The sequence below is a fragment of the Flavobacterium pectinovorum genome, assembly GCF_006438875.1.
Lineage (GTDB): Bacteria > Bacteroidota > Bacteroidia > Flavobacteriales > Flavobacteriaceae > Flavobacterium > Flavobacterium pectinovorum_A.
Window position 1 is genome coordinate 346,028 of sequence record NZ_RCZH01000001.1, and the last position, 57,671, is coordinate 403,698.

A 57,671-nucleotide genomic window follows, 5' to 3' on the forward strand; every position below is an offset into this window, starting at 1 on the left:
TTCTTCTTCGGTTTCTTCTTCAGTTTTGAAAACAGCGTTTATTTCAGCCTCTTTTTTCGGGCTTAAAGCCAAAGATTTATCGGTTTTTGAAATATCTGATTCTGATGATTTATTCTGATGATTATTATTGTTCTGAATTATTTCCGAAGCTTTTTGTTCGAGAATAGTGTGTATAATCAAAACTTCATTTGCAAGATTACTTAGAATATCTAAAGCCGATTTATTTGTTATCTGAATATTGATGTATTCTAAAGCAAACGTTGGATTGTATTTTCTAATAATGTCAAAAGAAGCAATCAGATACGATAATTTATCTTTTATAATGCTGTCGTTGTGTTTTAATAATTGCGAAAGGATTATATCCCAAACTAAATTTCTTTGATGTAATTCTTGTCTAGATTCCGAAAGAAGAGCTTTTAAAGTGTCTTTAATTAAAGTAATACTTTTTAAAGTAGTTTCTTCAGAAGGGAGTTCTAAAAGAAATGTATTTTTCAGAATAAAATAAATCTGATCGTCTGATAATTGTTTTATAAATCGGGTTCTGGTTTGGCGATTTTCTAAGGTGTGAATTAGTTTTAAACCAAAAGCTTTGTCGCTAATCATTTTCTCAAATGGATTATCAGTATTGTTATCCAAGACATCTTTTGAAATTGCCCACCAGGGATTTGTTCCCGTTTCTAAAAAGCTGAAGAACTCATTCAGGCTTTTTTCTCTGTTATTAACGAAAGTGTATTGTTTTGTATCGGTAAAACCACTTTCGATTTGTTTCTCGATTTGGTTTTGAAATTGGTTCATGATTTCCAATTTCAGATTACTAAAATCAATATCATCCGATACAGAAAGATCCATGTTTAGTTTTTCGATCTGAATACTGTGCGATGGCATTTTTTTATCAAGCGTATCAAAATACGTTTCTAAAAGCGGAAATAATTCCACTTTTAGAAACGTGTCCAGATTATCTTTTAAGTCGTACGCGTTTTTTTTAGAAGCCGTATTAACCTCAAAGAATAATTTATTGATAATATGTCTGTTTGCAGTCTGCATTTATCCTAAATTGTTTAAATGTGATTGAATTGCATCCAGAATAAATTGAAGATCTTTAAACGAAGCTGTCACACCTGACAAGAATTTTTTGAATGTTCCGTTAGGATCGGTGTTGTATTTGATTTTTATAAAACCTTGAAACAAGTTGTCAAAACGAGTTGTAATGGTTACAATTTGTTTTTCGAATTCTTTAAGACGTTCCGGTTTTTGACATTTTAGGATCGTGTAAAATAATGAGATGTGACTTTCGATAAGGAAACTCAATACTGTTCTCTCTTCATCGAGTTTCGTATTTCTTACCGCCGATAGGAATGAATCGTAAATGCTGTCTCGATACATTTCGCCCAATTGATCATTAGAATCACCATTTATAAAGGTGTCAGTTTTCTCATCGACGGTATTAAATTGTCTTTCAATTTCGTCGATTAGAGAGATCGTTTCTTTACTGTATCTTTCTATTCCGGGTTGTTGTTTTATATCTTCAAAAGCCGGAATTGTTTTTTTGATAAATGCAGTAGCAGTTTTCAAACACGTATTTACAGGAATTCTTTCTCTAAGAATTACATCTTTTGGACCGTCTATAGTTTCACCGCATCTTTTGTTCATTGCAGAAAGCGAGATTACAATTGATGAAGTATTATACAGAGAAAGCGGACGTTTGATAGGATCTTTAGATTCGGTTTCTACTTTTTCATCGGCTATTTTCCAGGTATAAAATTCTGCGTTTGTAGAATTGTTGGTCAATACAAGTTCACTGTTTTCTATCGAATAATTAAAGCGGGCAAATGGCGCATTTTGCATGGTAATTTCAAGATCCGAAGGTTTGCCATTTACTAGAATAACAACTTTGTCTATCTCTTTTGGAACATTGCTGCCAATGAAAACGTATTGTCCGGCATCATTTTGAGAAACCCCATCACCGGAAAGGATTATTTTTCTGGTTTTAGATTCGGTAGTTAAAAGATGAGGATCTACATCATTTCTACAGATTAATCTGTTGTCGATGCTCACTTTTATACCTGTAATTTCAAAAATTACGGAATGTTTTACGGTAAAATTGCAGTTTCCATTATCTCCAACAACGGTTACAGGAAAAGAGAAAGCGTCTTTAACAGGCAATTCATATTTATAAATACGCTGCATTTTGGTTTCGGTCGTACTAACTCTTTCGCTTCCGTCTCCAAAATCCCAAACGTATTTCATTCCTTCCTGATTTTCGCTTGTAATTTCAAAATCAGCCGTGACTTCATTGCTTGTATCTGATTTGGTAATGACTATCGTAAAATCAAATTTGGGTTTTTTGAAAATGGTTATTTCACATTTGGTTTCAAAATTATTGACCGTAAAAGTGATTGGTTTGCCTATTAATTCTTCGCTGACCAATTTTGGATCAAAAACAAATTCGCCAAATTGGTTTGTGGTCACTCCGCCATTTAAATCTTCGTCAAGATCAGCTTTTACAAAACCTCCCGTTGGCGTTACATGAAATGGATAATAAGAAGTTGTGTCATCAAAACAAAGTTTATTTACAGGTAAAGACAACGATATTACATTATCATCACAACATAAATAAGGCAAAGTAAAGTCGGCTATAATAGGGTTTAACACAACAGATTCTCCATTATCGCCTTCTTTTTCAAAATCACCTGCAAGAGAATTTCCGCGTGGAAATTCATACGGATAACCATAGCCATAATAATACGGATATTGGCTGTATTCGCCTTCGATATAAATCATAACAAAGGTTCCGCCCGGAGCTACACCGGCTTTATGTTCGTAGCCATGATTTTTGTTCAAATAGTAAGACGTGAAATTCTCGATCACTTCCTGCGCTTCAAAAGCATTTATACCAAGAACAACGACATTAAATCCTAAACCATTCTGACGTCTTATTTCCTGAATTGTTTTTAGTGCTTCTTTGTAATTCTTGCCGTGATGCCCTTCAATTCTGTAAAAATCAGAATCTGCAATAAATTCCAGCGGACGTTTTGTATTTAGAAAATTGTCGTGATAACTTCTGTTGCTGCGTTGTTTTCCGATGTTGGTTTTTTCGTAATCCCAAAGTTCAATCAGATGATTTCCAACATTATTATAAAACGGAATTGCTTTTTTGGCTAAAGAACCCAATTCAAAACTTGGCGTAATTTTTATAACATTATAATTTACGTTGTAGTTTGCCAATAGTTGCACACAGCGTTTTATAAGGCTGTACAATTTCTGTAAATCTGTATTTTTTCCGTAGCAAATTTTAACTTCTTTGCCTTCCAGATCGATAACAAATTCCGTAACCATTTCTTCTTTGCCAAGTTCAATAAGCGGATCAAACGGCAGACAATCGTTGCAAGTGCTCAGATTTTGTCCTGTAAGCAAAGGCGATTTGTAAAAACTGTGTCGGTATTCGTAACAAGGACCTGTTTTTAATACTTCTCCCAACATTAAATGTTTCGGAAATGATTTGATATCCGGACAACAAAATTCGCCGTCCATATTAGATAATAAGAGTTTTATCTCGTTATAAGTATCAATTAAATCGTTGAGAAGATCATATCTGTATTGAAAATCGGGAGGAATATTATTCTTGTCAAAATTGTATAATTCTGCGAGATTCTTTTTGATGGAAGCCAGCATAAGCGGCATTTGCAAACCGTTTAAAAGTAGATCGAAACCATCACGAAGTTTATTAACGACATTGTTTTTGAAGATTCCGTAGGCGAAATTCTTTTTAACTTCATCATAATTAACGAAGTTTTCCGGCTGTAATACAATGCGGTTCGAAATTACGGTTGGCAATTTATAATACAGATTAGAAAAATTGACTGAGGTAATAAATTTATCGTGACTGTTGATTTGAGTCGCAACAGGTTTACTAACCAATAATGCTTTGTGATTGCCTATAATTTCCAATCCCTGATTGTCGCAGGAAAGACTCACACAGAGATCTGAATCTTTTTCATACGATTCGATATACAATAATATTACGGCATCATTTACGTCAAGTCCGGTATTGTCTTTAAGATATTGTATCGGGAAAGTATTGGCATTATCAAGCGCTTGCTGTTCGTATGTTAAGAGTTCGAAAATTTCAAGCTGATCGCTGCCATTGTAGAAATAAGGTTTGTAGGCTGCTTTTTTATTGTCATATACTTTATAATGCGTGTATTGCTTGCTTTCAAGCTCAATTATTTTGTCACCATTAGGCAAACTATTGTACAAGTGTATAAGATCGCCATCAGTCGTGATTCCGCTGCCTTGCGTTATCGAGATGTTTTTTGCAGATTCGCTATAAGAGACCTGAAAACCACAAATGATGCCCACGCCACTAAGACCAATTCTGGAAATACGGTCCTGATCATCAAAATAATCTACAATCTCGTTGAGATGTCCCTCTGTAAGTACCTGATTTTTTGTAAATTTTCGGTACAAAGTTGTTATGGTTGAAAGTTTTGCTAACATTTTGAATGGTTTTTATAGTGAGCCTAAATTCGTTTTTCCTAATATTATTTTTTCGTATTGATTTTCATTTTCGTCGCTGCAATCAAACAATCTTCCCGTAGGATATAAATTGCTAAGATTAGAAAGCGCGCTAATAAATTCTATAAGTTGAGGTTCCGGCTGTTCCTGATTTAAGACCGTTTTGGCAAACAAATAGGCTTTATAGGAGTTTTCAAACCGCAAAAGTTCGTTTTCTGCCGGATTATCAATTTCATTTTTCCGATGTCCAATCCAGCAAATTTTTGCCAATACATGCGATGGTAATTCTTCCTTGATTACCTTTTCCATATAGTTTCTAAAATCGGTATTGGCGAAACGTAACGTATATCCCGGCAATACAATGCTCACGCGATAGGAGTAAGGGTCTAAAGGTTCGCAGGTTTTGCATTCATCGGTACAAATTGGTAAAAAGGTTTCCGGATTTACCGTAATGAGATTTACATCGGGACGAAGCATCATGTGTTCGACAATAAACATTCCTTCCTCCGTAAAAACTTCTTTCATGAAATAGATCAAATCCAGAATCGATTTTTTTACTTCTGCCAATGTTTCATAGTATGTATATCGTTTTGCAATAATTCGGTCCCGATTGTCTTCGTCTGTGATTAACGGATTTATGATATCATAAGAATACTTGCCGGAATCTGCCTGATGAATCTGAATATTATCGATAACTTCAGGATCAGAAATTCCGTTTTTGAAAGCTTCTTCGACTTTATATTCTCTGGTTTGGATGATTTGCAAAACCGCAAAATATAATTCTCTGTTGGCTCTCGATGTATCATAATATTCCGTGGTTGCAGAAAGTACAATATTATCTTCCGTATCTCTAATTCTCCATCGATACACTAGCTGATTGTCTGAATCTATAAAATGGTACAAATCAACAAACGAATCCGAAAGGTGTCTGCGATTGTAATCTTTGATTCCCAAAAGTCTGGAAATTCTCTTTTTTACGCCCGAAACATTATCGGTATCCCATAAATTGCTGTGCGGCTGTTTGTAATAGTTAAAAGAATTGCCTCGGTTTTTGCTTACGATTTTATAATCTTTCAGAAAGTCTTCTTTCGTTTTAAGAACCACTTCGTCTGTAGCCGTTCCATATATACTTTTGTTGATGAAAACATATTCAGAAAAACGTTCTGCAAAACGCCCTAAAAGATGGTCCAGAATATCGTTTCTTCTTTCGATATTATTGTCCAGTTGTTCAAAGAGAATTTCTGTTAGATATTCATCATTGTTTTCAGGATAATTGGTTACCAAATCACTAAGTCCGTCGATGTCTTTTATGGCTTGGGTAAAAAATGTTTTGGTTAAATTTCCACTTACCGAAAGCATTTCGTTTACCTGACCTAAATGTTTGAAATAACTGCCCAAAATCTGATCAAAAAATAAAAGATAACCTTTAAGCTGTTTTGCCTGAGATTTTCGTTCTGTTGTTGCTCTTGTTGGCAAACCAACTTCGCCAATACCGTACGTATCCGGAAAATCGTTTTGCATCGTGGTGTAACTTTCTATATCGAGATAACTTCCATTTGGTATTTTGAGTTCTTTATTGTGGCTCGAAAAATCCGTAGCAGCATCTTTTACAGCTTCAATTTCTTCCAAATAAAGAGCAACTTGCGTCTTGTTTATATTTAGCGGAAGCAAACCTTTATTGTAATTGAAAACACTTTTAGAGCAAATAATCGGTTTTTGATATTGTTCCAGACAAATTAGCCATTGGTTTAGATCAATATCACCGTCTCCGCAATTTCCCATCGAGATATCTTTGATCGTGATAACTCCTGGAATATTCATGATTAATTTTATAATATCAGATAATCGTACTTCGCTGGTTAGTTCGGCTTCAATTAGTTCTTTGGTGTCTATAAAACCATGTTCCAGAATTGGTCCGTCAAAAATTTCTAAGGAAGTATATCCTTTTTCCATCATTTGCTGAATGGAATAAAAATTGACAGTTGTCGACAAATAACCATCAAGTGCGTGCAATACAAGCGCGTGAACCATTTCTTCATCTGCCTGAGTATCTACCTCAATGCTCGCACAAATTTTTATCGGAAATTCGGCTACTTTTATAATATTGATCAGATCTTCGCAAAGGTTTCTGTTCGCATGATATTTTTCTCTGATTTTGTTTTTGACTTTGTTGATTTCCAAAGGATTTGTACTTTCAAAATCTACATAAAGATCATATAATCCTTTAAGTCCAAATTGCTTTTTGAAACCTCTTGGAACTTCACTAAAATCTTTAGGATTATAGGATAATTTATCTTCTTTACAATTTACATAAACTGTTTTTTGGTGTTTTGCAGGCCAGCAATTTTTAACGCCTTCGATATCGATAAACAGTTTTCTGTAATCAATCGCCGTTACGGGACTTGTAGGCAATACTTCTGAAGCTTTAAAAAACTGAGAAGCAATTCCTTTGCTCTTTTCATTAGAAGCCAGAATGTTTTCGATAGGCAGATTCATTCGCATTCCAAGATCAGTTATGGCGTAACAAAGCATTTCCAGCATTGTGATTCCAGGATCGTGAGAGTTAAAATCAGTCCATAATTTGCCGCCAAGCTGTTCGATATACTGAATGCCTTTTTTTCTTAGAAAATAGAAATCCAAGTCGTCTTCTGTGGCAACTTTTTTAGGAATGGTGCTATGTGGATTTAGTATTGACATTTTTCTGGTGCTTGAATGATTGGTTCTTTACAAGTTTTTATATCTGTAGAAATAATGTGATTTTTTACTGATACGAGAATGCGTTTTGGGTTTGATGGCGATACGATTGGCAGAAATTTCAGCGCAGCATACACAGCATCATTTGGATTTTCAGGTTCTGTAATGTCATCGAGTTTTGCCATTTCCAATTCGGCTAAATAGTCTACGTAATATAATTTTTCGATGTAATCAATGACAGTGCTTCGGTGTAATTCAATTCCAAAAAGAATATCCTGAGAAGTATCAAATGCCCACGGAGATAAGAATTTTGAAATGTCTTCGTTAAGCTGTTTTTTATAGAAATTCTCATCATATTCCGGATAGAATTTTACGCTTGATTTGACAATCACTTTTTCGTATTCCGGATTGATAACCACAGCATCGACGTGCATGCTATTTAAGTTATTGATATAAATCTGAATCTTATTCAGCGTTGCCGTACTAACTCTTGGCTCATAAATATCAAAGACATTTTTGTTGATAATATCAGGAACAACAATAAGAGTCACATCGCCGGGCGAAAGAAACGAATTGGTTTCATTATTCGTATGGTTCAGACATTTTACTCTGAATACTTCCGTAAATTCCTGAAGGATAAGATGCTCATAATCCCAAAGTGTTATCGCTCTGTTTTTATGACGAAGACGCTCGCTTACGCGTTTGTAATACGTATCATCAGATTCCTGAGGTTTTCCGTTAAAGGAATTAAAAGGCTGAGAAACACTTTTAACTTGTGTGATTCTATTGATTAATTTAGAAATTGTTTTAGCTGGCAATCCTTTTTCTAAATGCGATAATTCATTTTCATCGTTATAGAATTCCGCAGCAACGACTTGTGTTTTTATATCGATAACTTTACAAACGGCATCATACGCTTTATGCATTTTGGCTTTGATCCAGATGAGGTTATCGGGAAATAACGTGTTTGTTTTTGTGGCTTGTTTCGGAATCGTAAATTTCAGAATTCCCGATTTTAGAAAATTATCGATGGAATTTGCCAAAAGGTCATTTTCAATATTTTTCCACTGATTATCGCAAAGCACAGACCATTGTACTTTTTGTTTTCCTGTAAAGGAATCCACCAGAGGATTTTCACTTCCTTCTAATATCTGAAACAATAAGGCAACTTGTTGAGCAGTTTCGGCTTCGTCCAGTCCGATATAAAATTCTCCTCCGTTGCAATAATCAGGAAGCAAACGGCTTGTAATTGCAATGTTTGCGTCAAGAATAGCTTTTTGTTGGGCGAGTTTTTTTAGATAAGAATGTTCTTCACTTTGTCCAAAAGGCGCTTCATGAAATAATTTTATACGTTCGGTTTCGTATTCTGCTTCTGTTTGATGCGTAAAATTGGTGGTTTCTTCTGCTGTATAATTTAAACTGATTGCTTCTGCAAATGGTGTATAAGCTTCGTTTGGAATTAATGTTTCGGCCACTTTACTCATTATAGCCAGCGTATAAATTTTTGGATATAAAGAGTGCAAAAAGGATTGATTTAACGTCAACCGAATCGGACCGCTTTTGTCAATATCATACGTACTTCCCGCTACAGAGAATTTTGTTTCATATGCCGTATCATTCTTTTTAAATAATATGGTGCTTGTGTCTTTGTTTTCCCAGTTTTCTTTATTCAATACAGAAACTGTAGCCTTAAAATAATCATCTGAATCTACAATCAGATCTGATACATTATCGTTTAGTTTTAGTATCGTTTTATTCTCCGGAATATTTATAGCAATAGCCTCTTTTAGCTCTTTTGGCTGGGGATCTTCGGGTTGGTTTGCCACTAATACTTTAGCTATTTCTTCGATAAACATTCCCTGATAGAAAATGTTTTTGCTCATTGTATTCAGATACTTGCTTTTGTAAGCATCATAATGAGTTTTGAAAGAGGATGGTGTATTTTTCCAATTGATACTAACGTCAACAGTTTTCCATTTTTTCGAAAATATCTCCGGATAATTGATCAGAAACGAAGAACCTTTTGTAGGTTGTGTCGTAAAAGGGTAGAAGGGTTTGGTTGCATTCAGCAAACCTGTATCGCTTTCTAATAATAGTGATTTAACGTCTTTTACATCAACTTTTACATTAATATCACTGATGGTTTGGGTAACTAAATTTCTAAATAAAGTATGCCCTTTTTTATTTTCGGTATGAATTAAAAATCGAATAATAGGTAAGTCGCTTGAAAAAGCTTCGCCTAATACTTTCTGATTATAATTGACAATTGCCGGCGTATCTTTTGGAATCTGAAAAACAAGTCTTAATTCTTTTCCCGAAATATTGGATTGGGAAGCTGTACCAATCAACTTAAAATCGCCAAGCCATTCTTTTTCGCCGCTGCAAAAAATACTGATGTTATCTGTAAGATCTGTTACCGAAATTGGTCCGGCTTCAAAAGTAAACGGTTCACTAAAAGTGATTGTAATATCAATATTTCGTTCTCCTTCTTGTAACGCCAATAACGGAGAAGCGATTGCAAAGCCAAGTTTAGCCGCTGGAAGTTCTGTATATTTTTCTTCTACAGAAGTATAGCCAAATGGAAACCAGTATTTTGTTTCTTCTTTAAGGCTTTCTCCTTTTCCATCTTGAGAATTCGCTACTTCGCTTGCTTTTATTTGACCTAATTTAATGTCGTTATAGACACTTTTAAGCTGTGTAATCTGGGCTTTATTCGCAATTAATTCTTCGGTGGTTTTATAGATAAGTTTGTTTCCTTCAGCATCTTTTCCGGCATCTAATTCCGTTTGTGGAGCAATTCGTTCTTCGATACTTTTTTTAGCCAATTCAAAAATAATATGAACTTTATCAGCTTTTGCAGGAAGTTTTTCGATTTGCAAAATATCTTTATAAAAGAAATCGAGATGTTTTTTTGTAATTAAATTAAAGCGTGTTTTAGATAATTCCAAGAGTTTTAAGAAACACACAAAAAGCGTCATATGTGGTGTAAGCGTGCCTTCGAACTCAACACCGTCAAGTATTTTTGAAATATCTTGTTTTAAAATAGCATAAGGATTGTCTTTTCTATTTGGAATATCTTTTGGTAAAAGACCAAAATGATCAAAAATCTCCTGCCAGTCACCAGACGGATTTTCACTGTCGTTTGTTTCAAAAAAATTAACTTGTTTAGCGAAGTTATAGGTAAAAAGGAACCAATCTTCGATATCAAAGTCATGTAGCTTCAAATTGTCGGGATCGAGAATAGTATTCAGGCGATCGCCCTGATCGGTGCCATTTCGTTTGAATAATATATCGTTTGTATGGTCGCTGTTGTTACACATAATACTATTAAATATTAACCCCGCCGGGTATAATTATTAGGTTTGTTTGCTTCACTCGGGTCATTAATTATTTTTTCACGCAGATCTAAAAAGATTTAAGCAGATTTTTTTTAATCGTTTTAATTCTTTAATTTGTGTCTAATTTTTCTCTCGCAGATTTTGCAGATCGAGCAGATTTTTTTTTAATCATTTTAATCCTTTAATCTGTGGCTATATATTTTTCACGCAGATTTTGCAGATTTCTTTTTTTTGCCACTCCTGATAGCTATCGGGATAAAAAGATTCACGCAGATTTTTTTAATCCTTTAATCTGTGGCTAATTTTTTCTCTCGCAGATTTTGCAGATCGAGCAGATTTTTCTTTAATCGTTTTAATTCTTTAATCTGTTGCTAATTTTTTCAACACATTAAAAGCCAACTTCGAATTGAATTTTTAATTTTTAATTCCCAATTTTTAATTTAAAGATTAGTTCCTTCTTCTTTATAGAAAGGATAAACCATATTGGTTCTTGAGTTGGTTGCTCTTATTTTATAATCCAGAAATACCAGTACTTCACCATTTAAATCATCTCCCTGGGTGATGTCGATTTTCTCTACGTCAATTCGGGGTTCGTGGTATAGAATGGCAGTTCTTACTAATTCAGATACAAAGGTTTTGAGTGTTCTGTTGAGCGGATTAAAAATAAGTTCGTCCATATTGCAGCCGTATTTTGGCAGCATAATGCGTTCTCCTATTTTGGTCGACAATAGAATTTCAAGACTGCTTTTAATATCTTCTTCATCAGAAATCATTATAACAGATTTTGTTATTCTCTTAAATTCTGGTGGAAAACTCCATCCGGTTCCTAAAAAAGCTTGTTCATTTTCCATAATTAATTCAAGTTTCTGGTCAATTATCGTCTAGTTTGTCATTTCGAGGGACGAGAAATCACATAAAATGAAGACATATAGTACGTCGCTCTCTGGATGTGATTTCTCCTTCGTCGAAATGACAAACAGTGCGTTTAATTATTGCTTAAAGCCTCGCAAAGTTTTTTTCGTTTTTGTGTCACTTCGATTTCTAGAACATTTTTTTTCAGGAGCTAATCCCGCTATCCGTTTCAATCTTTTGTGGCGAACCCCGCCACAAAAGGATTTCCACTTCTATCGGGGCTAGGGGAATCATTTTCATAACAACAGTTTCATCTAGTTTGTCATTTCGAGGGACGAGAAATCACATAAAGTGAAGACATACAGTACGTCGCTCTCTGGATGTGATTTCTCCTTCGTCGAAATGACAAACAGTGCGTTTAATTATTGCTTAAAGTCTCACAAAGTTTTTTCTCATTTTATGTCATTTCGACGAAGGAGAAATCCTCGTGAGTAACTCCGTTTCTAAAATTGCCAATCTTTGTCGAGCTTCTTGCGAGGATTTCGATCCCGAAGCCTCGGGATCGAAATGACAAACAGTGCGTTTAAACTATCCAATTAAAACAGTTGCTAATCCGGCGACTATTGTTCCGCCATGAGCTGTTGAATCTCCCATTCTGGCGGCGGGTTTCCCGCCAATCAAAACCGTCGATGAACCCATTACGATGCTGTCTGGCGGACCAGTACAGGTTGCCATATCGCCAACACATGCTGCAGGAACTCCGCCAATTAAAACCGTTGGAACTCCGGCTGGTAAAATTGGACCGCCCACATGTGGAACGGTTGCTGTTACCATTGGGCAAACATGCATATCTGAAACTCTTGCGGCTGGTGCTCCCATGATTTTAATTTATTTGAACAATACTTCCTTTTAAGACTGCGGCGGCACCAGACGATAATTCTGCGCCAGCGCTGCCTTCGGCTTTGAATTGTGCTGAGGCTTTTATCGAAACATTGGTTCCTTCGATTTTTATATCTCCGGTGGCTTTAAATTCGATGTTTCCGGCACTTTCCAGTTTTATGCCTTTGCTGTCTATGGTGATTACATTCGAATTTTCGTCTTCGATAACAATAACACCTTTATCTTCGTCGAGCGTGATTTTTTTCCCTGCCGGAGTTTCAATTCCGATTGACTTTTTTTCATCGTCAAACAAAACCTTCATCTCGCTTCGGGTTACAATTCCTTTTTGATGATTATCGTCAGAAGCAGTTATTGGAGCAGGTTTTCCGCTGCTGTGAAGCATTCCTAAAACGATCGCATTATTGGGATCTTCATTTATAAATCCGATAATGACTTCATCTTCGATTTCAGGTCTGAAAAAAATACCTCTGTTTTCTCCCGCATCCGGCGTAGCCACACGACACCAAATTCCCTGTTCTTCATTGTTGATGATTGGAATCTTGACTAAAATCCGATCTTCGCCATTTGGATCACTTTCGAGTTGTGTTACAATTCCGGTGTGAAGCCCTTTTATAGCGGCGATAATTCCCGAACCTGTTGGCGTATGAATGTCGTAGGTTTCAGAAAACCATTCGGGATTCAACCCAAATTGTGCGTCGATTGTCCAGTTTCCTTCTGATATTTCATGAAAAACGCCTGTTATATAGGCTTTTCCGTTGAATCGGTCACCAACGCCTTCGAGTGTAATAATAGTGTTCGGTTTTACTGCGGGAATTCCCTGAAATTTGACTCTTCCGCGAATTTTTGATAATTGCTGAAAAAGTAATTTAGCATCTGCCCAATCCTGAAGTTCTACATCAGATATGTTTCCGCCATGACGTAATTCCAGATTTTCTAATTCGATCGTTTCCGCTAAATCTGATGCCGTTAAATTTCCATTTAAAGAAATACTTGGGTCTTTTGCTTCAATTTCGACCAATTCCTGATTGCTGTAATCCCAACTGTACGAAGACACTTTTGCAAATTGATTTCTCGCATCTATTTCAGCATCAAAGTCTAATAAGCTTGAACCAAAAGTTACAGTTTCAACAGATTCTGCCGTTACATTTGGTTTACTGATGGTGATTTTACCATTTTCGACGAAACAAAGTTTACCGCTTGCCTGTGCTCTTGAAACTATAAAATCCCAATCTGAGGTATTGTACTGAACGAGTTCTTTGTGACTGAAATTAGTGGCTTCAACATCTTTTTCTAATCCGTAAGCATCGATAATTTCCTCAAAGGCTTCGCTGTCTTTTACATCATAGAAATATTTGCTTTTTCTGCCAATTGTCAGTTTTACAGCTTCGTCTTTGCATTCGATAATTAATAATGAGGCACCGCTTTTTATTTTGATCGAATGTTTGATGACAATTCCTTTGTAAATCGTTTCTTCGTCGTTGTGATAACCGGCTGTGATTTCAATTTTTTTCCCCGGAATCAGCAAATCTTCATTGCTTAATTTAAAATCTCTTTCAGAAGCTTCTCCGTCTGTCAGAACAATTTGAGCCATAGGAATCCTGTTGACCTCATTTTGTACCACAATACTTTTTACCTGATAGGTTTTAGATAATTCTTCTCCTTCAATTAAAATTTTATGCGTTACTAAATCGGCACTTTGACTGGTTTGTATGACTCCGCTATTGTTCATCAGGATTGTTTTTGTAAGGGTGGAAAAAATAGTTTTTGCCCTGTTTTTAGTTTTCTGAAATTGACAATGTTATTCACTTTTGCAACTTCCAGATAATACTTAGAATCTCCATAGATATTAAAAGACATCAGAGGCAATGTATCGCCATCTGTTACGGTTCTGTAATGCGTTAAATCAGGTGATTTATTGTTTTCCTTTGCCGCTCTTAAATTATCTTCAACAAAACCCTGAAATTTGGCTTTTGCAATGGCTCTTATTGGCGTTCCGTCTGGTTTGAAGAGTTTGAATTCTACCGTCATTTCGGTCATGGCGCCTTTAAAGAGCAATGTTCCCCAGGAAATAATCAGATAATTAGGCTTGTGTTCGTCGCCGTTATAATCCAGAATTACTTTCTTGAATTTCTCGATATCGTCAATAATTCCATCGTCAGAACTTGCGTAGCCGTTAATTACTCCAGATCTGTCAAAGACAAAATCGAGTTCGAGATTTTCAGGTAGTTTTTTATTGAACTTCGGCGAAACCGTACTCGTGCCGGAAGCCTGAGTTTCATCGGTTTCGATTTTATAGTGATACGTGTACTTTTCCGGATTCATTAAAGTAGAAAATTCACCGTCGGCAATTTTGGTATTAAATTCCGGGTCACTATAAGCAACAACTTTTAGTTTTTCTAATTCTCCAGCCATGATTACCGCTCTTTTTTACGTTCAATTACTTTCAATACCTGTTCTACACATTCGGCTACCGGATCTTCCCCTTTGCTTTTTGGAGCTTTGGGATCAGAATTTGGTTTAGAACCTTCATTCACGTTTATCTTGATGTGAAGCTCTTTTATTTCTATCGGCATGACTAGCTTTTAATTAAAGTGAAATAATTGTAAGTAAGTTCAAAGTTTTCGACAACGAGCTTACTTTCTTCAGCATTAAAATCCTCAACTGCCCATTTTACAGGGTAGGCGTGAACGACATTCCAGGAAATCAAGGGCTGATGTTCTTCGTCGAGCAATTTGATTGTCAGGTTGACGGGCTTAAATGCAAAGTTTTCGATCGCATCGCGGCACCAGTCTATAACTGCAGAATCAATCAGCATTCCCCTTTTTAAAGTCAGGTTTGGATATTTTGTCTTTACCGGAAGTTTGTGCTTGAATCTGTTTTCACCACCTTCGGCTATCTCTTCAGTTTCAATATCGACAGATAAACCGGAAACCGATTGAAACTGATGGTCTTTTGCCTGTGAGCCAAGACCTTCAAATTCAACTAAAAAGTGAAAACCGACAGGTGGATAATAGTTAGCCATGATTAATCATTTTGAATCGATAAACCTTCATGAACTAACTCCACTGATTCGATTGCTACTTCGTTTCCGTCGGCTTTTAAATCAGTCGACTGAACTTTGGTTGGCCATGCATTTTTTACTTTCCAGGTAATCACGGGTTCGTGTTCCTCGTTTAGTAATTTGATGGTAATGTCTCTTCTTTCGATAGTATTTAGTTTTACCGAATTCCACCAGGCATAATATTCATTATCGCTTTTAAAAGTGCCTCTTTTCATTGTAATGTTAGAGAACTTCTGCATGCCGGGCATCTTGATCTTGCTGTACTCCGGACTTGCACCCTGACGGTACTCGATAACTTCGGTTTCTACATCTAATCCGGAGACTTCCGTAAAACCTATTTTTGTTCCGCCCCAGTCAACTGAGAAATGAAACTTTGATAATGGATAACTCATGATCTATATTTTTTTAATGTTGATATTAATTAAGATTCCTGCATTTTGTGAGAGAAACGTAGGATGATAAACTCGGCCGGACGAACTACTGCCATTCCGATTTCAATTATCATTCGACCTTCCAGAATATCCAATGCCGACATGGTTTGTCCCAGTCCAATTCTAACATAAAAAGCCTGTTCCGGTTTTGCTCCCGCCAAAGCTCCGTTTCTCCATTGCAGAATTAAGAAATTCTCAATCATCGCTCTTACTCTTATCCAGGTATTGGCATCGTTAGGCTCAAATACAAATTGGTCAGTTGCTTTTTTGATGGATTCTTCTGCCATGTTAAAGAAGCGTCGAACGGGAACATAACGCCATTCGTTGTCATTACCCGCAAGGGTTCTTGATCCCCAAACCAAGGTTCCTTTTCCTGTAAAGCTTCTGATGGCGTTGATGGATTTACCTGCAACAGTATCAACATTTAGATTATCCTGATCGCCATTTGTAATTTTCAGCGATGGTCTTACTACATAATTTATACCCACATTTGCCGGAGCTTTCCAAACACCTCTGTTAGAATCTACACGAGCATAAATTCCGGCTACGGCACTGCTTGGAGGCAATGTAAGAGGTAAGTTTGCAATTTCGATTTTAATGGCATTGTACGATTTGTTGTCCAAACCTTCAATATCACCAAGATAGCGTCCGTTCATTGCACCATTATTAACATCGGTAGTCGTAACATTGTTGATTTCGGTTTTTATTGCGTCAACCAGCGTTACCATACTATCTGTTCCGCTTGAAAGATTGAATACATCAACCGTAATAGCCAAAGTATTGTCCGGCAAATTGATAATTGAATCCGGCGCGCTAAACGTAAGCAGCTTAGCAATCTCCGCAATTACGTTTGTAGTATTGGTTTTTACATTTTGCGCTATTTTCAGGTTGGTGTTGGAAGCTTTTAATTTGGCAGTCAAATCTTCAAGATTATCTCTGACTTTTTCGATTTTGTTATTTCCTTCAAATAAACCAACAAAAACATCTAATGCGGACTGAAGTGCGTCTCCTGCATTGGCAACTTCTTCTACAGAAGCTATCGCAGATTCTGCTGCATTTTGGATTTTATCTTTATCCGAAATCAAACTGTTCAGATCAGCCGTTAATGTTTCCAAAATCGGAATAAAAGCAGTTGTTTTTGCTACAGTAAATGTTTCTGATCCTGGAACTGCATTGTTATATCCTGTTGCGCTGTCAATATATGTAAGCACATCGGCAACACTTCCTGAGATTAAATCGTCTACAGTATCTGCATCATCATCTGTTACTACAACAAGGTTTCCTACCGTTAGCGTTACGGTTGCCAAAGCATCTTCGACTTCGCCAAAAGCAGTTGATATTGCATCAGGAACGTTGGTTACGTGGTTGATCAAAATATCATCTTCGTTGTATCTGTAATCCAGAATTGTATCCAGATAGGGATAATAAGCGGCACCGTATTTCAGGTAATCTTTCTCTAAGGAAATCTTATCTCTTAAGGCTTGCGAATCAACTCCAATATCTGTAGAAGTATAAGTGTCAAGAATCGTAAATCGATCTTGTAAATCGTGACATTGGATTAAAGCATTGGAATATAAAGCATAAAACTCATCTACACTTAGTGCTTTTGCATCCGGAAATAATAATAATGTTGGTTCGTCTTCTGCTTTCAACAAGTTCAATCCGGCATTTAAATCATTAAAAAGAACAGGATTTTCATTGCTGTTTACATCTTCATAATTTTTTACCGAAACGATATAACAAGGTCCGCCGCCATTTGCAAAATAAATTTGAAGTGCATAATACATTAAAAATGGTTTTGGAGTAGCTGGCTGATTCACCACAATGTTTCTTTCGGTTACTACATTATCCGTTACCACATCTGTCACATCTACCGAAATAGTGTCTTCAGGATATGCAAATCCAAAATACGTTTCATAATCCAGTAAAGAAGTAATTCGGGTAGGAACCCTGTCTAAATCGTTCTCGATTTTTTTAACAGCTTTTTCTGTATAGCCAATAAAAGCGGGAATCGCTGTCTCTACCTCGGCAATAGAAGGAGGGAACTTTACGATCTCCTCAATATACACACCGGGTGTTTTGTAAGTTGTTGCCATAATTGATTGTTTTAATTATTAAATAAATATTTCCGAATAATAATCACCATTATTTTTTGTTATTGATTTTACAGATGGATTAGGATATTGACTGTTCGCCGGTTCTGATGGGGAAAAGTCATTAACAGGATCAATTTCTACAAAACCCGAGTAGGTTAGGGGTTTTACTTTATTGGTTTCTATTGTGGTTTCTTCTTTTCTGTTGATGTATTTCCAAAGCGTTTTTCGATTATCAAAGTGAATCTTGAAATTTGGACTTACTATTTTACCCATAGCATCCACAATATTTTTAGGATTGTTATCGCCTTTCATCGTCAGGGATATAATCCCAAAAACGTCTTGTTTTTCTTGTGTATGAAGTTCCGATAAGAAATTGTTTGTTGTTGTTTCTGATATTAAATAATCATCGGAAATCAACAGATTATCATTGATTTTTGGAATGTATTTGAACGTTACAGGTTCTGTTGAAGGTTTTACATTGCTGAATAAAAACATTTGTTTCAGAACAAAATCCAAATTGGTGTAATTCTCAAACTGATAATCGATTATGGAGACAATAAAATCCAGTTTCAAATCAGGCGGAACACTTATATATGGATCGGTTTCATCATTTTCTTTTACTTTTATATATACTCGAAATCCTGTTTTGGTTGGTTTAAACGCCATTTTGTAGTTCTTTAACCGAATGTTGGTTTCTACAGTAGGCGTTATGGTTGAAAAGGAATCGTCGTCGAAGTTTTGCAGCATTTTTTTCTTATCTGCTCCAGACATACCTGCATATGTATCTTCGCCGCTGTTCAGGAAATAATTGTGCAAAAATGTTACTTCAAATAACAATGTATATGTAATATTAAAACTCATGATTGCTCTTTTGTTTTGGTTGTACCTCTGACTTTGCTGATTAGTTGTCCTTCGCCCTGAGCGATATTGCGCTCAATTTGTATCATGCTTACTTTGTATAATGCCGATGGAAATTGTTTGCCGCCCAATGTTCCCCAGATATAGTTTAACTCTTCAAATGTGGGCGTATAAAGCTCAACCGAGAATCTGAAGTTGTCTACATTTTCCATTGCAACATTATTTCGGTTATAAATTGTGTTGGCTTGTGTGAAAAGCTTTTTACCCTGAAAAAACGCGATGATTTTTGAAATATCATTAAGCGAATTGATGTACTTATTTCTATTGGCGCTAAAAAGTAAATAGAGATTTAAATTGATGATGCTGTTTTTATAAATTGTTTTGGTGTTTTCGATAGTATGATTAGGAAAGTTTTTTAAAGTAGCTTCTTCGTCGAGATTGATTAAGGTAAGCGCAACTTTATCTTCTAAATTTCCCGATACGATTTCATTTTGTGATTCCAGTAAAGCAATATTTTCGGCCACAACCGTTTTATCTAAGCCGATTTCGTCGAGATAGTTGTTTACTTGTTCTGTAATTATTTGAATAATTTCAAAAATCATCTTTTGATAAGTTTAAATCGTTATGATATTATTGTATGAAATTTGCTTTGGGGCGCAGATTGAAAAATAGAAGAATAATCCTCAGGTTTCATTTTAAGCTTGTAACAGAAAAAAGAGAGCTTGTAGATTTTTGACCAAATTAGAAAAACAAGAAGGTATTATGAAAGGGGAAAAAACCCCTTTTTTTTACTTTTATTTAAGTTTTAAATATTTGATTATCAGTGTTTTATATTTAAAAAATAAGTTTTATTTTATTTTTTTTGAAAAATTGAGCGTCAGAAATTATAAAACCCAGATAATTTTAATGAATAAAAAATTGTAAATCGTTCAATTTTAGGTTTTTATGAGAATTTAAATTGTAGATTTTACATTTATACATTTAAGATTGCATTCTGTTAAATAAACAGAACCAAACGAATATAGTTTCTCTTTGATTTGTTGTTTTTTTGATGATAACAGTCTGTAAAAGAGAAATATATTAAAGAAAAAAGAGGTGATAAAAGCTGATATTTCCAGTGTTTCAGCGGATATAATATTAAGTTTAGGTGAAATATTTAAATATAAGTCATTCTTTTTCAGTTCAGTAATGTTAAATATCTTACATTTGTCTCCAATAAATAATTATTAAGATGCAAGAAGGTACAGTAAAATTCTTCAATGAAGAAAAAGGTTTTGGTTTTATTACACCAAAAAACGGTGGAAGTGAAATTTTTGTTCACGTTTCAGGTCTAACAGAAAACATTCGTGAAAACGACGAAGTACGTTATGACGTAGCAGAAGGAAAAAAAGGTCCTAACGCAGTAAACGTTGTTGTGGCTTAAAACATAAGTGGCACACAAAAAAAGCCCATTTCGTAAGAAATGGGCTTTTTTTTATAGAATTAATTTGTACTATGTTTTATAAATATAGTTTTCTTCTTTATAAAAATAATTTTCTTGTTGTGCAATCAAATTCATGCTTGACAGAATTCCTATAATAAACTACGAATGTTGATTTTAGTTTCATTTTATACAGTAAAGTCATTTTTTCTTTTGTGGCGTTAAAGCTAACTTTATTAATTCATCAAATTGGATTTTATTTTTAATATCATAATCCTCCTGATTGCCATTAATTATGATCACATCAAACTTTTTCCAATTCTTAATATAAATTTTAATGTTTTTTGAGATTTCTCTCTTGAATTTGAAGTCTGAATATTGATTCGTTTTTCTATTAATTCCCTCCATGTCGTATTTATATTTTCCGTTACTATTTTCTGTGATAAATATCGGAACGTCATTGTCAAAATATATTTGGCATTTTCTACTATATTCTACGAAGTCTGGTTTTTTATCCGTTTCGAAATTTACTTTTTTAATTCCGTGTTTATCTTTTGTTATATAAATTAGAGTATCTATCATGGTAAAATTCCAATTAGGGACTTGTTCTAATGATTTTTCCTGGATACCTTTTTCAATTTTTAAAACTTTTGAATCAATGGATTTTTTCTTTTTTTCACTTAAATCATTTTTATTAGTGCCCTGAGAATAATTATTTATACAAAAGCAGCAAATAAAAATTATGGAGAAGATTTTGTTCATATTTAAAGTTTAATAAATAGAGAGCAATTTATAGAAAAAGGTTGGGAAAAAAGTTTGAATATTCTCGATTAAATTTCATTATATCTATTTTCTTTAAATAAAAATCTCTTTGATAGTTTACTAGAATTCTTTCTATATTAGCACAAATAATGTCTTACCTACAAGCGTAAAGCAACCCAATAATTGAAAGCAATACAAAATTATAATACCATGACATACCAAGATTTCCTAACAAATTGTTTTGAAGAATTAGAAAAATTGCAAGATAACTTAAATAAGGCTTATGATATTAATTCTTATACAAGTTGGGAGTATGATCAACCAAGTGGTATTATAACACTTTCGAAATCTGATTATCAGCTATTTGCTGTAATTTAATTGGTGGTATTGGAGTTTACAGACCTTTTTTTGATCATTTAAAAATTCATCTTGTACTAACCGAATTGATTGATAACGATTTAGCCGAGAGAGAAAGAACTAAATATGTTGATTGCGAAAACCATGACAGGAGAAGAAGAGCGTTTATCTGCCAACATTTAAAAGAAGGAAGCAAAAATGGATTTGAAGAATCTTTTGAAACATTTGAAGACATGGAATTTGAGTACGAAGATGATGATTTTGTAGCTTGGTGTAACGAATGTGAAAAAGTGAGAGTTGAAGAAGGTAGTTTAGATGGAAAATGTTGGGAACAAGGCGAATTTAAAATCGTTTGTGAAAAATGTTACTTCAAAATTAAAGAAAGTAACATCGAAAATTTAATATGAAAAATTACATTCTGATTTTATTAATATTATTTATAACCGTGACGGCTGACGGGCAAAAGAAAATGGAAAATAAATTTATTACTTGGAAGAACTTTGTTGATGGATTTGGTAAGGAAATGGTTTCTGCTGAAGATGTTTTTAAAAATATGGTTAAAAGTGGAGTGAAAGATCATTGCTTAACCAAAATGGATTTCACTTTTATTTCAGATAGTAAAGAAAATCTAATTCGATTAAGTGAGTTCTTAAAATCCCATTATCCATATACGTTGAGAGAAGTAAAAAAATATGGAACTCTTTGGGAAATAAACGGAGAAACAAATGAGATTCCAATAACAAAAGACAATTTGTTGTATTGGAGTTTGGATATGTATAAAAGGGGATATGAATTTGATTCAACTCTAGACGCTTATGGAGGATTTTTTGACCCAAAAGAACCCAAATTTCCAGATCTGGACGCTTCAAAAGCAGAATATTATTTTGACAAAGGACTGGAATGTTATAATAATGCAGATTTAAGCGGATCCATATTTAATTGGTCGTTAACTATTGCTGTTGATGCCAAAGACCCAAATGCATATTATTCCAGAGCAATAGTAAAAAATGAATTGCATACTTGGAAATCTGCTCTTGAAGATTATGATAAAGCTTTAGAAATTGCGCCAAAATTTGCAAGTGCCTTAATAAACAGAGGAGGACTTAAAGATGAAAATGGAGATTATCAAGGTGCAATTCTTGATTATCAAAAAGTATTGCAACTCGACGATTCAGATATTGAAGATAAACAACAAGCATATTTTAATCTTGGTAATACAAAACTTAATCTGAAAGACAAGAATGCAGCTTGTGAAAACTGGAAGAAAGCATTGGAACTTGGAGCAAAATACGCGAAGGATAAAATTGATGAACATTGTAAATAAATTATAAACTTTTAGGGAATTATAACCCGTACGATTTCCTATTATTAATAAAAATGATTCTCAAAAAAGCATCTATGAATTCAAAGATTATAGTATTATTACTTTTTCCCGTAATGAGCTGTTTTGCACAAGACCTAAATATTCGTTATAGTGATACGTTGTCGATGTTTGAAAAAGAGCTGGCACAATGTATAAAAGACCATAATGATCATGAACTCGATTGTAGAAAGGAATATTACCATGTTTTGCAGGATTATGAATCGGATGTATATTTTGCAGTAATTAAAGTCAAAGAAAAAACAAAAACTGCTGCCGAAATAGATGTAATGCAACGTGCAGAAGGCGAATGGAAAAGAGCATCGTACTGGTATATCGCTAAATTAATGGCAGAGTTTAAACAAAAACATCCAGGCAAATTTGTATGGGATACTGATGCCAATTTAAAAGATGACACAAGAATCTTCTATATAAAAACCGCTCAGTATTTTACAGATCGAATGAACTATTTGCTAAGTTTGGTAAAAAACGATAAATAATTCTTTTGAGATTGATTTGGAACTACATTTGAAACAGTACTAAGATTCTTAAAAATGAAATAAAAAGCAGGCAGTTTTAAATTAAGTATGGATTGATTTCTTAGCTTTGTAGAACAAAAACAAATACTTTTCCTGTCATGCCAGTAATTGAAGAATCAGAATATAATTTTCCTCCGATTATTCATCGTAACCGGCACGTGTCTACTATTTACGCTGCTTTGTTCAAAAGGTTTGAAGTTCCGGAATATACAAGGGAAAAACAGGAATTAAGTGACGGAGATTTTATCAATATAGATTTTATCATAAAAGATCCAAAAAAAGCAGTGATTTTGTGTCATGGCTTAGAAGGAGATTCCCGCAGAACTTATAATAATAGCTGTGCGGCGTATTTTCAGCAGAAAGATTTTTCGGTTTTTGCATGGAATAATAGAACTTGCGGAGGAGAAATGAATCGGTTGCCACGACTTTATCATCATGGCGCAGTTGATGATCTGGATGAAGTGGTTCAGTTTGTTTTGAATAAAGGATTCGAAGAGGTTTATTTGATTGGATATTCGATGGGAGGCGTTCAGCTTCTGAATTATTTAGGCTGGACAAAAATTGATAAGCGCATCAAAGCAGCGGTTACGATTTCAGTGCCAACTCATATTGCGACAAGCGCAGAAGTACTCAAACAGGGCTTTAACAGAGTTTATTTAAAGAATTTTACCATTGATATCAAAAGAAAACTAAAGTACAAAGCAGCACAGTTTCCTGATTTTATAAACCGTGATCAAATTGATGGCATTACTTCTTTTGATGAGGTTGATCATTATTTTACAGCGCCGCTGCATGGCTTTGCAAGCAAAGACGACTATTATGAGCGCGTTTCTCCAGAATTTTCACTTAAAGATATTACGACTCCGGTTTTAATTATTAATTCGCTTGATGATCCTTTTTTAAGCGAAAGATGTTACCCAAGATCTATAGCTCGAGACAGTGCATTTGTTTATCTTGAAACCCCAAAGTATGGAGGTCATTGTGCTTTTCCGCTGCGTAATTCGACGTATTCATACGCAGAGACAAGAGCCTATGAGTTTTTTCAATCCGGTAAATAATCTATTGAATTACACCCAATGTACAATGTCATTAAGTTAAGCTTTCAGAAAATAAAATTATGGCAAATCAAATCCGTTTTTATCCGCGTTTTCGCTTTAGCGAATCAGTAAAATCAGCGTCTAATTTTGACACGGATAAAACAGATTTACTTCGTAAAAACGCTGATAAAAACGGATTTTTATAATTACTTTGTTATTGAATTACTTTTTTTTATTCTCAAGCTTAACTTGGAATTTACCAAAATACGGATTGTCTGCCATTAGCGAATGTCCGATTACTAAAATATGATTTCCTTTTTGTTGGAGTGGAATTTTCAAATCCATTCCAAAAGGTCCGTCTGAAGATTTATCGGGAAAAATAATTTGGTTAAAACGAATGTTTCCTTTTCCTGTTGCCGGAATAATCGTTGCGTTCAATTCGCCTGAATCTTCATTTTTAAATTTGATATATATTCTCGAATGAATAGAATCCAGAGAACCTTCGGCAGTAAACAAACCTTTTTCATCACTAAAATTCATAGCTATAGTGTCGCCAATTTGTTTATTCTCTTCTTTTTTGTCTTCTTCTTTTTTGTCTTCTTCCTTTTTGTTTTCGACTTTATTTTTAGTTGCGGAAATAGTGTCTGACACGACGTCGACAGAAGTTTTCGTATTCTCTTTTTGTTGACATGAAAAAAAGAAAATTGATAGGAGAAGGATGGTATAATTTTTCATAAAAAGTATTTTTAGTAAAACATCTCAAATTTAGTTCCTTTTTTGAGCGCATTTGTTATATAATAGCATTTGGAATTTGCAGGATCTGTATGTTTAAAAAACGGCAATTTTACCTGTTTGCATTTCGCCTGAGCTTGTAATTATTTTATAAAGATAAATTCCTGATGCAGTATTTTTTATATTGATGGTATTGGTTTTAGAAAGTAAGGGAGAAGTAATGGTATTTTGTCCGCTAATATCATACAAGTAGAAAGTGGCGTTTCCTTCTTTTTTGGCTTCAATGCTTAATTCTTCGTTTTTGCTTAATAATGTAGGGTGGACAAAAAACAAATCATTGCCTAAATAATTCGCATCAAGAATTGAAGAACTTATTACAGTATTGCTTTCTAAGATTAGATTGATTTTATATTTATTAGTGCCCTTTGCAGGGGAAGTATCCAAAAAAGAGAATGTCTTTGAATTGATATCACTCATGGTACTAATAACACTTTCGGCATTATTACTTATTTTTACTAACTCAATTCTGTTGATATTGTACAGGCTGAAAAGACTGGCATCAATTTTTACTTTGTTCTCTTCAAAAACTTCGGCGAAAGCCAACTCGAAATAACAATTTGAGTTTTGGATATATTGTAATGTTGACTCACTTTTTATTCCCTCGATATTGTCAAATACAGGAATAATGGTGTAGATATTTCCATCGGTATAGGCAAAAGTAGTATTTGTGATTTGTTCTTTAAATTCTAAATGATCTCCAGTTAGTTGATAAATATTGAATAAAGCAACATCGGCAGGTTTATCCCAATTAATTTCTGTTGTGCCATCGCAAACTAGGCTCGTACTGATATTTAGATCATAAGAAATAGTGAAACTATCAGAGATATAATCGGTATTATCGATTGTCATTTTTAATTTTGCTTTCGAAAATTTTTGTTGGGAAGGGATATAAGTAAACTGTTCATTATCCAGATTTATCTCATTTGCTATAATTTCCCAGGTTTGCCCATCATTGTAACTTATAGACAATTGTCCGGAGCTATTAGAAAAGGAAGAATTCCATTTGAAAGGAGAAATTGTCTTGCCATCAAAGGGAAAATTATCATTATTAACGGGATAATTCCATTCAAATTGATTTTCTAATTCATATTCGTAAGCAATGCTGTATTCCTGAGAGGTATTCGAAACGTATGAACCAATAACATTAATTGTATAAGATTCTGATACAGGAGTTTCAATCGTGACTTGCTCTATCGTATTAATTTTATCTTTTCCTCTTACGGCTTGTTTCTCAGGAGTATCAGGATTAAGAATCCACGGCAAAAAAGTGATATTATCGGCGGAAACAACTTCTAAATCTAAATCATTTACCAAACTTATATTACTGTTGACTGCGGCGGGCAAATCGTTCCAGACTAAGGTGATTTTTAAGTTTTTTGCATTTAGCGGAAGCGTAATAGTATGCGAGTTTGTCTGACCAGATATGAGATTTCCGGATAGAATTCTATTTTCGCTGATGGTTTTTAGACTTTTATCGGCATTGATATTGCCATAACCATAAGTGAAATCCGGACCTGCGTTGCCTAAATCTTTTGCACTATTAATTAAAATTGCTTTTGTAAGGGCATTAGTCAAAGAACTATTGTTTATGGTTTTATAATGTTGTTTCATAAGCGTAATAATTCCTGTAGCCAATGCTGTAGAATTTGAGGTTCCTTGTGTGCTAAAGGCTACTAATTCCGGTTTTATTCGGCCGTCATATGCCGGACCTTTTGAAGAAAACGGCATAATTACTTCGTTTTGGTCAATACAGCCCAATACGATGCTATTTTTGGATTGCTTGAAATTACCCGTAATAGATTTATAGCCTTCAAGTCCCGTATTGCCGGAAGAAAAACAATGAGTCAAATCAGGATTTAAGAATAATTGAGCATCATAAGCATTCGCGAGCGAACCATAAAAATTCTCAATCTCTGTACCGTAAGAGTGATTTTGCGTCGTGGCACCTTGTAAAGTTTCGACTTCATCAGGATAAATATTCGAAAAGTCTGAAGATTGAATCTTAGCTTTTTGAGCAACTCCTTTTCCTAATACGGAACTATTTCCTAATCCGGAAACTATAGTTGCCATTGCCGTTGCGTGGCTCGATACAATAGTTGATTGTGTTGTGGAAGGAATTTGCTTGTTTAACAAATCAATGTCATTTACATCAAAAAAATCATCTTTGATCGCTACAATTTGATTTTCGCCTGTTGTAAGGGGAAAATTAATATTGGCTTTATTTATATCATTAATGCTGAAATTTTGATCTGCGATTTTAGATTCAGCTTTTGGCTGCAGCGATTCTTGCGAAACAGAAGATACACTGCTCAAAGCTATAATCTCGTCAATGATTTTTTTGGAATTGCTTTTTATAATTACGAGATGGTTGTCCAGTATTTTAATATCAGAAATGTTCTTTGCTCTCAAATCAGGAATTAATGCTTTGATATTGTCAGTTGCTATTATGTAGGGTTTGTTTTCGGTAGTATTTGAAAAATTTGAAGGTAATTTCCATAAATCATTAACGGCGTTATTCGCTTTTGAAGACTTATTAGATCTTGAATTTTCATTTTCAACAATACAAAAAGTATTATCCAGTTTTTTTACAACCTTGTATTTGTTGTGATGTGCATTTTCTAAAGAGGTAAGATAGTATTTCTCAAATTTTCCCGGGTTTTCTTTTTTTAGGTATTGTTTCCATTTTTCAGAATTCTGCGAGAAACTGATTGTGGTTATCATAACAAAGAGAAAAGTAATTTGTTTCTTCATTTACTATTAGATGTTAGGGCAATTATAAATAGTATCAATCGAGATAAAGCAAAGATTAAATCAGTACTTAATAATTTCTATTTAAATATTTATAGGTTGTAGGTAAATCAAAGTTATTAAATTATTTGTAAAAAAAATATTAGTTTTTATTTCCTGCACAATCTTCAAATCTGTAGGATTGAAATTCTCTTTTTATGACTTTTTTCTGTTTTAAATTGCCTGAAAAATTGTAAAAATCATTTTTTAAAACTTATCGCATAAAAAAAAATGAAATAGTAAATATTATGCTTAACAAGTTGATTTGTATTGAGTTATTGATTTTACTGGGGCTGCGGTAAAAATCAGATAATTATTATTAAAAATTAACATAAAAAAATATAACAAAAAATGTTAAAATTGTTAAATAGTTATTTTATAAGTATTTTAAGATTAAAAATTATATAAATTTGATAACAAATATTACAATATTTTGTAAAGACCCCTATTTACCAAATTATTTTAAAAACCCAAATAACCTATTTATTATTTATGAAAAAATTTAAATCAATTTTAGCCCTGTCTTTTATAGCGCTAACGATTTTGTCCTGTAACAAAGAAGATCAGGCAGATCAATCGACTCAAGCATCTCTTAAAGTAACACCGGAAGTGTTGAATAAACTTAGAGCATTATCACTAAATTCGACAGATGTTCAAGTGATTAAAAACACGAAGCTAGATGGCACTAGTGAGGATGCATTCCTGGTAGAAGGAGATATTATCATTACTCAGGATCAATTAAGCAAAATGGATCTTCATGGAGGTATTACCACAGAGCAATACCGTACTACAAATTTAGTATCTGCTCCAAGAACGATTAAAGTTGTTGGATTATCAGGAACTGGTACTACAGCTTTGAGTACAAACATGCGTGCCGGATTGCAAGCGGCAATTAATAGATATAACAATATGGGATTGTCTATTAATTTTACGCTAACTTTTAGTTCAAGTACTTCAGGTGCAAACATTGTTGTCCGGAGACAAACCGGATCTGCGGGTGGAGTAGCAGGTTTCCCTTCAGGAGGAGCACCTTTTAATTCAGTTACTTTATATTCCGGATTAGATACTTATTCAACAGGTGTGAATGCACACGTATCGGCACACGAAATTGGTCACTGTATTGGTTTACGTCATACAGACTGGTTCAGCCGTCAAAGTTGTGGACAGAATTCCAGCGAAGGAACAGCGGGTGTTGGAGCAATCCTTATCCCTGGAACACCGTCAGGATATGATGCAACTTCGTATATGAGAGCATGTTTTGGTTCAAATGAAACCGGAGCGTTTAATGCTAACGATATTACAGCTCTTAACTATTTATATTAAAAATTAAATTAGGGCTCTCTTTACAAAATATAAGAGGCTGTTTCACATAATTTGTGAAGCAGCCTCTATTTTATTTTTTATAATTTTGCATGATTCATTGTAGAAGTCAGATTTTGAACACACAGGTGTTTGTGTGCTGTAATTTTTTAATTGTATTTGAATAATAAGAAAGCAAAAGAGGCATTTTGGAGTTTGTTTTTTTTATTACATTATTTATATTTGCAATTAATTTAATTCAGTCTAAATAAAAAAATGATAAAAATTACCACGTTCATATTCTGTTTTTTCCTGATCAGTACTGTTTCTGCACAGCAAATTCCAGAAAAAAATACTTCCAGTGAAAAAGATAAAAACACTAAAACTCAAGATAGTATTTTATCTGCTAAGAAAACCGCTGATAATGAGCTGCAAGAGATTGTTGTTTCAGCAACCAGACATATCGAAATTCTTGATGAAGTTCCTTCTTCGGTTACGATTTTAAGTAAAAAACAAGTACAACAGCAACTTAGTATAAGTTCTAATCTTAGTGATATTTTAGGCGCAACTGTACCTGGTTTGGGTTTTACAACTAACAGAACTCAAAATTTAGGGCAAACATTACGTGGTCGCCGTGTATTGGTTATGATTGATGGAATTCCGCAATCAACTCCTTTGAGAGACGGTGCCAAAGATATACGTTCACTCGATCCTACAGTTTTAGAACGTGTAGAAGTGATTAAGGGAGCAACTGCAATTTATGGTAATGGCGCCGATGGAGGTTTGATCAATTATATCACTAAAAAATCTAATCAGGATAAAGCAATAAGCGGATCAACGGAGGCAGGGAGTGCTTTTTCTCTTATTAAACCTGGGGGAACAGCTGGTTTTTATGTATCTCAATTATTTAGCGGTAAGGTAAAAAAGTTTGATTATGTAGTTAGCGGACGTTATGAAGAAACCGGACTATATCGTGATTCAAAAGGTCGTGTATTATCTCCGGAATACGGAATGAATGATTTACTAAATTGGAATGCTTTTGCAAAAATTGGTTATGATTTTAATGCAAATAATCGTGTGGAAGTAATGTATAATTATTTCAGAAGTATTCAAGATACAGAGTATATAGCCCAAGCGGGTGTTTATGGCAGTTTTGATTCACCTACTATTGGAGTTAAAGGAAATAGACCGGGAAATCCGGAAGGAACTCCTTATAACCATAATGCGAGTTTAAGTTATAATGGAGAGAATATCATTGGTAATACAGATCTTAATGCGACTTTTTATTTTCAGGATTATCTGACGCTGATTAACTACAGTAATTTTTTCGAAAATAATGGACAACCGGCTACTCAAAGTAAAAAATTGGGCTTCCGTTTGAATTTAAACAGCCCTTATGAATTAAGTTCTCTTATTTCAGGAGATATAACGTATGGATTGGATCTTCTTTCGGATATAACCGACACACATCTTACGGATAACCGATTGGTAATTCCTGAAATGAATATGGCGAATCTTGCCCCTTATTTCCAAATTAAGAATATGTTTGGACCAAACCTGGTCTTAAAAACGGGATTACGACTTGAAAATGTCAATATCGATGTTCCGGATTATACAACTATAGCGATTCGTAATTTTGTGAATGGTACTTATGTTGGCGGAGGGATTAATGTAAATGGTGGAGCGCTGGATTTTACGGCACTGATGTTTAATGCAGGATTGCGATACACAAAATGGGCTGTATTTAAACCTTTTGTAAGTTTTTCTCAAAGTTTTAGTGTTGCAGATTTGGGGTTAGTGCTACGTGCTGCTAAAGAAAATACAGTAAACAATACTTCTATAAAAGCGGTTAAGGCCAATAATTATGAATTTGGTTTTTCAGGGGCTTTAGATAAACTTTCTTATGAAGGAGCTGTTTATTACAGTACGTCTAAATTAGGAGCTTCTTATGTTTATATTGATGGTAATCCTCAAATAGCACGTTCACCGGAAAAAATTTATGGTTTTGAGTTATCGGCAAAATACCGTCTTGATCCAAAAGTTGATATTGGTGCCAATTATTCTTATACTGAAGGTAAAAGGGAACTTAATGGTCAAAAGATTTATTTAGGAGGCGATCGTATAAATCCGCCTAAAATAGTAGCATATACAGTTTTCAGACCATTAGAAGCATGGTCAGTTTTTGCACAAATGACAAGTACAACAGGTAGAGATAGATTTGAACCGGTTAATGGTGCTTATACATATGGAACGGGACCAATAAAATCTTTTACAACTTTTAATCTTTCTTCGAGTTACACTTTCAAAGAAAAAAGTACCATTCGTTTGGGTGTAGAGAATATATTCAATAAAGATTATTATACGGTTATTTCACAATGGCAGTCTAACAGTATGAACTATGTAAAAGGGAATGGTACACGTATGAACATTAGTTTTACACAGGCATTTTAGTTTTTTTTGAATTAAAACAGATTAAAATTAAAAAACAAAACCTCCAAAATGATTTAATTTTGGAGGTTTTTTTAATAGAAGCAGTTATTTTATTTTTTGACTATTTTATTTACATATAATATTTTGTTGCCCGTACTTAAAGTATAAACATAAATACCTCTTCTAAGGCGGCTTACATCTATTTGTACGGTACTTTCGGTTGCGTTTCCTGTTATTTCTACTGGTGCTGTAACTAAAAAGCCAAAGATATCATACAATTTTATTGTCATATTTTTTGGGCTATTCGTTTTTACAGTAAAATTGACAAAATCAGTTGCAGGGTTAGGGTATGCTTTTACTGAAAATACCGGGATTTCATGATCTGGCGGCAAACATAGTACAATGTTTACGGTAAAAGAACAACTGCTTGTATTTCCTGCTGCATCAACTACTTTGAAAGTATTAGTGGTAGTGCCTAACGGGAAAACACTTCCTGATGCCAATCCTGCTGTTTGTGTAACAGTAGTACCGGAGCAGTTATCAGTTCCTACAGGAATTGAATAGGTTACAATTGCTCCACGTAATCTGTCATCTTTTTTCTGGATAATATTTTCAGGACAACTTAATGTAGGTAATTCAGTATCCGTTACAATTATATTAAAGGATGATGTTGCTGTATTGCCGGAAGCATCAGTTACTTTGAATGTATTGGTTGTTGTTCCCACTGGGAAAACACTACCCGAAGCTAATCCTGCTGTTTGAACCGTAATTGCTCCTGGAAAATTGTCTGTTCCAATTGGTGTTACATAAGTAATTGTTGCTCCGCATATTCCGGTATCATTACTTTTTGTTATTGTTGCCGGTGCTGTAATAACAGGTAATTTTGTATCGGTTATGGTTAGCGACTGACTTACATCGGCAGCAGCCAAATAATATTCGTTTCCTAATTGAGACGCTGTAATTGTTACGGTTCCTGCGCTAAGTACTTGGATTTTTCCGTTAGTGATTTTGGCAATGGCTTCATTAGAACTTATATAAGTAATTGCTAAACCAGATGTAGCCGTAGCAGTCAGATCATAAGATGTGGCATCTGTAATCGTGATGGAAGGGAAGTTGATGCTTTGTGTTGCTTTTTTAAAATCAAAACGTGCAATAACAGGTCCGTGATCAGATGTTGTATTGACATAATTCGGAATATCCAAACGTGGATCATAAACAGCAACAGAATTTGGGACGTACTCGTTTGTCAGTTCATTAGAAATAATAATGTGATCCAAGAAACCTCCGGATGCTAAGTAACTATAGGCACCTGCTTTACTGATTTCTAAAGTTAAAGCATTATAACGAGCGGTGTCTTCTACTATTTTTTGATAAGAAGAAGGATTTGGAGTAATAACAGATACATCGACATCATCATTATAATCTCCTAAAATCATAAAGTTTGCATTAGGATATTCGGCATCCAAGCTGTCTTTTAAAACTTCAGCATCGTATTTACGCATATTGTATTTTGAAATATCCGTTCCGCTATTGGCGCGACCGTGAAGATCAATAAGGTTTATTTCTTTTTTAACCCCGTTAATATTGGTTTCAACATTCACTATATATGGCAAACGTCCCGAGGCAAAAAAGCTAGAACTGTTACCTCCAGGATAATTTGGTAAAGTGGTGTTTCCTGCACGAATATTATCGTACAAATCGGTGAACATAACACGGGTTTTGTTTACTTTGGTTGTTTGTGTATTGTAAATAACAACTAATTTTTGAGGAGGGAAAAGAGGATCCGGTGGCGAAAAGGAGTAAGACCATGCCGGAGAAATACTTTTGTCAAATGTTTTGCCATTGATGCTTATTTTCTGAATCAAAGTTTCCAAAGCAGCCTCATCAGATACTTCCTGAACTACGTAAACATCGGCATTTAATTTGTTCATTACTTTGGCTACATTATCAACTTGCAAAGCATCATCAATTGGACCAAATTCTCCGCTTGTTCCTACAACGTCACTTCCAAAAAACTCTAAATTGTAACTTACGATATCAAAAGTTTCAGATTTTGGAAAAGAAGAACCACTAAAGTGACCTATTTGCTGATTTAATCCGGTTGATGTAACCGTTAAAGTGCCTTCTAAATTTAATGCTTTTACAGTAGGAGCAAAGCGGGCATAAATAGTTTTACCTGCCAAAGCATCATTTGCAGAAACAATAAGACTTGACTGAAAATTGGTATTGTCAAGCGATAATTGATAGTTGGTTGGTGCTGAGATGGTAAAATCGCCATAACCTCCTGCCATGAAAACAAAGGATTGACTGTCTGAAGTTGAATTTGCATTTGTCTCACCAAAACTTAAATTAGGATTAGAAGCTAAAAATGTTGCCTCATTGGTAATACTTACATCATCAATTGTCCATTCAGCTGCATTATCTCCACCAGAAGCGGTAGTTTCGTATACCCATGCCACATACGTATTATTGGATTTATAAGCCTGTAAATTGATGAATTGAGATTGCTTGAATACGCCTGTTGTTGAAGGAAAATCACCTTGAATTTCTGTCCATGTAGCGGTTTCAGGGCTACTTGTTCCGTCATAATTAACAGAAACCATTAATTTTAAGTTCGGACCTGAATAGAATTTACGGGAATAGAATGATAATAATGGGAATTTATCGAAACTGTCTAAATGTAATCTAGGTGAAATTAACCAATCTTTACTCGCTCCGTTTTCGGCGTAACCATTTATTAATACTGCAGCCGGAGAACTATTAAAACGGCTGCTTGTACTTGCCCATTTAATTTTATCACCTGCAACACTATAAGCGGTCCAGCCACTATTTGTGAGCACATTTACATCATTAAAGTTTTGAGAATAAGGATTGATTCCGTTACCGGATAATAGTATCGTTTTTAAACTTGCTCCTGAAGTTTGATGGCTTATTTGTCCTGGAAAACTACCCGTTGCATTAGGCGTAAATCGTACATACACGGTAGGAGTATTGTCAGCATTAAAATCCTGCACATCAAAAACCAAAGTAGATTGGAAACTATCATTTGGATTTTTTGAAATGGTAAAATTATCTGAAGCAGTAACCGTAACTACATCATTTAGATGCTGCGCCTGAATTTGATAACTGCTTGTTTTTGATGCAAAATTTTGTTCTGAAAAACCAAAATCTATTGCAGTTGTTGTGGTTGATAAGGAAGGAACTAAAACATTAGAGGTTTTAACATTCAGCTGATTACTGTCGGCTTGAATGTTGCCGTAAAAATCCTCAGAAATGGAATAAACAACATAATCAGTATCAATCGTTAAACCAGAAATACTTTTAGTATACGTCAGGGCTTTGTCTGTAACATCAAGAATTCCGGATTGCAAAGCGGCATTTCCATTGGCGTCTAAGCCTGATTTTATCTGAGCAGCACTGGGTTTTGAACTTCCTGATGCCAAGAGTACAAAATATGTTTTTCCTGTTTCGTTTAGCTGAACAGAAAAATCAAAACCATTAGATAGGATATTTTCTATTTTAGGATATCCGTCAGCATATGCAGGTGGAGTAATGTCATTTTGAATCGTAATATTATCAATGGCAAAAGAAGGACGCGAACCCGCTCCTGAATTTTGTTTAGAAATCCATCGTAATTGTACGACTGGCTGATTGTCGCATTCAGCGGGTAAAACTACAGTAATAGTCACCGGATTTAAAGGAGTGGTAACTCCAGAAGTCGTTTGTTTAACAGTATTGCTTAAATACGAAGTTGCAGGCAACGTAGTAAAAACAGAAGTGTCACCTATTCGATATTGCAATATCATTTCATTAATACGGGTGTTGGCAGTTCCGTCATAAGGATTACGAATTACCATCGCATCATATTGTACCTGAACGCCTGATTTTCCTGATGTGTTAATTGCCAAACCAATCGTTAGATCTAACGAACCAGAGTTTAGGAATCCAATTTTTCCATTATAATTATGAATATTTCCACTTGTAGTAGAAGCAGAGCTGCTGGCTGTTAGAACACGATCTCCTACTAAAACAGCATTTGTATTATAGGAACTTCCGGGAATTGTGCTTGCAGTCCAACCCTGTAATCCTGCAGGATAGGTGGTTGCAGTCGGTTCTAATAAAGAAAAATCTTGTACATAAGGCAAATTTTGAGGTGCCGGAGATGTTCCCTGAGCAAATAAGGACATCGAAAAGCAACAAAAAATACTTAAAAAAGCCACGAGATGGCGAGTTTGGTAGAAGTGTTTCATTTGTTAAAGAATATGGTTGTTAGAATTCAAATTTAGGACCTTTAAAGTTAAGCTATTATTATAAAATTTATAAGTTTATTGTGTTTAACTAAGAATTTTAAGATTAAAAATAGTTAATTTATTTAAATATAAGATTTTTAATAGTGTTAAAATCGATGAGGTGCAGGTTTCAATCCAGTAGAGGTCACTGTATAGGCAAAGTCCTTAAATTAAGGGAGAATCTATAATGCCATGATGCATAATCTCTCGCAAAGGCGCAATCCCGATCCCGAAACTTCGGGACGGCAGCAAAGGTTTTGTTATTTCTGACGTAGGAGACTCGAGCGCAATGTCATTAAGTTAAGCATTTTTCATCACAAATTTCACAAATTATTAGAATGCTTATCTACCTGCTTTGTCATTTGGATCCAGAAGCCTCGGAATCGAAATGACAAGATTTTGTTCCATCGGAACATCTCATCGGTAGAAAAAAAGGCATCGTGAGAAACATCGTCCCATTGGGACGTTTGAGAAATTGTATATGTAATCTGTATCTGTTTTTAACAATTATTATTTATAAATCAAACGTTCCTACGGAACGTAAAAAATACCGTATTTATTGGGCTACCAATGAAATGTTCCAATGGAACAAAAACAAATTGTTCCATTGGATTTTTCCCTAACTTAATAACATTAGGCTAAAAATCAATGTCATTAAGTTAAGATATTTTAGATTTTGTTCCATCGGAACATCTCATCGGTAGAAAAAAAATGCATCGAGAGAAACATCGTCCCATTGGGACGTTTGAGAAATTGTATATGTTATCTGTATCTGTTTTTAACAATTATTATTTATAAATCAAACGTTCCTACGGAACGTAAAAAATACCGTATTTATTGGGCTACCAATGAAATGTTCCTATGGAACAAAAACAAATTGTTCCATTGGATTTTTCCCTAACTTAATGACATTAGGCTAAAAATCAATGTCATTAAGTGAAGATATTTTAGATTTTGTTCCATCGGAACATCTCATCGGTAGAAAAAAAAGGCATCGAGAGAAACATCGTCCCATTGGGACGTTTGAGAAATTGTATATGTAATCTGTATCTGTTTTTAACAATTATTATTTATAAAATCAAACGTTCCTACGGAACGTAAAAAAATACCGTATTTATTGGGCTACCAATGAGATGTTCCGATGGAACAAAAACAAATTGTTCCATTGGATTTTTCCCTAACTTAATGACATTAGGCTTTAGTTGAAGACTAGTCAATAAATTAAATATTTCAAAATAAAGTATCTCATTACAAACAGTGCCAAAATATGGGTTAGTAATAAAAACTAATTTTTCTTTAAAAAATCATTTAAGCCAATAGCTTCTTTTCTAATTTCAGATTGCCATGTTTTTTTATATTTTCTTTTCAAATATTTAAAAGTAAGATTATTATAAGCTTTTACATATTCAATATTATAATCGCGGATTGGAGAATACCTTATTTTATACTTTATTTCAAATTCGTAATCTGTTTTTTTCAACGTGTAATCTGAAATAAAAATAAGAGGGCTATTGTTATAATCCTGCTTAAAATTGTATTTGGGGTCACTCGCGTTTTTTATGTCTTCGGCAGATATGGTTTTAATGGCATAATAAAGGCTTTCTTTTTTTTTATTTCGACTTACCGGATTAGGCGGAATTAAATCCGAAAGCATTGTGCTATGGTCGATTTGCAATATTACATCAATTTCATTTTTAGATGCACTAATTCTTTGACGGTTCATTCCGATATAACTAAAAACTAAGAATTGATCTGAATTTACTTTAATAGAATAATGACCATCAAAATTGGTTTGAGCACTTTTTTGTGTTCCTTCAATTAAAATTTGTACGCCCGGAAGCGGTAATCCCGTGCTATCATTAACAACTCCGGATACTATTCGGTCTTGTGCCAATGATAATTGCGAAAATAGAATTAGGACAAAAAATATTTTGAAGTTGTTCATATTTATATTTTTATTCAACAGTAATTGAAATATTTTTAGCTTTAATGAATCTCATCTACAGTCCAATGAAAAAGAGGCTGTAATAATGGCAGTTTTTTCCATGGCAATGCTTTAGAATAGATAGTAATACCCAGTTCGGGAGAATGAATCTCCAGTATTTTTGAATTTCCCGAGTATTTATATTGCAATTTTATTCGCTCACCATTATAATTGGTTAATACGAATTGATTTTTAGTTTCATTAATTTCTAAATGAAAATCTTCCATTGTATCGTCTGTATATTGAAAAATAAAATAATTATTCCGATGAATGAAGATGCGTTTTATTTTCAGATTTACAGCAGGTTTAGGCGTTTCTTTCTTTTCTATTTTCACAACTTCATACGCGCCATGCAGCGGATTTCGGGTCATGTTATCGTCGTTAAAATTTTCTTTTTGAAAATATGGAAAAACCGATTCCATCAAAATGAAAAGAATCACTATTATTTTTACAGTAGTTTTTATTGATTTTGAAGTAATTAAGTCTGATCCTTTAAAATGACATAATGCTGTTGGTTTATTCGATATAAAAAAAAGCGCTATTTTTTTCAAATTCGGAACAAGTAATAAAAAACAAAGCAATAGTAAGAACAATGAGTATAGTTTTACTGAAATATCAAATCCAAAATTGATAAAAACGACATTTATTAAAACTCCGAAAAGAATAAAAAGACCAAGAATTCTTGTTTTATTATAGAACAGCATCAAGGCGGGAATAACTTCCATTAAACCCATAAAAACAGTATAAGAATAAGAAGTTCCCATAGTGCTCCAAAACAAAATATCCTTATCCAGCATTCCTAACGGCGTATATAAAGTATTGGGTTCCGGGAGATAAAACTGAATTTTGAAGATTTTATCAAAACCATATTTCAGCATAACGCAAGCTAGATAATACGTTATTATCAGCTGAATTACTTTGAAAATAAAATTCTTATGTGTTTTCCAAAAATCAAAAAAAGAAAGAATTGAAACTGTAATTACAGCAATCAGAAATAGTATAAAAAACAATAAGTATAAGGTTGTAGAATCAGATGATATTTCAGGATTTGCAATGAGAATATTGCCCATTTTTGTAGCAGTATAAACAATCAAATCTTCAAATAAAAATTTTGTTATTGCAGACTGGATAGTAATATACTGAAAAGAAAAAGGAATAAACACGATTGCTAATAAAGCAAATAACGATAGTATCTGATAAACGAAACCCTGTATTTTTCTCATTTAAAAAGGATTTTTAAAGCCTATAAAAACAACACTATCAATAGAATTAAGGAAATATAGAGGATATCTGTATGGAGGTGCAGATTTTATATATCGGACTGTATTTTTTTCATTAAATAAACTGTCACTTATCATTGTGGTTTTAAACTTAAAATCTGATTTCTTTAAATTTTTATAATTAACTCCTGAAGTATAGGTATGAATTGACTCCCTGATTTTTAATATTGTAAGAGAATTGTGTACGGCAATAACGGTGTCTAAAATTATAATTTTGTGTTCAGGCAATCCAAAGTTAGAATGACTTATATCAAACAGATTATTCTTGTATGCTTTTGCAAATGAATTTTTAGATCCACTGTGACTTTTGTGTGCAATTACTTTGGTTTGTGCCTGAGCCAATAAGGTGAAAAATAATAAAACAAGTAAGATTTTAAGTTTCATGATAGTGAATGTTTTGGTTACTTTTATGGTTTTGATAAATATTCTTTCCTAATTTCTCTTTTCATATATAGAGTATCATTTAATAAAAAAGGTTGGGAGTGAAGATAAAATTTATTTCATGCACGATATAAAAAAAACTAACATATTTTAAAGCCGAATGGTTAGATAATTTTTTAAAATTCATTATTGGACATTCCTAAATGTAAAATCTATTATATTTGGTTTTAGAGTAATAGTTAAAAAAAATATTTCTTCCCAACCATTTCAGATTTTAAAGGCTCTATATAAATAAAGAGACTTGTATGTTTCAAAAAATATAATATTTATTCTTTTCAAAAAGTATATGATAAAAAAACTATTCTTCGTATTTATTTTACTTCCGTTATTTGTGTTTTCTCAAGATACACAAGCACTTAGAGAGCGAGCTGAAGCCTATTATCAAAAAGGAGATTTTTTGCAATCATATCAAACCTTAAATAAGATAAAGGATAAAAAAACTCTTGAAAATACAAATGTTAATTTATACAAGTCTCATCTTGAAAATATTATGCAGCATCATTTTTTCAAGAAAGTGAGGTTAAATGATTCCCTATACAAAGTATATATAAAATCGAACGTATTAAAATCACAAGGAATTTATAATGAGAAATCAAAAAAATACACTTTGCCGCCTGTTTATGATTCCATTCCTTATAGAGAGCATTATTTCAAATATTTACCTGTTTATAAAAATAAACAGGAGGCATTTGTAAATATTGAAACAGGTAAAGTTATTATCCCGTTGGGAAACAAATCTAGTATATTTTATGGAGATTATATTTTGTCAGGAACGATGAACAAGTATAACGATTTTTCATTTGACGACCTTGTAAGTGTTTTTGATTTAAATGGAAATTTACTTTTTAAGGATTTGGATACTTTTAATACGATGTATTATCCAAATTTTATACGAACGAAAAAGAAGAATAAGAAATACCAAATATTTGACATTAGAACAAAAAAGATAATCTTAGACGATTTTGACTATACTCTTGACCCAACCGGAAGCATTATTGAAAACGATATTTCGTATGATAATGTATGGCTCCCTTTTCATAAAAACGACCAAAATTATCTGTACAAGCTGACTTCTAATGAGATTATAGACACTCATAAATTTGATACTTATATTCCTTTATATTCTAATTTCAGAAACTTTGGAAATGCAATTACAATTCTTATAAATCTTAAAGATAACGCCCCATTTGCATTGGATACAGTAAGAAGGATTTATTACGGTAGTGAATATACTATCGTCAAAAAAGATAATAAATTCGGAATTTTTAATATCTCAAAAGACAAATATTATAAAGAGCCTGTTTATGATTCAATCAATAAATTTGGCAATACTTTTTATAACGGAAAATGGATAAACCTGATTTATGATGAAGAAATTTGTGAGCCGGATAATGATAAGCCTGAAGGAATTATTTTTAAGAGAAACAATCTGTTTGGACTTATGGATTTAAGCGGTAAAATTATCGCCGAAGCTGATTATAATGATATCAGGTTTCTTTGGAATGGTGTTTTTACTCTTAGAAAAGGGCAAAAATGGGGTTTTATTGGCGTTCAAAAAGAGGATAAATTGGTATCGCCGCAATTCGATTATATCGAGTATTTAAGTGGTGATTTTGGAAATGTTGCCTGTTATAAGAATAAAAAAGCGATCAAGTATTTTAGAAACGGAAGTAAAATAGATTTGATAACTCTTGAAAATCAAAAATATAAGAAATATAAATCTAGTGATGAGCCCAATCCATACAGCAATATAAATGATTTAGAAAAGATAGATGAATTTGATAGAGTTGTATTTGAAAAAAAAGGAAAGTACGGCCTGGACGATTTTTATAATAAAGAAGTCGTGGAAGGTAAATATAGTAATTTGAGATATGGTATAAAAAATACATTTATTGCTTCTTTAGGTTCATTTGTGGGGTTGATAGATCATAATGGCAAAGAAATTATTCCAGTAAAGTATGCCAATATGGAGCGTGGAGGTTATAATTCAGATCTATTTTTTGTGGCTTTTGATAACGGTTTACAAAGCATTTTTAATTCTAAAGGAAAAATGCTTTATCCACCTAAAATTAAAGAAGCAACTATATATGATTATAATTCAAAAACAAGAACCAGTTTTGTTTTTGTTACCGAACTTTCGCAAGACGAAACAAAAATAGATAATTCGGAGAAAAAGGTAAAAAATTATAAAGGCGGAGTAATAAAGATTAAAGATGACAAGGCCGAAAGGTTAAATTTAGAAGGCAATTCTTTTTCGTTTGCAAATTCTAATTTCATGATTAGCAAGAATGAAAATAGAGGTACCGTAGTTTTCTATAACTTAAAGAACGATAAAGTCATCGACGGCGAGTTTAATTATTATTTTATTGATGATTATAAAAATCACAGGATTTTTGCCAAAAGAGGGTATTATTATGATACAGTAATCGATAGTCTGGGTAATGTATCCACTCTGGAACATCCTTTTGATGAAGTAAAAAATGATAATTACTTTTTTAAAGAAGGTGCTAATACTGGCGTAATGAACAAAGAACTTCAAGCTGCTGATTTTAGATATCCTGTTTTAAAAAACCTTGTTGAGGAGTATCGTTTTATGTCGTTTTATCCTTCGAAAGAATATTGTGAAAAAGCTTCTTCTTATTTTAAATTTAATCCAAAAAACAGTACCGAAAAAAATGGTGTAATAAAATTTGACGGAACGATAATTTTTGAGAACGGAATTTATGATGATATTCAATTTCTGAATTTTGGAAAAACAAATAATGACAACAGTTTTGTAGAAAATGAATTTCTAAAACAATATAAAAATGATCTGTTTATCTGTACAAACAATAAAAAAGAATACAAAACAATACAGTTGGTCACGAGTAAAAAAGAAATTGTAGCAAAGTTTGAAATGGATATAAAAGGGAGCTGGAATTTTAGTTCCTATAATAATTCGATTATCATAAAAAGTGCTGATTCAGCAAAGGTTTATGATCTGAAAAGTAAAAAAATCCAATTTGAAAAGCAAACAAACCGCTTTGAGGAAGACAAAGATTCCGGATATACGATTGCTTATATGGATCAAAAAACAGCTAAGGTTAAATATGAAAAATACGATTATAAGGGTAAGCTTATTTCTAATACTATTGTAGATAATAAAACTGCTTATAACGGAAAAACAAATGAAAATTACATCGTAAAAAGAAACGATAAATATGGCACGATTAATTCAAAAGGAAAGGAAGGTATTCCGTTTGTATATGACTCTTTGGAGTCTAAAAACGGAATATTTTTTATCAGTAAAAGCGATAATTTATTTGGAATAATTGATGCCGATAATCAAACTCTTGTAGATAAAAAATATGAGGATATAAGTTGGATAGAAATCAAAGAAAGACAGTCCTCTTATAATGTTGCATTTTCAGGTTATAAGATGAAAGAAAAAAACAAATGGGGACTTCTTGATTCTAATTTAAAAACACTGCTGCCTACTGAATTTGATACTATTAAATGTCAAAAAAGTATTCTAACGGCTAAAAAAGATTCTCTTGTAAGCGTGTATGATTTTAACGGAGAAGAATTGTTTACTGCAGCGGTGGACAGTATCGACCTGGATTCTAATAATAGTTATAGCTTATACAAAAATGGTAAGAAGCTTTTTAGAGCTTTTAACGGAGAGATTACAGAGAAAAATCCTTACGTAAGTAGTGAAGATCAACTTAAAACGATGCATACAAAGCAAATAGGAGGAAAGTATTATCTCTCAAAAAATGACAGCATACTTCATAAAACGCCTGTTATCAGTATTAAAGAAGCCGAAGTAGATATAGATTTTGTAGGCGAACGTTTGGAACAGTTATTAATTCACGACGAAAATAACTTTTACGGTTTGTACACAAAAGACTTAAAACAAATTCTGCCTTTTTTATTTGAGGAAATTGTTATAGTTCCAAATGAAGATTTTTATATCGTAAAAAAAGCTGGAAAATACGGTGTGGTAAATTCACAAAACCAAACAATAATTCCGTCCAAATATGACAACGTTTCTTTTAACAGAGGAATATTTTATTGTACAAAAAACAAGATAACATATCATATAACACCTGAAACAAAATAATTTATATTTCATATAAAAAATGATAATGAAAAAATCAATTTATATAATCATTATAATGTTTTGTCTCTTATCCTGTAAGGATAAAAAAATAATCTTTCCTGAAAAGTTTAATGCAAAATCTCTCGAAAAGTTTGATTTAAAAACATTCAATGATAACAAAAAAGATAGCACTTATGAATATTTTGTAAAGGATACTATTGTCAAATTATATGAAGAAAAAGAACATTATAAAAAGGAATTAATTACTGGAAATCATAGTTTTAAGAATGTATTTATCTACAGTAAAACGACTAATTCACTGGTAAATGAATTTTGTTATTTTTATGGAATGCCAATTGGTATCTGGAAAAGTTATGATGAGAAAGGCACTTTACTAAACTGGAAAAATTATAACGAAGGATTTGATTTTACAATAAAAGATTTAATTGCAATGCTCAAAAAAGAGCTGCAAATTGATCTAATTAATGATAATAACTATAAATCATTAATCATAGACAGATCTTCATATAAGCGATTATTTTTTATAACCAGTTATTGTTATTCAATACAAATAGCCACAATGGCAGAAACCAGAACAATAAAAATTGATGGCAAAACAGGAGAAATTTTAAGTGATGTAAATGCCTTTATTGAAGAATAAAAAATACAAGTCTTCTATTTTTCTACTATAATTCGCCAAAAGACATTTCTATGAATGCTATTTTTTTAGTACTTCTGCTTAGCTTGACTATTGGTTGTCCGCAAAATAAAAAGAGCCTCATAATACGAATTATAAAGGCTCTGGTTATAAAGGTTTTAGTGAAAAATTATTTTTTATATAAATTTAATTTAAAGTTTAATGATGTTGAAACCTTAGTCTTGTTTGAATGCTTTTTCTATCTGATGAGAATCTTCAAGCATGAGGAATTTTGTAATAAGACCATTATTTATGCTAAACCTCATACAAAAAGGTTCTTTAAATTTCTTACCGGTTGCCTTAACTCTTCTTCCGGCTTTGCCAAAAACGGCAGCTTCATTACCATCTATAAAAACATGATCCATTTCAAAATCATCTTCTCCAATTGTATGTGCATCTATAAGCTGCTCTAAAGCTTTGATAACTTCTTTTTTTCCTGTTTTCTTTCCTGTCCAAGGCATGTAAGGAGATTCGGCAATGTAAAAATCTACATTTTCATCTATGTATTTGGCAATAGCCAAAGGGTTATTTTGAGCTGTTCCTTCAAAGAAACCGTCAAGCACTTGCTGGGTTTCCAAACTTTTTTGATGTAATTCCATTGTAATATGTTTTTAATCTGTTACTAATAAATCAAAGCCATAAAAGCTAATTTCAAAAATTATTTTAAAATGAAGATGATGTATGCTTCTGCCAAATCAGACTGCGCTGCAACGAATGAACGGTTTTGCGTGTCTGCGGAAGAGCAATAATCTGTACTTAAAATTACTTTTGAAATACTGTCCTAAACTTTAATACAAAGTTGGCGTATTAGAAGGGGATAAATATTGATATATGATTCAAAAAGTCTTGATAAATGTCAAGTATAAATCAAGTTAGATTATGTATGATATCCTTAATATCAAAACTATTTTGTAGAAATATTTTTTCTTATCCGGCTTAAAGTTTCTGGTGTAATACCTAGATAAGAAGCCAGCATGCGTCTTGGAACACGATTTGCAATCTTGGGAAAAGATTTTAAAAATTGAATGTATTTTTCTTCAGCAGTAGCAATCAAGGTAGTATTAATCCTTTCATGAGTGGCATTGAGACTTCTTTGCAATATCGTATTAACCATATCTTTAAATTGCGGTATTTTTTCTGATAGCTTTTCAAAGTCAGTTTTGCTGATCAATAAGACAAAAGAATCTTCGATGGCATCAATATAATATTTGGAAGGAGTACCATCCATAAGGCTTTGCCTGTCAGAAATCCACCAATTTTCGGTTGCAAAATAAACAGTATGCTCTATTCCTTTATCATCAATACTGTATTTTCGTAAAAATCCCGAGCAGACAAAACCGCTATGGGTACAAATTTCTGCTTCTGACAAAAGGAACTGATGTTTTTTTAACTTCTTAATAATGCTAACAGATTCAATAAGACGGATCTCATCTTCTGTTAGGTTAATTTTACTTTGAAGATAGTGGAGAAAGACGTTAAACATGTATCAAAAATACTAAAATTTAAAGAAGTAGTAAAATGATCCATACTTTTGTTATAATTTCAAGTGCTTTTTAACGTATTCAGCAGTATAAGATTTTTTACTTTTCAGAAGTTCTTCGACTGTTCCTTCAAAAATAATATTTCCACCATATTTTCCTGCCCCGGGTCCAATGTCGATAATCCAATCTGCCTGAGCAATAACATCAAGATTATGTTCAACTATAATTAAGGTATTATTTTTTTGTAGTAATTTGTTGCAAAACAAAAGCAGCTTTTGTGTGTCACTTGGATGCAATCCGGTAGTGGGTTCATCTAAAATGAGAACTTTATTGGCATTATTTAGCTCTTTAGTTAATTTTAACCGTTGCCTTTCGCCACCGGAAAAGCTGCTCAATCGTTGTCCTAAGGTTAAATAATCTAAGCCAAGTTCGATTAAAACATTGAAATTTTCAGTGAATATTTTATCATTAAAAAAGGGATAAGCTTCTGTAATAGTCATATTCATTACCTCTACAATATTTTTTTTGTTATACGTATATTGCAGCACTTTGGGATCAAATCCAGAGCCATTGCATACTTCGCAAATTTGCTCTATATCATCCATAAAAGCCAAATCAATTCTCTCAATTCCAGATCCTTTACAGTTTTTGCAGCCACCTTCACTATTACTGCTAAATAATTTATCAGAAACGTTATTGGCTTTTGCAAACAATTTTCTTACGGTATCAGACAGACTAAGATAAGTCAGTAAATTTGATCTGAAACTTGCTGTAAATAAAGATTGGTCAATTACAGTTACATTTTTATACCAATCAGGAAGCACTTTACCAATTAGTGTACTTTTTCCTGAACCTGCAATTCCTGTTACGACTGTCATTATATGTTTCGGAATTTTAACACTAACATTATTAAGATTATGCATAACAGCATTCTTAATTTCCAAATATCCTTCGGCAATTTGCGGTGCATTGTTCATAACAGGTATCTTGGCAAAATACAATCCTGTTTTTCCTTCTGACTTTTTGAGATCCTTAAATGTGCCTTCAAAAATAATTTCTCCGCCATTTTTCCCTGATCCTGGTCCCATATCAACTACCCAATCTGCAATCTTAATTAAATCAGGGTCATGTTCAACTATTAAAACTGTGTTTCCTTTATCCTTTATTTGTTGAATGATCGAAGAAATATTTTGCAAATCTCTTGGATGAAGTCCAATACTTGGCTCATCAAACACATAAAGTAAATCGACCAAACTGTTGCCCAGGTTTCTAACCATTTTTATCCGTTGTGATTCTCCTCCCGATAGCGTATCTGTTCGCCGGTCTAAGGTTAAATATTGCAATCCAATGTTTATGATGTTTTCTAATTTTTTTGTAAGTTCATTTAATATTACTTCATAAGATTTAGTTTTTATTTGGCGAATAAAATCAAGAAGTTCATCAACAGAAAGTGCTGTGCATTCAGCAATGTTTTTATCATTTATCTTGCAGGACAGGATTTTATCATTTAATCTTTTTCCATTACACACCGGACATTCCTTGGTTCTGATGATCTCCTGAAGGTCTTTTTTTCTTGTTAGGTTTTCTTTTGAATCCTTTTTTAAAAAGGCTTTTTCAATTCTGGGAACCAGACCTTCATAGCTCACCGTTTTTCCCCATTCCCTGCTTGGTTTTTTAGGTTTGTGTTCTGTTGCATAAAGTAATGTTTCCCATTCGGGAGTAGTGTAATCTTTCAGTTTTTTATCATTATCAAAATATCCGGATAACGTGTATCTTGTTAAGCGCCAACCACCAGGCTGAAAGGTTGGGAATTTTATAGCGCCTTCATTTAATGATTTATTTTTATCGATCAGCACATTAATATTGACACTTTGTATAAAGCCTAAACCTTCGCAATTTGCACACATTCCCTGTGGATTATTGAATGAAAAAACATTCGAATATCCAACAAATGGTTCACCAATGCGTGAAAAAAGAAGTCGTAATGATGCATATATATCCGTCGCTGTACCAACTGTAGATCGTGCATTTCCGCCCAATCTTTTTTGGTTGATAATAATTGGAACATTCAGATTTTCTATTTTATCGACATCAGGAATTCCAAAATGCTGTAATCTATTGCGTAGAAAACTATTTTGTGTTTCATTAATCTGTCGTTGAGCTTCGGCTCCTATGGTTTCAAAAACAAGGGAAGATTTTCCTGAACCCGAAACTCCTGTAAAGACAGTAATTTTATGTTTGGGAATATTTAAGGATATATTCTTAAGATTATTTTGTCGCGCATTTGTTATTACAATACTTTTCATAAATAACTTTAGTTTAACTTTGAAAAATGATTAACTAAGTTAAGTATTAATTTATTATGAATAAAACTGAAAAAGATTTTTTTAACGTTTTTACAGATTTCCAATGCTTTATTCTGGCAAATATGAACAAAGGAAATAGCAGTGGAATAACGGCTTCACATTATAATATTATTGATTTTATTTACAGAAAAAAAGATATTACAGGCAAGGATCTTGCCATAGCCTTTAATGTTAGCCAGGCGGCAATTTCTAAACAATTGAAATTTATAATTAAAAATGGTCTGGCAAAACAAAGTCAAAATCCAATGGATCGTCGCTCTTTTAAATTATTAATAACTGAAAAAGGCAAATTCATCATAGATAATTCCGAAAATTTTCGTGCTAATATTACCAAACAATTTTCGTCTCAACTCAATACCGACGAATTTGAAACCTTTACTAATTTGCTGAAAAAAGTTTTAAAAAACTTAAAGTAGGCATTCTTTACAGGATAGAACTGATCCTTGCGAACTTCGAACTGATTATGATATTACCCGCAAGCTTGCAGAACATAAAATTTGGGTGTTTCGCCCTATAATAGATTTGATGGAAAAACATTTATGTCATTCAAAGACTTTCCGCCAAGACAAAAAACAATGACTGGAGATTTTACCAAAATGATCGAAGGAAGGATGCTTCAATTGCATTCAGGGAATTGTGAGGAGAATGTAGTTGAGGAAAGCTTTTTTTGATTGTGTCAAAAATAATAATGTTCACTTATCCAATAAATAAAATGATTCTCTAAATCTATCTCCTGGGAATTGTGTAACATCTATATTTTAAATTTATATATTTTTTTAAAATATGCCGAAAAGAATAAACTAACAATTTGATTAGTATATTGTAGCTATTTGGTTTCATTTTATAAAATGAAACCAAATATTGTGGTTTTTTCTGTAAATATATTCTTTATATTTTGACATTTGTAATATTATACTGTAAAAATGTTGAAAAAACAGTATCCATGACTTTTGATTTATTGTTAAAAAAAAAATTGAGGTTTCAAATTTTTAATTTAAAATGAAAAGCATGAAGATTTCTCTTTTATAATTCTAAGCCTAATTGGAGGGTAACTATTATTTGCCCAAACTGAACCTGCAACTGAGATTACTCGCCAGACAACTGAAAAAGTAGTGCAAACACTTCCTTTTTCTAATAAGGATGATTATGCCGATGCATCGAAAGGTTGTATCGCCAAAATTCCGAACCTTCAAATTATGTTCCTTGTTGTACTCCTTAATCTTAAAAAAAAAATCCTGATAATTCGATTGCATTTGAAATTTATTTAAGGTGACAGGTTGTTTTTATTAAGTACTACTGCTTGATTTAAGGGGTAGTCAAATTAGAGATTCCATTTCTCAATATCACTATCCAAATAATTCACTGATTTTTTTAATACGTAAAATTTAATGCTATGAAACTAAAATTATCTATGTTATTCGTTTTTTTTGTTGCTTTCTCGTGGTCGCAGAGCACCACGACATTTACTGGCAATGGCACGTTTGTGGTCCCTGCCGGTATTACCAGTATTAGCGTTCAGGCTTGGGGCGGTGGTGGCTCGGGTGGTGGCGCAAGTGGTGCAGGATTATTGTTTGGGCGAGGCGCAGCCGGCGGTGGAGGAGGTGCTTATGCAAGTAAAGTATTAACAGTTACTCCGGGAGAAACCCTGAATGTAATCGTTGCAGGTACTACATCCGGAACTACCGCTAATGGAAGTGCAGGAAGCAGTTCTACTATTGCAGGTTATCAGTCTTCAATATTAGCAGCCGGAGGGTCCGGAGGAGCTGCAAATGATGCAGGCGGTAACCCGGTTGGCGGAATTGGCGGTACTGTTGCAGCCTCAGCAGGAACTACAAAAATTGCAGGTGCTAACGGAGGTAATGGTTGTTCATGGTCGCTATTATCACTTCTCCTTTCATCAGGCGCAGGAGGTTCAGGAGCAAATTCAGGAGGGGCCGGAGGCGCAGCAGTTGCCAGCTTACTTTTGGGTACAGCACCCGGAAACCCGGGCGCAGCTCCAGGAGGTGCGGGCAGTGGTGCAATAAATTCGGCATTGGGCACTGCTCAGGTTGGAGGTGCGGGAGGTGCTGGAAAGGTAATTATTTCATACACTTGTCCAACTTTTACTTTATCAAGTATATCGTCATTAAATATTTGTTCTTCGAGCGGTTCAACGTCTCCTGTAACGGTAACTTCACCGGCATTACCTGTTGGTAATTATATTGTAACTTATGACAGAACCAGTCCAAGTGCTACGGGTTTAACCGCAAATTTGAGTGTTACTACTTATGGAACAGGAACTTTTACTGCTACGGGTTTAACTACCGTAGGACCAAGTACTATAACTATTACTAAAATTACTGCTGGTACATGTGTTTCTAATATCACAGCTATTAATAGCACCAACATTTTTATAGCACCCGCAACTGTGGGAGGAACTGTGAGCGGTGGTACAACAATTAATTACGGAAGCACAAGTGGGTTACTAACACTATCGGGACATACGGGATTTGTTGTTAAGTGGCAATCTGCAATAAGTCCGTTTACTAACTGGACAGACATAGCCAATACAGCTACTACCTATACATCTGGACCACTGACAGCTACAACTCAATTTAGAGCGGTTGTTCAGAGTGCTAGTACTTGTGGTGTTGAAAATTCTACACCAACAACAGTAACTGTAACTCCTTTACCAACTATAGCGTTAGCAACCACAGCAGTGAGTCTTTGTTTAAGACCTAGCCAAATCAATACGGCACATTCGACTGCATTATCTTATACGGCAACAACCGGATCTCCTGTGTCGTACAGTATTGTTTGGAATCCGACTCCAACAAATAGTCTTGTAGCGGTTACAGATGCACCATTACCAGCGAGTCCAATTAGTATTGCTATTCCGGCCGGAACAGCATTTGGAACTTACACGGGAACATTAACTGTAAAAAACGCAGGCGGCGGAGTGAGCAGTCCGGGTTCTGTTTTTACGGTAACTATAGGGGAAACGCCATCAATTGTTCAACCTTTTAATTCACAGGTTAATGCTGTTTATACCAGTACAAGTGCGCAATCCACACTTATAAGATATTCGTCTACGACAGGTAGTCCTACAAGCTTTTATATTGATTGGGATGCAACAGCAAATGCTGCGTCATTGGCAGATCAGAGCAGTACACCATTTGCATTTACATCAACTCCAGGTGCAAATACTTTTCCAATTCAGATATCTGCAAATGCTCAGGCAGGTGTGTTTAATGGTACGATGTATCTTGTAAATAATTTGTGTACCTATTCATTTGCAATATCAGTAAAAATCAGCCCATTACCAACAATCACCTTATCAGCAACAGCAGAAAATATTTGTGTTCCAAGTGGTTTTTTTTCAGGAGAACTTTCCAGCTCAATATCTTATACAGCGACAACCGGATCTCCGGAAACCTATAGTATTGTTTGGAATTCCACACCAACACCAGATGGTCTTATAGCAGTTACAGATGCGCCATTACCAGCCAGTCCTATAATTATTGATGTAAATACCTCAGAATTATCCTTAGGAACTTATACTGGTACATTGACGGTAAAAAATGCTGATGGAGTTAGTAGCGTTGGTTCGGTTTTTACTCTGGTTGTTGGGCAGAAACCATCAATTGTTCAGCCTTTTAGTTCACAAGTTGATCCGGTTTATACAAGTACGAGCGCTCAAACTACACCAATACGATATGTGTCTACTACCGGTAGCCCTACCAGTTTTTATATTGATTGGGATGCCACAGCAAATGCTGCTTCGTTAGCAGATCAGGGTAGTACTGCATACGCATTTTCGTCAACAAGTGGCTCAAATACATTTCCAATTGATATATCAGCTAATGCTCAGGCGGGACTATTTAATGGTACTATGTACCTTGCGAATGAGTTCTGTACGTATTCATTTCCAATATCGGTAAAAATTAGCCCATCGCCTGCAAGAGTGCAGCAGTCGGCAACGAATCAAAATGTTGTCCTTGCTGATAATGCGACAAATAAAACGGATAACATTTCAATAATTGCAGTAAACAGAGCTATTAATGTTGATAGCTTCGACCAAAAGATGTCAAAGGTTTATGTTTATGATCTATCAGGTAATCTGGTTTACAGAAAAGATTCGGTAGGAAATTCTAAACTGACTATCGATAATTTAAAATCAAATCAGATTTTAGTGGTTAAGGTTGTTTTAGATAATAATCACACCCAAACCAAAAAAGTGCTCTATTAATTCCAAATCCAGATTAAAATTTAAAAACATTTGTCGAAAGGCAAATGTTTTTTTATTTAATCTAAATTGACAGGCAACAATTGCTCCTGCAAAATACTGCATACAATGCAGTTGTGTGAAGTTCAGGGAATACAGCTATAGTAACAGTTAATTTTTTTGTGGAAATAACTTCTTATTTTCGTTGCCGCACTAAACGACCATAAACCAACTGTGAATAAGAATTCACAAATTAGAATTGCCCGCAATCAGGATATAATATTAGGATGTAATTAAATTAAAAGATTATAATTTGACAAAGGACAGATAACTCAGCAAGGTAATAAACACGATTTATTTATGAAACCCGCCAAATACTTATGTATAAAACGGGTGTCATAATAAACATAATCTTTCCAAAATTCGCAGGTGTGACCCGCAGATCACAATGAGGCAGTTAAGCAAAAGTTTTCTTTATTGTACTAATGATGGTACTGCCAAAATTAAGGCGATTAGACTATTTTATAGTTATTGCAATATTGGGAACTACAAGAGTACCAGTAGCTCCGGAGTTGCGTTGCAATGCTACTTCTATATAATCGTTAGTGGTTAATTCTGCTGTTGCATGCAAAGGAAGAACTATAATATCATTAACAGCAGCTCCTCTTCCATAAATTTTGTATTGTGTTATGGGAACGCCATTTTTAGTGATATAAGCTATAAATACTCCTGTGCCAGGAACCTGAAATGAAATTGAACCCGTTATTTGAAAGATTCTTTTCTTTTTTCCAACGTATTTTAATCTATTGTAGCCGGCTGTGCCAGTTTCTGTCGCAAATCTGAATAAATTTGAATATACTGTTGTAGGAGCTGTACCAGTGCTCACTCCAACTTTGACAATATCACTTGGAGTTGCATTGTTTAACGTTACTCCAAGACCGGTATTAACAGCATAATCCATTGAAAAATCCCCAACAGCATTTGCATCTGTTTCAGTTGGTATACCTGCAGCCCTAACGGTCCAGCTGGTATTAAAATTATAACCTGTGAATGTAGTTGCTGATGGAGTTGCATATGGTTTAACATAATTAGCCGGAGTGGGACCAGTAAAAACAACAGATTCTAAAACAGCATCTCCCGTTATATTAAGTCCTGCTGTAGAAACATCCAAACCATATGCTCCGGTATTAACATTAGAGAATCCTCCTTGTTTTTCGATCAGAGTGAATGTTCCGGTGAATTTTTCGTAAGTTCCACTATTATTGCTGAACCACGCCTGGTTACTTAACAATAACTGACCGATATTAGAATAAGTGATACCATTTGTATTTCCTGAAAAATTGACTATACTCATAAAAACTAACCCATAACCTGCTATCGTACCTACACTGGCAGAATTGGCAATGACACAATCCCTAAGCAAAAAAGTAGACGTTGAAGCTGCAGAACTCAGATTAAAAACGGTAGCACCAGGCGCCGTAATAGTAAGATTCCTAACACTGCCGCCTGTGGTTCCGTCAAAAAGAAATCCGGATGATTTAACAATAATATCCTCATTAGCGTCCTGACCAACCAAATAGGCATTATTCAGATCAATTGGAAAATTAAATACCACCTGTCCATTAATTTCATATAAAGTATTAGAACTCAAAACATATTTACTGCCACCACCAGCGGCTAATTCAGTAGCCAATACAGTCGCTAAATTGTCAATAGATCTGATGCGTTTAAAATTTAATCGCGGAACTGCACCACCTATAGGTATCCACGATGATGTTGTGGATACATAGCTGTATAACAATTTTAAATCTGTATCATATACAATCAATCCGTCAGCAGGTGTAGCAATTGCATTTCTTTGTAAAGTCGTCATACGAGGCGGAAGCAAACCTTGGGTTGTAGAAGTTATATCTAAAACAGAACTTGCATTTGGCGTTACCGTTCCAATTCCTATTTGGGCATTTCCAAAAAATGACGAAAAGAAAAGAAACAGGATTRTTATTGTTTTATGATTTTGGGAGGTATATTTTTTTGTCATAATTTCTAATAATTAATTATAGTGGATTTTTTTAATTTTGGTACTTATTCTAATTATATGAAGAGGCTATTTTCCGGAATTTGAAATAATTACTTTTTGAACAACTTTTTCATTATCTGATGTTAGAAATGTTGCGATATAAACTCCGGAACTTAATCCTGAGGTTGAAAAAGTGAAATTCTGATCAGTTCCTAAATTATTTTTTGAAAGAATTGTTCTTCCAAGAATATCATAAAGCACGAAGGATTTTATTATTTCATTATTTGGATTCGACGCTGTTAAAACCTGATTTTTATTATCCTGAGAAATAAGAAAGTTTGTTTTGTTTTCCTCCTTTATTCCCAATGTCTGGCTCGTAAAACTTATTTTAAAACGTTCGGTAAAGGTTCCGGGAGTAACTGAAACTTCATAAGTGCCGTTTTTAATATCATGATAGGACATATCAAGTGCGTCGTAGATATAAATTGGCTGTGAATCATCAAAATCTACAATTTCAGGTATAAAAAATTTAAAAGTTGTATTTGCAGTTGCGTTTACCGCCAACGGAATTTTTTTAGATAAATCGAAATTAACTCCTTGAATTACATAATTTCCGTTTTCAATCCAGAAAGAAATGTCGCTAGGCAGGTTTCCATCCATATTTTTGGCATCAATACCTCTGTCAACACCATCTGTTGCTTCAGAAACGAAGGCTAATGCAAGCTGTCTTGTAAATTCATTGTTAATTATGACGTTAAGTTTGAAAAAAGGAACAAGAGGAGGCGGAGGCGGAGGATAATCCTGATTGTTCAAAGTACCATTTGTTTTGGCGCTTAAATTTTTTGCCGGTTTTTCAAATTGTGATAAACTATTGTCTTCTTTATAAAAAATGCGGTGTGAATTTCTAAAGGTCACTGTTCCATTTGAAGCACCACTAATTAAAAATCCCTGACCTATTGGAAGGTATTTTCGTGCTACAACCGGACTTGTCCCAGTTGGAGGATTGCCGTTTACAGTTCCGTCGCTGTTGTATGATTTAAATGTTGCAGCTGTATAGATACCGGTAGATCCCAGACTAATGGGTGAATATGCAGCGTATCCTCCTCGATATGCAGACAGATAATGAGAGTTTACAGTTTTGTCCTGTTGCCAAAAATACGCAATACCAGTTGCTGCAGTGTTTGTTGGGTCTAAAAGAAAAGCATTAAGATGTAACGCTGACGGGTATGGATTACCTGTTAAGGTTGCATTATTTGCACCAACATTTACGGTTATATTACCATCATTTGGTTTTCCCCTAAAATCATATCGTTGTTTACCAGTTCCGGGATTGTTTACGATTCCGGTACCTTCCGGATCTGTAGTATCTGAACCACTTGTTCCTTTCATTGTAAAACCTTCTCCCGGCGCAATTGTGGTAGCATTGCCAACCTGAACCCATTGCGAGTAGTTATTGGCATTCGTTAATTTATAAATCCAGTAAGAAGCTATTGCCAAAGGATTTGCTGTTCCATCATAATTTGAGAGTGGAAGTGCAGTAGCAGGAATTACAGCAGTTGAAGACGTGGGACGATTAAGTAATGAAATTCCAAAATTTGTATTACCTGCTGAAATTATAGGATTTCCAACCGGTGAGCACCAATAATTGTAATCAAAGTTATCTGAGGTTCCTTCCTGATACACTGATACAATCCCTGTTCCTGTATTATTAGTGGTACCTGTTGTACCTTGTACTAACTGGGAATTATTTCTTAAGTAAAGATTTGAATTCGTAGCCAGGTTCATATTCTGAGTTACATACAAAACTTGATTCTTAACATAAACAGGAGTATTAGCACCAATGTAAATTTGTGCAAAACCTTGGACAGAAGTCACAATAATAAAAAATAGAAGTATTTTTTTTTTCATAGCTCAGTGTTATTAAAATTAAATTTTAGGTTAACTATTTGTATAAAACAGATCATACTTATTTTTTCTTATTGATTACATATACTCCCAAAGCAATGCCAGCCATAAACAACAAACCAATTTCCTGATTTATAGGAACTGGCTCAGGTTCATCAGGAAGACCGGGTGGTGGTGGGCCCTGAGCAAAAGAAAAATAGGAGATTAAGAAAAATACGAGGCTAATTTTTTTTTTCAATTTTAAAGATTTATTAAGATTAAATTTATGGTAACTTGCTAATTAACAACATTGTAAAATTTATGCATCTTCTGATTGTAGTTATAATACTAATAAAATTATTTAAAATTTTTTAATCAAAAATTATATAATTTTCCATTATTTTTATAGAATCACCATGTGCATTGATTTCTAAAAGAAGAAAAAAATACATCTTGAAAACAAGCAGGATTTGAAATTTACGCGGCTATTTTATTTACGATTCTATCGTATCCCAGTCAGCTGCAGCGGTTATAATACAAAGAACATTGAGCGTTAATAGGCAACGCTTAGTTAATCAGGTACACTAAATCAAGGAGATTTAATGAATGGGCTATTGGGATAGTGGGCGAGTTTTTTCAATATTATAGTAGCATTACGTGATAAAAAATTGGTACAATGACAGGAGATTCTGTTAACATTTATACAAATTAAGAGGAATGACTTTTGAATTGAAAGTGAGAAGTAATAAGTGAGAGGTATAGCGTATAACTGTTTTTTAAAATCAGCGAATTCTGAATAAAATTATACATGATTCTTATTGATACAGTTATAAGGATAGGTATTAACTGTATTTTAATTAAATTTTAAAATAGTAATTATTCCTGGATAATCCGGTCAAGAAATTCTTTGGTAAGTGGTTTAACGTGAAAGGCAACTACATTATAATTACTGCTGGATCGCAAGATGTCTTCATCGTCAATTGTTGATGATATAATATAGACCCGGCAATGATTTTTTAAAATAACGGATAGCTTGTCAAATGCTTCCATAAATTCAAATCCAGACATTAACGGCATATAAATATCCACAAATATAATCTGAGGCAATTCGGGGATATGCTCCTGGTTGTCTTGCAAGTATTTCATGGCCTCTTCTGCTGCGGTATAAAGTAAAACTTTTTTCGCAAAATTATTTTGAGTGATAATACGTGATGCAATGTAGAGATCTATGCCGTTATCATCAATTATCATTACGGTTTGAAATTTTGTTGTTGCTGGTGTAATCATGGTTTCAAATTTTTTAGTGTGAGAATAAACGTAGTCCCTGTTCCTTTATCTGACTTTATATCTATTGAACCCTGCAATATTTCTACGGTGTCTTTTACAATATACAAACCGATACCAGAGCCATTTTTTTTG

General features: G+C 33.8%; 43 protein-coding genes (2 of these 43 running past the window's edge). 14 read left to right on the plus strand and 29 right to left on the minus strand.

What is annotated here, in order from left to right; all coding sequences use genetic code 11:
• The 14 genes from EAH81_RS01410 to EAH81_RS01470 form a co-directional block, all read right to left on the minus strand.
• Positions 1-1,044: the 5' portion of a contractile injection system tape measure protein gene (locus tag EAH81_RS01410; protein ID WP_140502932.1), read on the minus strand. The gene continues 546 nt to the left of window position 1, outside the view; 1,044 of the gene's 1,590 nt are visible here — the first part of the coding sequence; its start codon is at positions 1,042-1,044; the stop codon falls past the left edge of the window.
• Positions 1,045-4,497 (minus strand): hypothetical protein, encoded by a 3,453-nt coding sequence (locus EAH81_RS01415; protein ID WP_140502934.1) that lies wholly within the window; start codon positions 4,495-4,497, stop codon positions 1,045-1,047.
• Positions 4,498-4,509: 12 nt separating this feature from the next.
• A complete protein-coding gene (locus tag EAH81_RS01420) occupies positions 4,510-7,212 on the minus strand; it encodes a hypothetical protein (protein ID WP_140502936.1) in 2,703 nt (900 codons plus the stop codon).
• Positions 7,200-10,529, minus strand: coding sequence for a baseplate J/gp47 family protein (locus EAH81_RS01425; RefSeq protein WP_140502938.1), 3,330 nt, complete (start codon positions 10,527-10,529; stop codon positions 7,200-7,202). The genes EAH81_RS01420 and EAH81_RS01425 overlap by 13 nt, the downstream gene beginning before the upstream one ends.
• 458 nt (positions 10,530-10,987) lie before the next feature.
• Positions 10,988-11,398, minus strand: coding sequence for a GPW/gp25 family protein (locus tag EAH81_RS01430; protein ID WP_140502940.1), 411 nt, complete (start codon positions 11,396-11,398; stop codon positions 10,988-10,990).
• Positions 11,399-11,987: 589 nt separating this feature from the next.
• Positions 11,988-12,278 carry a PAAR domain-containing protein gene (locus EAH81_RS01435; protein ID WP_140502942.1) on the minus strand — a complete coding sequence of 97 codons (291 nt, stop codon included), beginning with the start codon at positions 12,276-12,278 and terminating at the stop codon, positions 11,988-11,990.
• 4 nt (positions 12,279-12,282) lie between these two features.
• On the minus strand, positions 12,283-14,028 hold the full coding sequence (gene vgrG, locus EAH81_RS01440) for a type VI secretion system tip protein VgrG (RefSeq protein ID WP_140502945.1): 1,746 nt from the start codon (positions 14,026-14,028) through the stop codon (positions 12,283-12,285).
• Positions 14,028-14,711 (minus strand): CIS tube protein, encoded by a 684-nt coding sequence (locus EAH81_RS01445; protein WP_206669066.1) that lies wholly within the window; start codon positions 14,709-14,711, stop codon positions 14,028-14,030. Before EAH81_RS01445 ends, vgrG begins: the two co-directional genes overlap by 1 nt.
• A 2-nt stretch (positions 14,712-14,713) precedes the next feature.
• The gene (locus EAH81_RS27620; protein WP_170214112.1) at positions 14,714-14,872 is read right to left on the minus strand and encodes a DUF5908 family protein; all 159 of its coding nucleotides are present in this window, start codon (positions 14,870-14,872) and stop codon (positions 14,714-14,716) included.
• Positions 14,873-14,874: 2 nt separating this feature from the next.
• Positions 14,875-15,321 carry a phage tail protein gene (locus EAH81_RS01450; RefSeq protein WP_140502949.1) on the minus strand — a complete coding sequence of 149 codons (447 nt, stop codon included), beginning with the start codon at positions 15,319-15,321 and terminating at the stop codon, positions 14,875-14,877.
• Between the two features lie 2 nt (positions 15,322-15,323).
• On the minus strand, positions 15,324-15,752 hold the full coding sequence (locus tag EAH81_RS01455) for a phage tail protein (protein ID WP_140502951.1): 429 nt from the start codon (positions 15,750-15,752) through the stop codon (positions 15,324-15,326).
• A 29-nt stretch (positions 15,753-15,781) separates the two neighbouring features.
• Positions 15,782-17,887, minus strand: a complete 2,106-nt coding sequence (locus tag EAH81_RS01460; protein WP_140502954.1) for a phage tail sheath C-terminal domain-containing protein — start codon at positions 17,885-17,887, stop codon at positions 15,782-15,784.
• An 18-nt stretch (positions 17,888-17,905) separates the two neighbouring features.
• Positions 17,906-18,748 (minus strand): hypothetical protein, encoded by an 843-nt coding sequence (locus EAH81_RS01465; protein ID WP_140502956.1) that lies wholly within the window; start codon positions 18,746-18,748, stop codon positions 17,906-17,908.
• Positions 18,745-19,347, minus strand: coding sequence for a DUF4255 domain-containing protein (locus EAH81_RS01470; RefSeq protein ID WP_140502958.1), 603 nt, complete (start codon positions 19,345-19,347; stop codon positions 18,745-18,747). The genes EAH81_RS01465 and EAH81_RS01470 overlap by 4 nt, the downstream gene beginning before the upstream one ends.
• Before the next feature lie 629 nt (positions 19,348-19,976).
• On the opposite strand from EAH81_RS01470, the gene EAH81_RS01475 reads away from it, so the two are divergent.
• Entirely contained in the window at positions 19,977-20,168 is a 192-nt protein-coding gene (locus EAH81_RS01475; RefSeq protein ID WP_055093485.1) for a cold-shock protein, read from the plus strand.
• 198 nt (positions 20,169-20,366) lie between these two features.
• On the opposite strand, the gene EAH81_RS01480 is transcribed toward EAH81_RS01475, so the two are convergent.
• Positions 20,367-20,747, minus strand: coding sequence for a hypothetical protein (locus EAH81_RS01480; protein ID WP_206669067.1), 381 nt, complete (start codon positions 20,745-20,747; stop codon positions 20,367-20,369).
• Between the two features lie 390 nt (positions 20,748-21,137).
• Here EAH81_RS01480 and EAH81_RS27330 point away from each other — a divergent pair, with 390 nt between their 5' ends.
• From EAH81_RS27330 to EAH81_RS28000, 6 genes are all read left to right on the plus strand, one after another.
• The gene (locus EAH81_RS27330; RefSeq protein ID WP_161595775.1) at positions 21,138-21,305 is read left to right on the plus strand and encodes a hypothetical protein; all 168 of its coding nucleotides are present in this window, start codon (positions 21,138-21,140) and stop codon (positions 21,303-21,305) included.
• Between the two features lie 65 nt (positions 21,306-21,370).
• On the plus strand, positions 21,371-21,691 hold the full coding sequence (locus EAH81_RS01485; RefSeq protein ID WP_140502963.1) for a hypothetical protein: 321 nt from the start codon (positions 21,371-21,373) through the stop codon (positions 21,689-21,691).
• Positions 21,688-22,608 (plus strand): tetratricopeptide repeat protein, encoded by a 921-nt coding sequence (locus EAH81_RS01490; RefSeq protein WP_170214113.1) that lies wholly within the window; start codon positions 21,688-21,690, stop codon positions 22,606-22,608. The genes EAH81_RS01485 and EAH81_RS01490 overlap by 4 nt, the downstream gene beginning before the upstream one ends.
• Before the next feature lie 74 nt (positions 22,609-22,682).
• On the plus strand, positions 22,683-23,144 hold the full coding sequence (locus EAH81_RS01495) for a hypothetical protein (protein WP_140502966.1): 462 nt from the start codon (positions 22,683-22,685) through the stop codon (positions 23,142-23,144).
• A 137-nt stretch (positions 23,145-23,281) separates the two neighbouring features.
• On the plus strand, positions 23,282-24,241 hold the full coding sequence (locus EAH81_RS01500; RefSeq protein ID WP_140502968.1) for a YheT family hydrolase: 960 nt from the start codon (positions 23,282-23,284) through the stop codon (positions 24,239-24,241).
• 59 nt (positions 24,242-24,300) lie between these two features.
• The gene (locus EAH81_RS28000; protein WP_262711741.1) at positions 24,301-24,426 is read left to right on the plus strand and encodes a hypothetical protein; all 126 of its coding nucleotides are present in this window, start codon (positions 24,301-24,303) and stop codon (positions 24,424-24,426) included.
• Between the two features lie 16 nt (positions 24,427-24,442).
• Here the strand turns inward: EAH81_RS28000 and EAH81_RS01505 are convergent, their stop codons facing one another.
• Positions 24,443-24,955, minus strand: a complete 513-nt coding sequence (locus tag EAH81_RS01505; RefSeq protein WP_140502970.1) for a hypothetical protein — start codon at positions 24,953-24,955, stop codon at positions 24,443-24,445.
• A 93-nt stretch (positions 24,956-25,048) separates the two neighbouring features.
• A complete protein-coding gene (locus tag EAH81_RS01510; protein WP_140502972.1) occupies positions 25,049-27,763 on the minus strand; it encodes a S8 family serine peptidase in 2,715 nt (904 codons plus the stop codon).
• A gap of 528 nt (positions 27,764-28,291) precedes the next feature.
• On the opposite strand from EAH81_RS01510, the gene EAH81_RS01515 reads away from it, so the two are divergent.
• Positions 28,292-29,122 carry a M57 family metalloprotease gene (locus tag EAH81_RS01515; protein ID WP_140502974.1) on the plus strand — a complete coding sequence of 277 codons (831 nt, stop codon included), beginning with the start codon at positions 28,292-28,294 and terminating at the stop codon, positions 29,120-29,122.
• Positions 29,123-29,374: 252 nt separating this feature from the next.
• Positions 29,375-31,549 carry a TonB-dependent receptor gene (locus tag EAH81_RS01520; protein ID WP_140502976.1) on the plus strand — a complete coding sequence of 725 codons (2,175 nt, stop codon included), beginning with the start codon at positions 29,375-29,377 and terminating at the stop codon, positions 31,547-31,549.
• Between the two features lie 89 nt (positions 31,550-31,638).
• Here the strand turns inward: EAH81_RS01520 and EAH81_RS01525 are convergent, their stop codons facing one another.
• The 4 genes from EAH81_RS01525 to EAH81_RS01540 form a co-directional block, all read right to left on the minus strand.
• Entirely contained in the window at positions 31,639-35,778 is a 4,140-nt protein-coding gene (locus EAH81_RS01525; RefSeq protein WP_140502979.1) for an HYR domain-containing protein, read from the minus strand.
• 1,324 nt (positions 35,779-37,102) lie between these two features.
• Entirely contained in the window at positions 37,103-37,762 is a 660-nt protein-coding gene (locus EAH81_RS01530; protein WP_140502981.1) for a carboxypeptidase-like regulatory domain-containing protein, read from the minus strand.
• Positions 37,763-37,803: 41 nt separating this feature from the next.
• Positions 37,804-39,024 carry a hypothetical protein gene (locus EAH81_RS01535; protein WP_140502984.1) on the minus strand — a complete coding sequence of 407 codons (1,221 nt, stop codon included), beginning with the start codon at positions 39,022-39,024 and terminating at the stop codon, positions 37,804-37,806.
• Positions 39,025-39,465, minus strand: a complete 441-nt coding sequence (locus EAH81_RS01540; protein ID WP_140502986.1) for a hypothetical protein — start codon at positions 39,463-39,465, stop codon at positions 39,025-39,027.
• Between the two features lie 343 nt (positions 39,466-39,808).
• Between EAH81_RS01540 and EAH81_RS01545 the strand changes: the two genes are divergently transcribed.
• Positions 39,809-43,624 (plus strand): WG repeat-containing protein, encoded by a 3,816-nt coding sequence (locus EAH81_RS01545; protein WP_140502989.1) that lies wholly within the window; start codon positions 39,809-39,811, stop codon positions 43,622-43,624.
• Between the two features lie 25 nt (positions 43,625-43,649).
• Positions 43,650-44,264 carry a hypothetical protein gene (locus tag EAH81_RS01550; protein WP_140502991.1) on the plus strand — a complete coding sequence of 205 codons (615 nt, stop codon included), beginning with the start codon at positions 43,650-43,652 and terminating at the stop codon, positions 44,262-44,264.
• A gap of 212 nt (positions 44,265-44,476) precedes the next feature.
• Here EAH81_RS01550 and EAH81_RS01555 read toward each other — a convergent pair whose 3' ends face one another.
• The 3 genes from EAH81_RS01555 to EAH81_RS01565 all read right to left on the minus strand — a co-directional run bounded on the left by EAH81_RS01555 (position 44,477) and on the right by EAH81_RS01565 (position 48,087).
• Positions 44,477-44,899 (minus strand): nuclear transport factor 2 family protein, encoded by a 423-nt coding sequence (locus tag EAH81_RS01555; RefSeq protein ID WP_140502993.1) that lies wholly within the window; start codon positions 44,897-44,899, stop codon positions 44,477-44,479.
• Between the two features lie 305 nt (positions 44,900-45,204).
• Positions 45,205-45,783, minus strand: coding sequence for a Crp/Fnr family transcriptional regulator (locus tag EAH81_RS01560; RefSeq protein WP_140502995.1), 579 nt, complete (start codon positions 45,781-45,783; stop codon positions 45,205-45,207).
• Positions 45,784-45,834: 51 nt separating this feature from the next.
• Positions 45,835-48,087, minus strand: a complete 2,253-nt coding sequence (locus EAH81_RS01565; RefSeq protein WP_140502997.1) for an ATP-binding cassette domain-containing protein — start codon at positions 48,085-48,087, stop codon at positions 45,835-45,837.
• Positions 48,088-48,143: 56 nt separating this feature from the next.
• Here EAH81_RS01565 and EAH81_RS01570 point away from each other — a divergent pair, with 56 nt between their 5' ends.
• From EAH81_RS01570 to EAH81_RS01575, 3 genes are all read left to right on the plus strand, one after another.
• Complete coding sequence (locus EAH81_RS01570) at positions 48,144-48,563, plus strand: MarR family transcriptional regulator (protein ID WP_140502999.1); 420 nt, start codon at positions 48,144-48,146, stop codon at positions 48,561-48,563.
• 123 nt (positions 48,564-48,686) lie between these two features.
• Entirely contained in the window at positions 48,687-48,818 is a 132-nt protein-coding gene (locus tag EAH81_RS28005; RefSeq protein ID WP_262711742.1) for a hypothetical protein, read from the plus strand.
• Positions 48,819-49,540: 722 nt separating this feature from the next.
• On the plus strand, positions 49,541-52,375 hold the full coding sequence (locus EAH81_RS01575) for a T9SS sorting signal type C domain-containing protein (protein ID WP_140503001.1): 2,835 nt from the start codon (positions 49,541-49,543) through the stop codon (positions 52,373-52,375).
• Positions 52,376-52,868: 493 nt separating this feature from the next.
• Here the strand turns inward: EAH81_RS01575 and EAH81_RS01580 are convergent, their stop codons facing one another.
• From EAH81_RS01580 to EAH81_RS01595, 5 genes are all read right to left on the minus strand, one after another.
• Complete coding sequence (locus EAH81_RS01580) at positions 52,869-54,389, minus strand: hypothetical protein (protein ID WP_140503004.1); 1,521 nt, start codon at positions 54,387-54,389, stop codon at positions 52,869-52,871.
• Between the two features lie 66 nt (positions 54,390-54,455).
• Entirely contained in the window at positions 54,456-56,276 is a 1,821-nt protein-coding gene (locus tag EAH81_RS01585; RefSeq protein ID WP_140503006.1) for a T9SS type A sorting domain-containing protein, read from the minus strand.
• Positions 56,277-56,334: 58 nt separating this feature from the next.
• Positions 56,335-56,511 carry a hypothetical protein gene (locus EAH81_RS27335; RefSeq protein ID WP_161595776.1) on the minus strand — a complete coding sequence of 59 codons (177 nt, stop codon included), beginning with the start codon at positions 56,509-56,511 and terminating at the stop codon, positions 56,335-56,337.
• A 617-nt stretch (positions 56,512-57,128) separates the two neighbouring features.
• On the minus strand, positions 57,129-57,539 hold the full coding sequence (locus tag EAH81_RS01590; RefSeq protein ID WP_140503008.1) for a response regulator: 411 nt from the start codon (positions 57,537-57,539) through the stop codon (positions 57,129-57,131).
• Positions 57,536-57,671: the final stretch of a PAS domain S-box protein gene (locus EAH81_RS01595; RefSeq protein ID WP_140503010.1), read on the minus strand. It continues 2,756 nt past the right edge of the window; only the last 136 of its 2,892 coding nucleotides appear in the window; its start codon lies off the right edge, out of view — the gene reads right to left on this strand; it ends in the stop codon at positions 57,536-57,538. Before EAH81_RS01595 ends, EAH81_RS01590 begins: the two co-directional genes overlap by 4 nt.

Bases quoted from the DNA above. Each gene is read 5' to 3' on its own strand.
- EAH81_RS01415 (WP_140502934.1), bottom strand. From the start codon at position 4,497: ATGTTAGCAAAACTTTCAACCATAACAACTTTGTACCGAAAATTTACA.
- EAH81_RS01420 (WP_140502936.1), bottom strand. From the start codon at position 7,212: ATGTCAATACTAAATCCACATAGCACCATTCCTAAAAAAGTTGCCACA.
- EAH81_RS01425 (WP_140502938.1), bottom strand. From the start codon at position 10,529: ATGTGTAACAACAGCGACCATACAAACGATATATTATTCAAACGAAAT.
- EAH81_RS01430 (WP_140502940.1), bottom strand. From the start codon at position 11,398: ATGGAAAATGAACAAGCTTTTTTAGGAACCGGATGGAGTTTTCCACCA.
- EAH81_RS01435 (WP_140502942.1), bottom strand. From the start codon at position 12,278: ATGGGAGCACCAGCCGCAAGAGTTTCAGATATGCATGTTTGCCCAATG.
- vgrG (WP_140502945.1), bottom strand. From the start codon at position 14,028: ATGAACAATAGCGGAGTCATACAAACCAGTCAAAGTGCCGATTTAGTA.
- EAH81_RS01445 (WP_206669066.1), bottom strand. From the start codon at position 14,711: ATGGCTGGAGAATTAGAAAAACTAAAAGTTGTTGCTTATAGTGACCCG.
- EAH81_RS27620 (WP_170214112.1), bottom strand. From the start codon at position 14,872: ATGCCGATAGAAATAAAAGAGCTTCACATCAAGATAAACGTGAATGAA.
- EAH81_RS01450 (WP_140502949.1), bottom strand. From the start codon at position 15,321: ATGGCTAACTATTATCCACCTGTCGGTTTTCACTTTTTAGTTGAATTT.
- EAH81_RS01455 (WP_140502951.1), bottom strand. From the start codon at position 15,752: ATGAGTTATCCATTATCAAAGTTTCATTTCTCAGTTGACTGGGGCGGA.
- EAH81_RS01460 (WP_140502954.1), bottom strand. From the start codon at position 17,887: ATGGCAACAACTTACAAAACACCCGGTGTGTATATTGAGGAGATCGTA.
- EAH81_RS01465 (WP_140502956.1), bottom strand. From the start codon at position 18,748: ATGAGTTTTAATATTACATATACATTGTTATTTGAAGTAACATTTTTG.
- EAH81_RS01470 (WP_140502958.1), bottom strand. From the start codon at position 19,347: ATGATTTTTGAAATTATTCAAATAATTACAGAACAAGTAAACAACTAT.
- EAH81_RS01475 (WP_055093485.1), top strand. From the start codon at position 19,977: ATGCAAGAAGGTACAGTAAAATTCTTCAATGAAGAAAAAGGTTTTGGT.
- EAH81_RS01480 (WP_206669067.1), bottom strand. From the start codon at position 20,747: ATGATAGATACTCTAATTTATATAACAAAAGATAAACACGGAATTAAA.
- EAH81_RS27330 (WP_161595775.1), top strand. From the start codon at position 21,138: ATGACATACCAAGATTTCCTAACAAATTGTTTTGAAGAATTAGAAAAA.
- EAH81_RS01490 (WP_170214113.1), top strand. From the start codon at position 21,688: ATGAAAAATTACATTCTGATTTTATTAATATTATTTATAACCGTGACG.
- EAH81_RS01495 (WP_140502966.1), top strand. From the start codon at position 22,683: ATGAATTCAAAGATTATAGTATTATTACTTTTTCCCGTAATGAGCTGT.
- EAH81_RS01500 (WP_140502968.1), top strand. From the start codon at position 23,282: ATGCCAGTAATTGAAGAATCAGAATATAATTTTCCTCCGATTATTCAT.
- EAH81_RS28000 (WP_262711741.1), top strand. From the start codon at position 24,301: ATGGCAAATCAAATCCGTTTTTATCCGCGTTTTCGCTTTAGCGAATCA.
- EAH81_RS01505 (WP_140502970.1), bottom strand. From the start codon at position 24,955: ATGAAAAATTATACCATCCTTCTCCTATCAATTTTCTTTTTTTCATGT.
- EAH81_RS01510 (WP_140502972.1), bottom strand. From the start codon at position 27,763: ATGAAGAAACAAATTACTTTTCTCTTTGTTATGATAACCACAATCAGT.
- EAH81_RS01515 (WP_140502974.1), top strand. From the start codon at position 28,292: ATGAAAAAATTTAAATCAATTTTAGCCCTGTCTTTTATAGCGCTAACG.
- EAH81_RS01520 (WP_140502976.1), top strand. From the start codon at position 29,375: ATGATAAAAATTACCACGTTCATATTCTGTTTTTTCCTGATCAGTACT.
- EAH81_RS01525 (WP_140502979.1), bottom strand. From the start codon at position 35,778: ATGAAACACTTCTACCAAACTCGCCATCTCGTGGCTTTTTTAAGTATT.
- EAH81_RS01530 (WP_140502981.1), bottom strand. From the start codon at position 37,762: ATGAACAACTTCAAAATATTTTTTGTCCTAATTCTATTTTCGCAATTA.
- EAH81_RS01535 (WP_140502984.1), bottom strand. From the start codon at position 39,024: ATGAGAAAAATACAGGGTTTCGTTTATCAGATACTATCGTTATTTGCT.
- EAH81_RS01540 (WP_140502986.1), bottom strand. From the start codon at position 39,465: ATGAAACTTAAAATCTTACTTGTTTTATTATTTTTCACCTTATTGGCT.
- EAH81_RS01545 (WP_140502989.1), top strand. From the start codon at position 39,809: ATGATAAAAAAACTATTCTTCGTATTTATTTTACTTCCGTTATTTGTG.
- EAH81_RS01550 (WP_140502991.1), top strand. From the start codon at position 43,650: ATGAAAAAATCAATTTATATAATCATTATAATGTTTTGTCTCTTATCC.
- EAH81_RS01555 (WP_140502993.1), bottom strand. From the start codon at position 44,899: ATGGAATTACATCAAAAAAGTTTGGAAACCCAGCAAGTGCTTGACGGT.
- EAH81_RS01560 (WP_140502995.1), bottom strand. From the start codon at position 45,783: ATGTTTAACGTCTTTCTCCACTATCTTCAAAGTAAAATTAACCTAACA.
- EAH81_RS01565 (WP_140502997.1), bottom strand. From the start codon at position 48,087: ATGAAAAGTATTGTAATAACAAATGCGCGACAAAATAATCTTAAGAAT.
- EAH81_RS01570 (WP_140502999.1), top strand. From the start codon at position 48,144: ATGAATAAAACTGAAAAAGATTTTTTTAACGTTTTTACAGATTTCCAA.
- EAH81_RS28005 (WP_262711742.1), top strand. From the start codon at position 48,687: ATGTCATTCAAAGACTTTCCGCCAAGACAAAAAACAATGACTGGAGAT.
- EAH81_RS01575 (WP_140503001.1), top strand. From the start codon at position 49,541: ATGAAACTAAAATTATCTATGTTATTCGTTTTTTTTGTTGCTTTCTCG.
- EAH81_RS01585 (WP_140503006.1), bottom strand. From the start codon at position 56,276: ATGAAAAAAAAAATACTTCTATTTTTTATTATTGTGACTTCTGTCCAA.
- EAH81_RS01590 (WP_140503008.1), bottom strand. From the start codon at position 57,539: ATGATTACACCAGCAACAACAAAATTTCAAACCGTAATGATAATTGAT.